This window comes from Desulfoluna spongiiphila (genome assembly GCF_900101345.1).
Taxonomy (GTDB): domain Bacteria; phylum Desulfobacterota; class Desulfobacteria; order Desulfobacterales; family Desulfolunaceae; genus Desulfoluna; species Desulfoluna spongiiphila.
The window spans coordinates 56,862-114,532 of the sequence record NZ_FMUX01000002.1; the positions used below are offsets into that span (position 1 = coordinate 56,862).

The following is a 57,671-nucleotide window of genomic DNA, read 5'->3' on the forward strand; positions in this document are numbered from 1 at the left end:
GCGTCACCTGATGGATTTTAATACCGGCGGTGCTCGCGGGGTGTGCTGTCTGCCCTTTGATCAGGAGGGTGGTGCTCCGGTGCTCTTCCCTGTGGCTGTTCTGGAGAATTTGTATGTTTCCAACGGGATGTCTGCGGGCAATACCCTGCTTGAAGCCAAGGTCCAGGCCCTGTCCGAGGTGGCGGAACGCCATGTGAAAGCCCGCATTATTGCAGAAGGCATCGCGTTGCCGGAGATCCCCTTAGGCGTGCTCGACAGGTACCCGGTGGTGAAGAGAGCCCTTGCCGAGCTGGAAGAAAGGGGCCTGGTGATCTACGCCCGGGATGCTTCTTTGGGGGGGCGCTGGCCCGTGGTCTGCATTGCTGCGGTGAACCCTGAGGACGGCGGCGTGTTCGCGGCCTTCGGGGCCCACCCGCTGTTCGGCGTGGCCCTGGAACGCACCTTCACCGAGATGCTCCAGGGGCGCAGCGAGTTCAAAGGATTCCCCGCCCCGAGTTTTGATACGGAGCTGGTGGCGTCTCCCACCAATATAGAAGAGCATTTTGTGGACTCTGCCGGTGTGCTCCACTGGGACTTTTTTAAAGAAACCCCGGATTTTCCATTTACCCCCTGGGGCCTGGAGGAAGAGGCGGGCGGAGGCAGGGGCCGTGAATACGATCTCCTGGTGGCGCAGATCCACGAAGCGGGGTTTCAGATCTACAGCTGGGTGACCACCCACCTCGGTATGCCCTGTTGCCGCATGGTGGTGCCGGGAATGTCCGAAATCTATCCCGTGGAGGACCTGCTCTGGGAAAACCGCAGCGTTCAGGCCGAGGTGCGCCATGGTCTTTTGGCACTGGCTCAATCGACGCCGGAAGAGACGGAAGACCTCGCCGACCTTCTCGAAGAGGGGGGCTGGGGGCCGGAGGCCCTGGTGTGTGAACTCGTGGGGGTGGAGGTGCCCCCCGGCAGCGCCTGGGCCGATGCCAGGGTCGCCGAGATGATCGCCCTGTGCCGACTCCGGGGCGGGGATCGGGAAGGGGCTGCCCGCTGGAGCGCCATGGCGTCTCAGATGGAACTCCCCTCGGTGCGCCGTCTTTTTTTCCGGTGCCTGGAAGCCCGCCTTGAAGCAGATAGCAGAGCGATGGCGCTGCCTGAGCTGGGACGCATCTTCGGTGCTGAGGCAGATCGCCTCACCGCCCTTGCCTGCGACGGCACCACCTCGTTTCCTTTTTTCGACGAGCCCCTGGATTCCTTTCTGGACAAAGGTCCCCATGGCCATATCACCCGATGCGTGAGGGCTTTGAGGCAAAGCATTCTTCCCTAAGCCAACCCCCTTTCCTGACGGGCTGTGCAGTGAAGGCCTGTTGTTGGTGGCGCACAAACCAGACCCATTGGAAGCCCCGAAGCCCGTAGGGTGCGTTTTACGCACCAGAACCGAAGCGCAACGGTCCCCGAAAGCGTTCCAAAAACCGACGCCTCTCGGGGATCCAGCCATGGTGCACAGAGTGCACCCTACGGGTCGTCGCTGAACGACCGATATCGTCTTTTGCCCAGCTTGAACCGAAACGCAGGGCGCGGAAAAAAGCCGCACCGGAGTGCGGCGCTCCATGGCGGCGCACAAACCAGACCCATTGGAAGCCCCGAAGCCCGTAGGGTGCGTTCGACGCACCAGAACCGAAGGGCAACGGTCCTGCGAAAGCATGCCAGAAACCAAAGCCTTTCGGGGGACCAGTTTCAAACCTCCAAAAAATCTCAAAAGCCTTGTAAACTTACGATCCCCATGTTTTCATTCCCTATTCCCTATTCCCTATTCCCTATTCCCTATTCCCTATTCCCTATTCCCTATTCCCTATTCCCTATTCCCTATTCCCTGTGTCCTCCACACCGCGTGATACACAGGTGTATCGATTAGATGGGTTGTGCGCTCCATGTGGTAGGGGGGCTGATGTGTTGAATATGTCGTAAAAACAGCGCTATACTACTTTGATTTGGTTTTGGCACGGCTTTTGTATTGTTCTATGTGCAACGGGCAAGGATGGCGGGTGCCACGCCTTGCAATGGACAGCCTGGATGCAGAAACATTTCTAAGGGCCGTCGGCTTTGGAAGGCGAGATGCAAAGGCTTCAGGCCGGATGGGCATGAGACGAACGCCACGACACAGGAGGCGCCTAATGAAAAGATTGGAAGAACTTAAAAATGATATCTCCCTGCTCAACAGCGTGGACTGGAACATCAACCCTGCCGTAGCCGTGGGACGCCACCTGGAGTGGGGCGCGGGCTGGTACTGCGATGAGCAGCGAGGCAGGGGGAGCGAAGACGAGTCCACCTATTTTGCCATCAACACCTGGGGGGAGTACCCGGTGATCATCCTGGTACACCGCAAGGGGTTTGACATGGAGGAGTTGGCCACATTCCGCATGCCTGCCAAGCTCGAAAAGGCCTTTATGGCGTCCATCAACAACCATCGCGGAATTTACGAACTGGATCCGAACATCAAAAGCTGGCTGAAAGGGCAGCTCAATGTTCACTGATGAAGGGTCGGTGGAAGGGGTCTGCCGGGTTGATTTTCGGTTGAGCCTGTATGGAAAAAATAGGATCTGATAAGGTGGGGCATCACGGCTTGCACAAAGCCCGGTTTGCCCCACTTTTTTTGTTTTGCCCCCTGGCGCGTACATGCATTGAACAGCTATTATTCATTTCAGAAACGGGAATCTACGACTATGACGAAAGAGGTGATTATTGTCGGCGGAGGGTTTGCCGGCCTTAAGGCAGCCAAGGTCCTTGGGAACAAAGAGGGGATTCAGGTTACGCTCATCGACAAGGCCAACCATCATCTGTTTCAGCCCCTTTTGTATCAGGTTGCAACAGCCGGGCTGAGCCAGTCCGATATCGCCATGCCCATCCGAAGCATTCTGTCGGAGTTTCAAAACATCAAGGTGCTGCAGGGGGAGGTGACAGGGGTTGATTTTGACGGCCGCGCCGTCACCACCGATTTCGGGACCCTCACCTACGACCACCTGATCCTTGCCTGCGGGGTTCGCCACTGCTATTTCGGCAAGGAGGCGTGGGAGCCCCATGCCCCGGGCCTGAAAACCCTGGAGCAGGCCCTGGAGATCCGGCGGCGGATTCTAAGCGCCTTTGAGGTGGCCGAACGGGCCGAAGACGAAACCGTGAGGCGCCGCGCCCTGACCTTTGTGGTGGTGGGAGGGGGCCCCACCGGCGTGGAACTGGCCGGAGCCATCGGCGAGATGACCCGCTACACCCTGGGTCGGGATTTCCGCAACATCGACCCCAAGCTCACCCGCATTATCCTTGTGGAGGCCGGAGACCGTATCCTCGGGTCTTTTCCCAAAAAGCAGAGCAGCCGTGCCACCCGCGATCTTGAAAACCTGGGGGTCCAGGTATGGACCAAGAGCCCGGTGAGTGAGATCGGCGAGACAGCCATCGAGGTTGGCTCGGAAAAGATCGAGACCATGACCGTGCTCTGGGCCGCCGGCATTACCGCCACAGACCTCAACCAGGGGCTCGGGGTGGAGACCGGGGTGCAGGGACGCCTCGTGGTGGATGCCTGCCTCAATATCCCAGGTCGGAACGATGTGTTCGTGGCAGGGGACCAGGCCGCCTTCACCGATCCCTCGGGAAAAATCCTGCCCTGCCTCTCCCCTGTGGCCATCCAGCAGGGGCAGTGCATCGCTGAGAACATCCTTCGGGATCAGGCCGGTGAATCACGGGAGCCCTTTGATTATGTGGACAAGGGGCAGATGGCCACCATCGGCCGCAGCCGGGCGATTGTGGACTTCGGATTTTTCCGGCTCCAGGGGTTCATCGCCTGGCTGACCTGGCTACTGGTGCATATCTATTTTATCTCGGGCTTCAACAATCGCCTCTCCATTTTCCTGAAGTGGTGTCTCTCGTATCTGACCAATAAAAAAGGAGCCCGGATTATCTCTGGCGCAACGTGGCGATTTTTTGATACATTACCGGCATGTGAGCCGTGTGATGCACCGACCGCCCCCCCGACGCCGGAACCATTCAAAAAAGCGGAGTAATCGTTTCTTTCCACTGTGCAGTGCTGGAGGCCCCATGAGCGAGAACCGTGTCGTTGATGCAACCCCTGAGTCTATCAAAGCCTACATGAACGATCATGCGGACAGCGAGTACCTCCTTCTCGACGTCCGGGAACCAAAGGAGTACGAGCAGGCCCACATCCCCGGTGCCCGGCTGCTTCCCCTGGGGCAGCTGGAGACCCGCTTGGGCGACCTGCCCGAACATCGGGACATTATCTTTGCCTGTCGAAGCGGGGCAAGGTCCCGGGTGGCGGCCCATATGGCTGCGGAGAAGATGCCCCGGCACCAGCGTCTCTACAACCTGGAAGGCGGGATCCTGGGCTGGCAGGGCCACACCGTGACGGATTTCCCACGCGTAAGACTGCTGATCCTCGAAGAGGGGATGCAGCAGACCCTGCTGGCGGCCATGGACCTTGAAAAGGGCGCGTGGAATATCTATCGCCATATCCTCGAACAATATCCCGGCACCGCTCTGGCCCGGACCATTGAGTACCTCTCCCAGGCAGAGATGGTCCATGCCGAGGCCCTGTATGATGCCTGGAAAGAGCAGGAGGAGATCCCTCCACGGTTTGAGGATCTTTTTGAGGGCCTGAAAGGGGAGATCCTTGAAGGGGGCATGGCCCTTGAGGATGCGATGCGCCGCCTTGAGAGCACCATGGTGCCCATTGATCTTGCCGTCTATGAGCTGGCCCTGGATATTGAGTTCACCGCCTACGATCTCTACCGCTATGCCGGAGAGACCACCGCCGACCCCGCCTTGAAAAAACTCTTCCTGGACATCAGCGAAGGCGAGAAAAAACACATGAACACCATTGTGGGTGCCTTGGATACCGCCTTTTGAGGCACTTTGTGTGAGACACTTTCTGCATCGGAGTGTCTCACCACAGGTCCCGGGGCGCCGTGGTGTCCACGGGACAGCGACAGAGCCTTTCAGCAGCCTTCCATGAAATCAGGATGTTGTCTCTTTTTTCTGACTGGTGACTTCGTGTGGCATGCTTATTGAAATACCTCACTTGAACAATTGACTGAGGCACAGCAACAGAAAGCATTGTCAGCACACACCGGAACCTGAGTCGGACACGAAAAGGAGACCACACCATGATCAGATGCAACCAACTGTACATATGCGAGCACTGCGGAAATATCGTTGAAATTGTCCAGGCCGGAGGTCCGAAGGTGAGATGCTGCGGGCAGGCCATGACCCTTCTGGAGGAAAACACCCGGGATGCCGCCCAGGAAAAGCATGTGCCCGTGGTGGTTGAGGAAGACGGGGGTATCCGCGTCACCGTGGGCGAGGTGGCTCACCCCATGACTGATGAGCACTGGATTCCCTGGATCGAGGTGATCCAGGGACCGACCATCCTGCGAAAGCACCTTCTGCCCGGTGAAACACCCGAGGCATTTTTCGCAGGGATCAAAGGACCTGTGGTGGCCAGGGCGTATTGCAACCTGCACGGCCACTGGACAAGGGGGTAACCATGTTGAAAACAGATGTTGAAGACGCACTGAACCTTCAGTTGAACCGTGAGACCTTTTCCGCCTATCTCTATTTTTCCATGTCCGCGTGGCTGGGCAGCCGGAATTTGACCGGTTTCAGCCACTGGATGTACGCCCAGGGTGTGGAGGAGCTGACCCATGCCCAGAAGTTCTACGACTACATCCAGCAGCGGGGGGGGAGCGTACGCTTAGGGGCCATCGAGGCGCCCAAAGTAGCCTGGGAATCTCCCCTGGCCCTGTTTGAAGAGACCCTTGAGCACGAAGTGTTTGTCACCGGGTCCATCAACGCCCTCGTGGATATTGCCCAGGGCGCTTCGGATCACGCCACCGGGATTTTTCTTCAGTGGTTCGTCACCGAACAGGTGGAAGAAGAGGACAACGTGGAGCAGGTTCTCCAGCGGCTTCGCCTTGTGGGCGATAACCCCTCGGCCCTTCTCATGATGGACCGCGAGATGGCCGGGCGCGCCATGCCCGCTGCACCCACGGCCGCCGAATAAGGGGCGCAAAAGACGAAAGCGCAGGAAAGGATGCCTCCAGTGGCGAGGTGAGCCACCTCGAAAGCGGAATGCCGCTGTGATTTACCACATCACAGCGGCATTTTTGTGGGGTTGCGCATGTGTCTTTCCGATGCTGTTCAGTTTTCTTTTGCCTCCGGCGGCCCTGTCGGGGGCTAAACATTTAACCCTCCTTCGCCCAAGGGTTACGGCGCGATAAGAAAGTTTAACAAACAGGCCTTAAGAATTGTCGGCCTTGATCATCGTTCAGGCCACCTTCACGTTTATCGCACCACCCGCATCATGAAGCCCGGCAGTATCCTATAACCAACATGGGTTCCCGCCTTCGCGGGAAAGACGGTACAGAGTGTGATGTCCTTCGCACCTCCTCGTCTTCCCCGGCTGCCCGGTAAAAGGGGCCGGTTGTACCGTTTTGCTGTCCGGCACTTGCCACCTTTCGTATCGTCAAGTGACCGGGGACCCATGTCCGGAATTACATGTTCCGTCTGTAGTATGGTGACCAAGGGTAATTCGCGGTTTTTATGGTACTGGCCGAAACGATGACTAAGGCCGAATTGTCCTTGAGTAAATGTCATCTTAAAGGCGGATGTGATTTGACCCGAGGAACGAGGGGCAAAACGCATCCGCAACCTGCTTTCAAGGTGGCACACCTTGCCGCCGGAGGCCTGCTTTTTACAAAAACGAGACGAGAGACCATGGATGAGACAATGATAGGAAAGGCCGCAGGGGCCTGGGGCGTGTCGTTACAGACGCTTCGAAACGAGCTGGTACCTGCCGGGAGTCCGGAGCGTTCCCTGGGGCGCTGGGTGGTGGAAGGGGCGGACAGTTCCCTTTTTCTTCTGGAGCGCATCGATCCGGCCACGGAACCGCGGAAACGGGAGATGGCACGGTTTATGGGGCGTTTGGCCTCTGCGGGACTCCCAGTGGCTGCGCCCTGTGCGATCCATGACGACGTCTATTTCGCGACGAAAGGGGGCCGTCTCTGGCAGCTGACGCCCTTTGTGCAGGGGCTGGCCCTTGATCGGCCCGGTTACACACAGGAGGCATGGCGGGGTGAGGCCCTGGCCGGATTTCTGGTGGCCCTGCGCACCGCTTGCGCACCCCTTGAGGCCTCTTTTCCGGGGGAGCCCTTTGACCTGCCCGGGTACATCGATACCTTGGTGGGTACCATAAAATCCCGAAGGCCCAAGGTGGCCGACGCCCTTGGTGAGGCCACCGGGTATCTGGCCGGCCGCCTCTATCCCCACTGGCAGGATCTTCCTACGGCCCTGGCCCACGGAGATATCCACGGCATCAATATCCTCTGGAAAGAAAAGGGTATCGAAGCCGTCATCGACTGGGAGTTTTTCGGCCACAAGCCCCTGCTTTACGATGTGGCCAACATGGTCGGTTGCTGCGGCATGGAGACCCCCGATGCCCTTCTTCACGGCCTGGTCCCCACCCTGATCCGCACCCTGCGGCAGGCCGATTTTGCCGATGCGAACAGCTGGAATCTTTTACCCGAATGCGTCATGGCCCTGCGCTATGCCTGGCTTTCGGAATGGCTTCGAAAAGACGATACCGAGATGATCAACCTTGAGCTCTCCTACATCTACCTGTTGATGGACAATCGAGAAAAGATAGCCTCGTCCTGGGGAATGTAAGACGGGATCGCGCCCGTGGTTGACGGCCGCAGGGTACCTGATGTTTCACGATCCATATCGCCATACCCCATGCCTTCGACCGGCGAATCAGATGGGATGAATCCGCTCGGTTGAAAGCCCCGGGGCCCGTAGGGTGCGTTCTGCGCACCAGAACCGAAGCGTAACGATCCCCGAAACAGCCACTGTCACGATGGCCCAGCTTGTCGGTCGATAGGTCTCGCGCAAAAGACGAATACACAATTCCAATAAAAATGCTGCTGTGATTTGACCCGAGGAACGAGGGGGAAATCACAGCAGCAATCCGCTTTCAAGGTGGCACACCTTGCCGCCGGGGGCTGCTTTTAAGGCGCTGAATAGTAACTTTATTTTTTACCATTTCCCAAAACCGCCTGCCCGAATGCTGCCGGATCCGATACCGGGAGACCGCAGGTGCCCTCTCTGCAGGGGTACAGGGTGGGCGCACCATCCTGTGTGGTTTTGCCTTTGAGGGCGGGCAGGTGTGTCTCAATGCTTTTTACATGTTCCCCTTCCCGGAAGGGCGCTGTGACGGCATAGGGGGCGTAGAGCGCTGCCAGGGTGCTGACGGCCTCGGTGTCTGTGGGCGACGGTGCCTCCGGCAGGAGGAGGACCAGGGCCTGGGGCTCTGCAAGGTGGAAATCCAGGGCAGAAATCAGGCTTGCATAGGGGGCCGGGGACTGGCCGGTGTCGATGAAGGCCGAGACGGTGCCCAGGGCTTTTTTGAGCAGAGCTGTGTCTGCGGTGAGGGTGTAGAGCCTGAACAGGTTCATGGCGGCCACGCTGTTCCCCGAGGGGATGGCCCCGTCCGTGCCGGGTTTTTCCCGGGTGATGAGGGCCTCTCCGTCGCTGCCGGTCATAAAATACCCGCCCTCTTCAGAGGCAAAGAGTCGGTCGGTTTCGCTCTGGAGGTCAAGGGCCCGGGTGAGCCAGGTGACCTCCTCTGTTGCTTCAAAAAGGTCGATGAAACCTGCTGTTACAAAAGCGTGGTCCTCCAGGAATCCAAAAGGTCCCAAACCCTCCAGGCGGCTGCGGTGGAGTCTTGCCTCGCGGGTCAGGTGGGACAGGACAAAGCCTGCGGTGCGTTCAGCGGCTGCGAGGTACTCCTGATTGCCAAAGACCCGGCCGGCCCTGGCAAAGGCGGAGATGGTCAGGCCGTTCCATGCGGCGATGATTTTTTTGTCGGTAAGGGGCGCTTGCCTGGCGGTTCGGGCTGCGCGCAAGAGTTCCCGGGCTTTGTCCGTAAGGGCTTCCAGCTCAGAGTCAGATATGCCGTGTTTAGCGGCTGTTTCCGAGATGCTTCTTCGGATGTGAGGAATGTACCGACCTTCGAAATGGGGCGCCCCGGTGAGGCTGAAATGATCCAGGACCGGTGCCCAGGCATCGCCGGGCAGGGCGGCATCGAGCTCGGCTTTGCTCCAGGTGAAGAAATACCCTTCCTCTTTGTCCCCGGTCGGGGTGAGGGAGTCGGCGTCCGTGGCGGAGTAGAAGCCCCCTGCGGGAGACTCCATCTCCCGCAGGAGGTAACCCAGGGTGGTCTCGGCCACTTTTTTGAACCGGGGGTTGCCCGTGGCCAGGAACCCTTCCACGTAGGCAGAGGCGAGGAGGGCGTTGTCGTAGAGCATTTTTTCAAAGTGGGGGACCAGCCACCTGGCGTCGGTGCTGTAGCGGTGGAATCCGCCCCCTGCCTGGTCGTGGATGCCCCCGTCGGCCATGGCCGTGAGGGTGTGTTCCGCCATGTGGCGGTATGTACCGGTGCCGGTGCGCAGGTGGGCGCGCAGGAGAAGCTGCACGGGCAGGGTGGAGGGAAACTTGGGTGCTCCCCTGGTGCCCCCGAAGCTCGGGTCGTAACTCTCGGCAAACAAGGCGATGGCCTTGTCCACCCACGCCCTGTCGGGCAGGGGCCCGCCGCCACCACCTTCGCCCAGGCGGTGAAGGGCCTGGGTGAGCTGCTGGGCGGATTGATCGATTTTTCCCTTTTCGTTTTCGTAAACCTCGGAGAGGCCTTTCAACACGGTGAAAAATCCCGGATGGGGAGGGCGGTCCCCGTCCCGGGCCGGAAAATAGGTGCCCCCGTAAAAGGGTTTGCCTTCGGGGGTCAAAAAGACATTCAGGGGCCAGCCCCCACGGCCTGTGAGCATCTGCACCGCGCCCATGTAGATGGCGTCGATGTCCGGGCGTTCTTCTCTATCCACCTTCACCGGTACGAAATGGGTGTTGAGAAACTCGGCGATCCCCACGTCTTCAAAGGATTCTTCCTCCATGACATGGCACCAGTGGCAGGTGGCGTAGCCGATGCTGACAAAGAGGGGGCGGTTGGTCTCTTTTGCCAGGGCCACGGCCTCGTCTCCCCAGGGGTACCAGTTCACTGGGTTGTGGGCGTGCTGCAGGAGGTAGGGGCTCTCTTCAAGGAAGAGCCGGTTTGTGTAGATGGCCGTACCGTCGGGGTTCAGGTGCCGGGTGCGCGGGGTGTATTCCGGGCCTCGGGTATTTGTTTTTTCTTTGATGCGGGCGTCAAGGCTCATGGTGGCTTTTCCTTATATTAAGGTGAAAAGGCGGTCGCCCCTTGCTTGCCATGTGTCGGACAGACAGGGTGAGAAAGGCCCATGGTGACGACGGGCTCTGCCGTTCAGGCATGGGAAAGCAAGGGGTGCCAGGGTGGAAAAAACACGGACACCTTCATCATGGGGCCAGGGACAGGTTTGATTCACGGCGGGTTATGTTGGAATGCGTAACAACCGAGAATGTTTGCCCTCCCAGGCCCATGCCATCCAGCCACCCTTGCGGGGTGTGGACCGCCTGGGAATAAAAATGCAAGATAAGGACCAGGCCGGAAAAAAAGTGACCGGCCCGTCGTATCATTGACAGTTCAGCCCAGCCGTTGGACACTGAGTCGGTGTTCATCACCCGGAACTGTCCCGGAGACAGGTGACACGTGAGACAGAATCATCTCACCTGTGCGGTGTGATGCACTTTTTTTCCTGCCGTTGAAATCAAAGATCACGAATCAAGTTGAAAGCTTGTGCCCTCAATATGACTCTCCCAAAGAGGGCTGGCATATTTTTTGATATGTATGAAGGGCGCAACGAACCGAGCATGGCCTGCCGCCTTGTTTGCGTATCATACAATCGGCCATCAGCCTGTGGCTTTTGGCCTGCATGTTTTTTGATATTGTTCTGATGGGCCACGCCTCACCCGCGTGGGCCACAAACCATGAAAGGAGATACCATGAGTCAGCCCCACGAGATGTTCCAGTGCCAGATCGCCAACTGCGGATGCATTTACAACCCCGACAAAGGGGACCGAAAGGGCAAAATCGCCAAGGGCACCGCCTTTGAAGACCTGCCCGAGGATTGGAAGTGCCCGGTGTGCGGGGCGAGTAAGAAAGCCTTTAAAGCCTTGGGGTAGGTGTGAGGTTATAGGGGAAAAAGGTCATAGGTATATTAGGTAAATAGGGGAGTAGGGAATAGGGGTGGCTGTTGTATCCATCCCTGGCCGTGGATTTGTTTGGGAAAAAGTTCACCCGGTGCCGTGAACAAGGTTGAAAGTACGTTGTTCGGGCAACGGGTGAAGCCGAAAGGTTGTCTACCATTTTAATATGCAAGGAGGACCCATGGATTTTTCCGACGTTGTTGCCACCCGTCGTGCGGTTAATTATTTTGATTCCACGCGGGACGTATCCGATGCCCTGTTGAGAGAGGTTGTGGAGATGGCCGCCACCACCCCGTCGTCCTTTAACCTCCAACCCTGGAGCCTTATGGTCCTGCGGGGCGAAGAGGAGAAGATGCGGCTCCGCAAGCAGGCCATGGGCCAGGCCAAGGTGAGCGAAGCCCCGGTGACCCTCATCGTTCTGGCCGACCGCAGGGGGTGGGCCCCGGGTACCCCCTTTGCCGAGAAAAATTTTCAGGAGATGATCAAAGCCGGGGCCATGACCGAAGACCGGCGGGACTGGTTTGCCAAGGCCTGCACCAACCTCTACGGCACCTCCGAAGAGTCCCAGGTCGCCTTTGCCACCAAAAATACCGGCTTTTTTACCATGGCCCTGATGCTCGCCGCCCGGAGCAGGGGCCTTCATACCCATCCCATGGACGGTTTTTCCCGGGAGGGGGTGATGAAGGAGTTCAACATCCCCGATCATTACTGGATTCCCCTTCTCATGGCCGTGGGATACTTCAACGAAGAGAAAGAGCTCGCCCCGCCCAAGTGGCGCAAAACCTACGACGAGATCGTGGTGACATTTTAAATAGACCCGCCGAATGACCGGATGCGATTGCGCAACCCAACACCACCGGAAGCGCCGGGTCCCGTAGGGTGCGTTCTACGCACCAGAACCGGCGGGCAACGATTCTTGGAAGGCATCCCAAAAACCAGGGTCGTTGGTTGCTCAACCCTGGTGCACGGAGTGCACCCTACGGGGTGGCGGCTGGCGACCATCGTCACGATGGCCCGACTTGCCATGAACCAAAGGGTGTGGAAAAAAGCCGCACAGGAGTGCGGCGCTCCACAGCCCCCCCCTGTGTCGCGCCAACCGGCGGGAGCCCGTGTACATTGTGTTTTTTTCAAATGAATGAAGGACGGATTGGTTGAATAAAAAAGAGAAAGCCCTGAAAGCCCGGCTGGACGACCTCCATGACCAGTGGAACCGACGTGAGTACGTGAGCCCGGATCCCCTGGAGACCCTTTACGATTACGAGGACCCCCTGGACCGCGAGGTGGTGGGAATGGTGGCCTCGGGCCTGGCCTACGGGCGCGTGGCCCAGATCCTCATCAGCGTTCGCAGGGTCCTCGGGGTGATGGGGCCGTCTCCCCGGGGCTGGCTGCTTGCTAACGACCCTGCCGGGATCGAGGCGGCCTGCACGGGCTTTGTCCACCGCTTTACCAAAGACACCCATATGGCCGCGCTTCTCGTGGGCATCCGGGAAGCGCTCCTCACCCACGGCTCTCTGAAGGATTGTTTTCTCTCCGGGTATGATGCTCGGGACACGACCCTCCTGCCCGCCTTGTCTGCCTACGCAAAAACCATAAAAAGCCATCGTGATCTTCCCGGCCACCTCCTCTCGGACCCCGACGGCAAAAGTGCCTGCAAAAAGGCAAACCTCTTCCTGCGCTGGATGGTCCGGTGCGACGAGGTCGATCCCGGGGGCTGGCACGATGCCCTCCCTTCCGCAAAGCTCATCATTCCCATCGACACCCACATGCACAAAATCTCCCTGGCCTTAGGGCTCACCACCCGCAAGGCCGCTGACCTCAAAACCGCCGTTGAAGTGACAAGCCGCCTTGCCCGCCTCTGCCCCGAAGACCCCACCCGGTACGATTTTGCCCTGACCCGATTCGGGATCCGAGGCGAACTGGAACTGAGCGAGCTGCTGGGGTAGTACCTCCGGCGGCTCTGCCGTGGGCAAGGTTTTGAAACGTTGGGCAAACAGCCATTCAACAAGCTTGCCCTTTGTGTCCTGTATCAAAGGCGAATGTGAGTCAGAGAGTAAACCCAAGCATGGAGCCCCGGTCATATGGGACTTCACAGGTTGGCGACTATTAAAGACAGATGTGTCCCGCTTCTGTTCCGTGAGAGTGAAAAGTTGGGGAAGACAAGGCACACAGGTATCATTTTTTCTCTGCGCATCATCGCGGACAACTGCCATCCGTTTTTCGGTTTGGAAAAGTGAGCATGGCCAGGGGCCAGGTACAAGCAGATCGGGTTACCGGATCATCCTTTTTTGGAGGGGACTCACATCTTGCGGCGTGATCCGTTTCATAGGGGAAATACCGGTGGAAGGGTAGATAAGCTTGCGCATGGACCTTCGGCATTGCTTCGGTGCGGGAACGCGCAGATAACAAGATAGAAAAGGAATCGGTCATGGATAAGAAGATCGTGGTTTACAGGTACGTGGGCGACAACGGGGAGATTACAACCATCAATGCCTTTTTCAAAGAAGACAAGTTGGTGGTGGAGGGCTGTGATACAGGCTCTTCGGTGAAGGCCTTTTCCGGGGACCGGGATGACGGGTACTGGTTGTCTGCGGATAGAAAGGCTTGTCCGGGCAATATCCTGGAGATCCTGAAGGGCGGTTTCCGGAGTTTTACAGGAATCAAGGCGTGGTTTGATGAGCAGCAGATTGACTACGACGTCATTTCGTATGCTTGATGCCTGCAGACCTTTAACCCGGATATTTCATGAGAAAACAATCGCCCCCAATATATCAGATGTCTTTACAACTGGTTACTGAGAAAAATTGAGATATTTTAAAAATACAAAATGTAATTCACCGTTTTCTGCTCGATTTTCTCACCCTTCGGGCGAGCCGAGTGCACTCATCTTCTGCGTTATCAAAGCTTTGAGGTAAACCACTACATCTGCAGCTCTGATGCCTTGAATATGAGTGCACTCGACTCGTGAATATCAAGGTTAAGTACCGCATACGCCACATTGAGGAAAAGGGAGCCTATTTGATACCCTGGATTATGCCGTATACGGTCCCTTGGGTCGTGCTGATTGTGTCAAGGTGCCTAAAAACCACAGGAATTGTGTTTTGGCATGGAAGTTGGTTTTCGAAAAGGGCAGACATGGCCCTTTTGCAGCGTGAAGGGGTCGGAAACCATGACGCGGATCGACGGCACAAAGGAGGAGACAATGGGCGCAGGCAAGGCATTGACAGGGAAAAAGTATGGCAGCTGGGATGAGGTGTTTCAAGCCTCAAGGCAGATGGCGTTCAGGGCATTGAACACGGGGGAGATTTCATCCTCAGTGGTTCCTTATACCCAGGCGCAAAGTATCCCGGCGGGATTTGACGCATCCCAAACCGTATCCCATGCCGTGATGGTGTTTCACTTTCACCACCCGGAGAAGGGGGATATCCTCATCGACAGCGGCTTTGACAGGTCGTTTTACGAGACGCCCCCCTTTGGGAATTTGTCGTCGTTTGTCATCGATTTCTTAGAGGGCAACAGGGCCCGTTACACCCAGCAAAAAGATGAGGACTTAGGTTTCCAGCTTCAGGCACTCAACATTCACCCGTCCCACCTTTTCCTGACCCACATGCATCCGGACCATACCGCCGGCATACCGGCCCTGTCTCCCCGATGCAATATATGCTATGGAAAAAAGGAGAATTCAGCGCACTATCGCCTGATGACAGGAAGCCATCTGAAAGGCAGAGAAAACATAAGCCTGATTGATGTGGATTCGGCCCCCGGGATCCTTCCCTTCGACCACGCGGTGGACCTGTTCGGGGACGGCTCGTTCTGGGCGCTCTCCACGCCGGGCCACACAAAGGATCACCTTGCCTACCTTATCAACGCAGACCCGACTCCGATACTCATTGCCGGCGATGCGGAACTCTCGGCATGGGGCATGGAGCACGGGGTGTTCATGAACACGGATTACGGGGAGGAGGGAAAGCAGGCTGTTCAGGCCTCAGCCGGTGCGATTCGTGCGTTTCACGGGATGTACCCCCACGTGGCCGTGTGGTTTTCCCATGACGACAATCCCTTGAAGTGATGAGCCTGCAGGCAGGGCCGCCGGAGGCAGCTTTGTATACCTGATTTTACGCTGCAAAGATTGTGAGGACCAACCATGGAAACGACTGCCCACAGCCCCTGGGATACCGACTACAAAGGCACTGAGCCTGCCCCTGTCTATGAGCCGCTCTGGCACATGCTCCAACAATGCCTTCGCGGCTTTCCGGTGGCATCGGTGCTGGACTTCGGCTGCGGAGACGGCAATTATGCGTACCTCATGGCCGAAGAGGGACTTCGGGTGACGGGTGTTGATAGCTCATTACGGGCCATTGAAAAGGCCGTGGCCCATGGAAGCGGCAAGGCCCGAAGGCCATGCGAATTCATCCGGCAGGACTCCATCCCCGAGGATTTGCCGGACAACTCCTTTGACGTGGTTGTGATGCTCAATGTCCTTCATTGCTTAACCCTGAAAGAACGGGTAGACTTACTCGTCAAGGCAAAGAAGGTGTTGAAACAAGGCGGTGTCCTTTTTGCCAGTGTCCTGGATGAGGAGGACGAATCCTACCCGAGGCACGAGTGGAAAGAGATCGAGCCAAACACCTTTGATGACGGAACGGGCAGGCTATTCCACTTTTATTCACGGGATGAATTGGCTGAGGCGTTCAAGGGCTTTTCCATCACGGAGTGCAACATGCTCCGGAACATCCACCCCGAGGTCGGGAGGCAAAGCGCCTTGTTTGTGCTGACGGCAACGAACAACGGGTAGTGCCTGCCGTTCATCGTCCATGACTCCAGCCTAGGCTTAAAACGCCACAAACAAAAGACCAAAGATTGCACGGCGCCTGACGACTTATTTCCATAACACGTGGGGAACCCCTTTGGGGGCGGTGATGGATGGGGCTGCGGATATTTGTTTTCCGCCGCCTTTACGGTGTGTTTACCTTTCAGACGGAAGGGAGGGCTACCATGCGCGCGTTGGCGGGGAAATCAAAGACAGCGGAAGAAACGTTCTCACACGGAGGCGCCAGGATGTCCCCCGGGGCGGTCTGCCGTAATCCCCTGTCCGGGGGGCCGAACCTTACCCTGCAACGGGCCCTTGGGAATCGGTCTGTCCAGGTGTTGGCACGACATGACGCCGTGGACAGGGATGCCCGTGAGAAAGGCGTTGGGGCTTCTATGCCCATGATTGTCCATGGCAACCCCCACGTTGCCGTTCAGGCGAAGCTGAGGGCAAGTGCTCCAGGCGATGCGTGCGAGCGGGAAGCCGACCGCATTGCCCATGAGGTTGCCTGCAAGGCCTGTGACGGCTCTGCGGGGTCCGCAGTGGTTGTTACAGGGCGACCGGCTCCCGGGGTTCCAAGGTTTTTGCGGGAGAAGAGCTTCGAAGAGAGGCCGGGGACACCCTTTGCACCCGATATGATCGTCCCTTTACCCCGTTCCACTGGAAACCCACTGCCCGGAAAGAGCAGGGCACATTTTGAGTCCTCCTTTGGCCGGGATTTTTCACAGGTCCGTATCCATACCGACGAACAGGCCGCTTTGTCGGCCGAGCGCGTCAACGCAAAAGCATATACCGCAGGCCGCGACATTGTGTTCGGAAGGCGTCAGTTTGCCCCCGACTCACCGGCTGGTCGGCATCTGCTTGCCCACGAACTCACCCATGTGGTGCAGCAGCAGAAGGCCTCCGGCCAGCCACTGCTGCTCCAGCGCTCCTGCGCGGATAATTTTGCAGGCAGCACGCCCCAGACCTGCCGCGGGAGTATCGATGTCCGGGCAGGGGAAATTTCCATGCCCAACATTTCGTTTTTTCACCTGTATGTCGTGTTCACCGACGCCAACGGGGACGCGTGGGCGCTCCGAGGCGGCCCCGGTGGCGGCGGAACCGGGTACGGCAACATTGCAACCATTTGTGGGGCCTATCAGCCGGGTTTCATCGATTACGACACCCGCTCTCCCTCGGTGACCGCATACCAGGGGGACCAGGCGTGCACCAAGGCCCGGACCATGAAAGGCCACGCGCGGCAGATTAACGGCTGGAACATCCCGTATGCCCCGGACGGCCCCAATTGCAACTCTGTTGTGGCATCCATGCTGAGAAGCGCGGGGCTCCCTTTACGGAAACCCAATGTGGCCGCTCCCGGTTTCGACACCGTTTTGGCCCCCACCGGGCCGGTGAGTGCAGGGGGCCTGGGGGATCGGCGGCACCGGGTGTTTCTGCAGGTGAACAGCCTCGATCAGTTTCGCACCCTTGGGTTCGGATACAGCATCGACACCTTTGAGGTCAGCGGCATCTCGTTTCCCCTTGTCCTGGGGGCCGAGTACTCCATCGGCAGCCAGGCGATCCTGGGCAGGATGGGACTCGGGGTTGAGTTGCCCCTGCTCAACATCCCCACTACGCCCCTGGCACCGACCCACCTGCGCTTGTCCGGCGGGGTCCAGGGCGGAGGTCAGCCTTCGGAAGACGGAGCGGAAAGGTCCATGGACACCCTTATCGGAGGGTATTTCCAGGCACAACTGGGCCTGGATATCAGCCGGTTCCGCATCAGCCCGTTTTACAGGTTCAGTGCCCTGCGCAACCTGAGCGAGCAGACCACCACCAAGGCCCATGTGGGTGGCATCAACCTGGGATTTACCTTTTAGTTTTACGACGTGTCGTACAGAACCGGTTCGACAAAGGGAGACGTTGGATGAGAGTGATCAGTTTGTTGTGGGTTGTTCTGCTTTGGGCCTCTTTTGCCATGGCCGCATTGCCTCCTCAGCACCAGAACATGGAGGACCTGGAGGTGATGATGGACTACATCAAAACACACCCCGAGGTGGCTGCCAAGGTGACATCCATCGATTTAAAGGAGTACACCGTTTATTACGGGAATGGGTGCAAAGCGATCTTCGGGCGGAAGAAAACGGTAAAACCCAAGGGGCTGGTCGGACCGGCCGATCCCCTGGAGTTTAAAAAGCGAAGCTGCTCCGGCAGTGCATCCGACAGGGACTGAGGGGCGTTAGGGTGCGGCTGTAAAATAACCATACATTCTGAAGTGTTGTCCGTTTTGGTGGTGGCGGGAATTCACCGAGCGGTAAGGCCTTTATGGAATGCCATACACGCCAATACGTGTATATTTTATTTTTGTCATAGTCCTTAAACCAAATGTATATAAGGGGGAATGCATGAGCTATATCGATTCGTATGATCACGAATACATCGGGTCCCTGGGGTATTTGCCTGTCTATCATCCCCTTGAGGAGATCCAGGGCGATGCCTGGGGCGGCTATGACTTCAGCGCGTCTCCCGGGGACCTTCTCCTGGGCGGGGGAAGCGGCGAGCACCCGGGCCTTGTGGTGCACAAGCTCGAAAGCCCGGTGGCAAAGTTTTTGTACGATCAGCTCACGGAGGAGGAAGAGGCCTCCCTGGCCGAGGCCGAGCGGTCGTACCTGCTTGAACTCAGCTACGCAGATGACGTCCTGGAGTTCTGCGACTGGTCTGTGCGGCAGTATGCCAACTTTGCGGCCATGGCGGCTTCAGAAACCTTCGGCGCCCCTTTGGGTGAAGACGAGGCGGTGGAGGACTGGTTGCGGAAATCCCTGGGGGAGCTGGTCTATTACTCCCTGCCGGAGCTGAACCCCGAGCATGAAAAGCTGACGGTCATGTTCAGCCGTTTTACCATAGATGCCACCATGCGCAATGTCCTGTGCGTACCGCCGGGGTACCCTGCCTGCGGCGGCCGAAAGACCACCGACGGGGAGTCGACGTGGGGGTATCATCGGTGGGGCGTGGCCCCTTGAACCGGTTTTTTTGTGGAGGATTGACAATGGCCGTTCCAAAAGAAGCTGTGCAGGTTTTTAGGCATCGGCTTCATGAGATCATTTTTGAAGCCGACACACGGGCCGGTAAATGGTTTGATGTGATTTTGATCCTCTCTATCCTGGCGAGCGTTCTGGTGGTGATGCTGGACAGCGTCTCGGCCTTCAGCGCCCGCTACGGGGCTTATCTTTACCGGTGGGAGTGGTTTTTTACCCTGATGTTCACCGTGGAGTACCTGATGCGGCTGGCCTGCGTGAGAAGGCCGTTGGGGTATGCCTTCAGTTTTCTCGGGGTGGTGGACCTTCTGGCTATTTTGCCCACCTATGTGAGCCTGTTTGTTCCCGGCAGCCAGTACCTCATCGTGGTCAGGGTCCTGAGGGTGCTGCGGGTGTTTCGGGTGTTCAAGCTGGTCAACTACATCGGGGAGGCCTCGGTGCTGGTTCGGGCCCTTAAGGCAAGCCGCAGGAAGATTACCGTTTTTTTGCTGGCAGTCCATGTGCTTGTGATTATTTTCGGGTCTCTCATGTACCTGATCGAGGGGCCGAAGTACGGCTTCACAAGCATCCCGAGAAGTATCTACTGGGCCATTGTGACCCTGACCACCGTGGGGTACGGAGACATCTCACCCAAAACAAATCCGGGCCAGGCCCTGGCGTCCCTGATCATGGTCCTGGGGTATGCCATCATCGCGGTGCCCACCGGTATTGTTACCTCCGAGCTGAGCCTGGCGAGCCGCAAGACCGTCTCCACACAGGTGTGTCCCTGCTGCATGGCAGAAGGCCATGAACCCGATGCCGTCTTCTGCAAATTCTGCTCGGAGCGATTAAACCCGGAGACCGGGCAAGACACCTGAAGGTGTCGATACCTTCCCCCTTGACCTTGGTGGCCTTCTCAGGCCAACTCCACGAGTTGGCTGCCATGGTGCCTCGATACTTCCCTCTGGATCCTCAGCAAATCAGCTCTTTAATTTCTAAATTATTTATTTTAGTATCTTCAGTTATCACGTCATTATCTGTGTTTTTCCATGAGTTGATTTCTGGAGTGTGTGATGGCACAAGCGCCCAGTTATGAAGAGTTGGAGAAAGAACTTGCCTACCTCAAATTCAGGCTTTGCCAGCTGAATCCCGAAGAACTTTTTTTTGAGGAGCGCAGTGCGCCCTTCGAAACGGAAGAGCCCAAGCTGTGGGAGTGGGTGGCAGGGGAGGACAAAGCGGTGTGCAGCGGCGGCTACTATGCCATGCTGGGATACGCCCCGGATGAGCAGGATCCCTCCCCCGGTATCTGGATCGACTATATCCACCCTGAAGACAACCGTGCCATCCGCAGAATCATGGCCCGGGTGCTGACGCAGCGAAGGAGGGCCGTGCAAGTGGCCTTTCGCCTTCGGGCCCGGGGCGGAGCCTACTATTGGACCCTCTGCCGTGGGACACTCGATGAGAGCCCGGGCAGGCCCCTGCGCCTTTCGGGACGCGTCTCCAGCATTTCGGGCAAAGAAGACTGGCAAGAGGCGTTTCTTGAGAGCCAGAGGCGCCATCAGACCCTTCTCCAGAACCTCCCCGGGATGGCGTATCGGTGCCGGGAGGTGGCGGCCAACGGCTGGGTCATGGAGTTTGTCAGCGACGGCAGCCTGGAACTCACCGGCTATTCCCCCACGGAGCTCATGGGCGACCGGGAGATCTACAACAGCCTTATCCATGAAGATGATCGCCCCCTGGTGTGGGACCAGGTCGAAAAAGCCCTGGGCCGAAAGCGGCGCTATGAGATCGTCTACCGCATCACCACGGCCACCGGCGGTGTTCGGTGGGTTTGGGAGCGGGGCACGGGGGTTTTCGGCACCAGCGGTGAGCTGGTCTGTATCGAGGGGTTCACCATGGACGTCACCGCCCAGAAAACCATCGAGCAGGAGCTTCTGCATGAGAACCTGAGGCTCAAATCCCTGGTGACGGGGGAACCGGGGTTCGGGGAGATCATCGGAAACAGCCCCGCGATGCAGGACGTCTACGAGCTCATCGCAAACACCGCCGGGTCCCAGGCCAACGTCATCATCTACGGCGAGTCCGGCACCGGCAAGGAACTGGTGGCCCGGGCGATTCATAACCGCAGCAAACGCAGCAAGGGCCGATTTGTCTCGGTGAACTGCGGCGCCATCCCGGAGTCCCTTCTCGAGAGTGAGTTTTTCGGGTGCAAGAAAGGGGCCTTCACCGGGGCCACGGCAGACCGGCCCGGCTACCTGGAGATGGCCGACGGCGGCACCCTGTTTCTTGACGAGGTCGGTGAGATCAACCTGTCCATGCAGGTGAAGCTGCTCCGGGCCATTGAAGACGGCGGGTTCACCCCCGTGGGGGGCCAGGAGGTGAAACGCCCCGATATCCGCATCATCGCAGCCACCAACCGAGATCTTGAAGAGCTGGTCAAAAAGCAGGCCATGCGTCAGGATTTTTTCTTTCGCATCCACATTGTCCCCATTTACCTTCCCCCTCTGCGCAAGCGGCGAAGCGATATCCCTCTGCTTATCTATCGATTCCTCGAAAAGTTCAGCGACGACAGCCACATCGCCACCATGCCCGAACATGTGATTCGTTCCATGCAGAATTATCACTGGCCGGGCAATGTGCGTGAGCTGCAGAATATGGTGCAGCGCTATCTCACCCTCAAGCAGGTTGATTTTATTGCCTCCACATTTCCCGAAAGCCCGGTACCTGAAGATGGGGAGACCCTAGCTGTCTCTGTGGGCAAGGAGAGCCTCGCAGAGGCCGTGGCACGGTTCGAAAAGGAGTTTCTCCTGAAGGCTCTGGAACGCCATGGCGGGAATCGGACCCATACGGCAAAGAGCCTGGGGGTGGGGCTTCGAACCCTGCAGCGGCGGCTTCGTCAGCACGGGATTGATCAGGAGACCTGAGGGCGTCAGGGGTGACGCATGCGTCAACTTTGGCGCACTTGGGTCATAACCCCTTCCAGCACAAAGGTTTTTCCATACAGGGGCCGGAACCGCGTCATTTTTGGCGCGGTTTTTTTGTTGGGGGTGTGAGTCACGGTGTGTTGGAAAAGCCTTTGTTTACAGGTTGTTGTCGAATGGAAACGTGGTTGGCACGACTCTGGCAATACCCAGAAGGCAGTTTCACCAAACGAGAGACGAAAAAAAGGCCAATTCGATGAAGGGGTTACCCCAGGTGGTGCGAGGCCCTTTGTTTTTCGTCCAAGCCGTTTCACGGACACCCGTGAAGCCCATCATACGAGACTGTCTGAGCAACAAAGGAGATGTGACGCATGAACTTTATCGAGAATGTTCAAAACAAACCCATTGCCGTTTTGGGTGCCGGTGGCGTCGGCAAGGCTGTGGCCGGGGACTGCGCCCTGGCCGGGAACACTGTGCGTCTGTGTGACCTTCCCCCCTTTTCCGACCAGACCCTCTTCGGCGTGGAGAAGCAGGGCCTGAAGTTTTACGGCGATCAGCTCAACCTCTACGGGTTTGAACGTTCCGGTCGTGTGTTTTTTGACGGTGTGACAACGGATGTGGCCGAAGCGGTGAAAGGCGCGGGCATCGTCATCCTCACCACCCCGTCCCTCGGGCACCGGGCCTTTTTCGAAAAACTGATCCCCGCCCTTGAAGACGGCATGATCATCCATATCATTCCGGACAACTACGGGTCGCTTCTGCTCCGAAAGATGATGCGTGAAGCCGGGTGCGACAAGAAGGTGGTCATCGGCGGATGGTCCAGCTCCCCCTACGGAAGCCGGGTGGACATCAAGGGCGGGGTGGTACTTCCCAGCATTCGCGCCTACTACCGCGCCATCACCCTTCGGGGCGCGTCCCTGCCCTCCCTGGACCAGGATGTTTTCCTGGAGTCCACCAAGCACATCGGTGCCTTTGATGCCATCACCAACGGGGATGGCGTTGCCGGAGGCGACACCGTCATGGACACCGGTTTTTCAAACGTCAACCCGGTCCTTCACTGCCCCGGCGTGATCCTGGGGGTGGGCGTCATGGAGAACTGGGGCGTTATCTACGGCGAAGAGAAGAACGACTTTTCCATTTACTCCCATGCCTATTGCCCCTCCATCTCCAAGGTCCAGTACGGGCTGTATGAAGAGCAGTGCGCCCTGGCCGAGGCCATGAACGTGGGTATCCAGTTTTTTGAGAAGAAGCAGTTTTTCTCCCGCGAGAACATCCTGGGCTGCGAGTACATGGGCCCTGATTACGAGATCCCCTTTGAAGAGCATGATTACATCCAGTACGGCACGGGGCCGTTCACCGTCCACAACCGCTACATCACCGAAGACATCCCCGTGGGCTGCCATGTCTATCACGAGCTTGGCAAGAAGTTCGGCGTCAAAACCCCCATCGTGGATTCCCTTATCAGCCTGGCCGGAGTCATGACCGAATCGGATTACTACGAGACCGGTTACACCCTGGACTACCTGGGAATCGGCCATATGAGCGGTGACGAGATGCTGGAGTACCTGCACAAGGGCACCTACAAGCCGCTGGAAGCCTAATGGCGAAGAGAGACAGGCCTGGGCCCCCTTTTCCCGGGGGCCCCAGGCGATTGGGAGGAGATCATGGGAATTGAGATGAAGCGACAGATCGATGTCACCTTCCTCGGGCCGGAGAAGGTGGCGAAGATTCATGAGGCGAGCCTCACCCTTTTGGAAACGGTGGGCATGCGCGTGGGCGGCGAGCGCGGCATCCGGGTTCTGCGTGACGCCGGGTGCGAGGTGGACGTAGACGGCATGGTAAAGATCCCCAGGGTCCTGGTGGAAGAGGCCCTGGAGACGGTCCCCAAGGAGCTGGTGCTCTACAACCGTGCCGGTGAGAAGGCCATGGTGATCAACACCGAGAACGCGGTCCATTTCGGTACCCACGCCGACCAGCTGGAGTTTGTGGACCCGGACACCGGCAAGGTGCGCCCCTTTCTCAAGGCCGACACCAAGACCATGTGCACCCTGGCCGACGCCCTGCCCAACATCGACTTTATTCTGTCGGTGGGTATGAGCAAGGACGTGGCCCCGGAGATCCAGACCCAGATCTCTTTTATCGAGACGGTGAAGCATTTCAGCAAGACCATTAATTTTTCCACCAACGACATCGACAGCCTTCAGGAGGTGATCGATATCGCGGCCGTGGTGGCCGGCGGCAAAGAGGCCCTGGCCGAAAAGCCCTTTATCTTTAACTACTGCGAACCCATTCCGCCCCTCTCTCACCCGGAAGAGAGCACGGAAAAACTGATTATCAGCGCCTTGAACCGCATTCCCGTGGTCTATATGCCGTACTGCATGATGGGGGGCACCGCGCCCATGAGTTTTTCCGGTGCCCTGGTGCAGTGCAACGCCGAAGCCCTGGGAGGCCTTGTGGTGCACCAGCGCACATGCCCGGGGGCTCCGTTTATCTACGGTGCCATGCCCTCCATCATGGACATGATCTCATCCATCGGCAGTTACGGCGCGGTGGAGTTCCACCTGATGGTGGCGGCGGCGTCCGAGCTGGTGAGTCACTATGGCCTGCCTTTCTACGGCACGGCAGGGTGTACCGATGCAAAGGGACTGGACATCCAGGCGGTGTCGGAGGTGACCCAGGAGATCTTCTCCACCCTTCTGTCCAAGGCCAACCTGGTGCACGACGTGGGGGTCTCCGATCATTGCAACAGCGTCAACCCGGAGCTGGTGGTGCTCTGCGATGAGATTATCGAGAACCTCAAGCACTATGTGCGCGGCGTGGATGTGGACGACATTGACGAGATGGTGGAGATCATCACCCGCATCGGTCCCGGGGGGGCCTATCTCACGGAGAAGCACACCATGAAGAACTTCAGGACCATCCACTACCCCAAGTTCTTCAGCCGCAAGATGAAAAATCCGGAGACGTCCGAGGTAAGGGCAAAGATCCGCGAATCCATGCACGCCATCCTTGCCACCCACAAGGTACCTGCCCTTGATGAGGCCGTTTTGGCCGAACTGGACGCATGGACCCGGACACTTGAGGCAAGGCCCAACATCAACCCGATGTCAGACGCGTCATAGACCCAAGAGGGAGAAAGCACATGAAACGCAAACCCACCCGTTTTGACCTGCAGAAGATGAAGGAGAACCAGGAGAAGGTGGTCTGGCTTACCGCCTACGACTACCCCACCGCTGAGTTTGCCGAACAGTCCGGCGCCGAGATGATCCTCGTGGGAGATTCCCTGGGCATGTGCGTCTACGGCTATGACGGCACCGTGCCCGTGACCATGGACCAGTGCCTCATGCACTGCGAGGCGGTGCGAAGGGCCGCCCCGAACACCTTTATCGTCGGCGACATGCCTTTTTTGAGCTACCAGGTGAGCGTGGAGGACGCCGTGCTTAACGCCGGGCGGTTTTACAAGGAAGCGGCGGTGGACGCCATCAAGCTGGAGGGCGGCAAACGCGTCTGCCCCCAGATCCGCGCCATCTCAGACGGCGGCATGCTGGTCATCGGTCACATCGGGCTTACGCCCCAGAGCTCCGGTCAACTGGGCGGGTTCAAGGCCCAGGGCCGCACCGCCGAGACCGCCATGGCCCTTATCGAAGATGCCTACGCCATCCAGGAGGCCGGGGCCTTTGCCCTTCTGGTGGAGGCTGTGCCCCCTGAGGTGATGAAGATCATCACCGAGGGGCTGGACATCCCGGTCTACAGCATCGGCGCAGGCATCCACGCCGACGGCCAGCTCATGATCTGCAGCGACGTCCTGGGGATTTTCCAGGCCTTTACCCCCAAGTTTGTCAAGAAATACGCTGCCCTCGGGGCCGAGATCCGCAAAGCCTTCGAGGCCTACGGCGAGGAGGTGAGGGCGGGGCAGTTCCCGGCCGACGAGCACACCTACAAGATGGTGGAGGGCGAGCTTCCCAAGCTCCTTGACTGCCTTGAAAAGTGACCCGTGATGCCCCCCCCCTTTTTTTTGTGACAGGATCGCTCCGACAGGGGAGGGGGGCCTTGAAGCGGCCCAGCGTCTTTGCGAGTACATGCCATGAGAAGGAGGTGTAATGAACAGCCCGTTAAGCAGTATCCATGAAGCATCCATGAGCATCCTTGAAACCCTCGGCGTCCGGATTCACCATCCGGAGCTGCTGGAGATGCTCTCGGATCGCGGTATTCGAAGGGACGGTGATACCCTCTTTTTCACGCGGACGCAGGTGGAGTCCCTCATCGCCTCAGCGCCGTCGGAGATCAGGCTCCACGCGCCAAACCCGGCATATGACATGGTCCTGGGGGGAGATCGGACGTATTACGGCGCGGGGTACGGGTGCCCCTCCATCCTCGATGGGGAGGGCGTGCGGCGAAGCACGACCTTTGAGGATTACCTCACCTTCCTGAAGCTTGTGGAGAGCAGCCCGGCCTTCTGCCTCAACGGCGGGGTCCTTGTGCAGCCCTCGGACATCACCCCGGAGCACAGCTTTCCCCTGATGCTCCGCGCGGCAATCCTGCACAGCGAAAAGTGCCTCATGGGCATGCCCGGCCATCGCCGCGAGGTGGAGATTCTCATGGAGATGATGGCCATCGCCCGGGGAGGAAAAGATGCCTTTAAAGCAAAACCCCAGATCCTCACCCTGGTCAACGCCACCAGTCCGCTTCAGTTCGACAGCATTGCCCTGGAGACCATGGAGGTCTGTGCCCGGTACAGGCAGCCGGTGATCATCTCCCCCGGCCCCATTGCCGGTGCCACGGGACCGGTGACCCTGGCCGGGAACCTTGCCATGGGCAACGCTGAGGCCCTGGCCGGTGTGGCCATCACCCAGCTGTTGAGGGAGGGGACCCCGGTGGTGTACGGGCTTCAGGCCACCACCGCGGACATGGCCACCGGCGGGGTCTCCATCGGTTCGCCGGGCTTTTCCCTTGAGGCCATGACCACAGCCCGCCTGGCAAAACGCTACGGCCTTCCCTGTCGCGGCGGCGGCGGCGGGACCGATGCCTGCTGCGTCAATGCCCAGAGCGGCTATGAGAGCATGATGTCCCTTATGGTCTCCCGTCGCGAAAAGGTGAACCTGATGCTGCACAGCGCCGGGATCTTAGATGCTTACGGGGCCATGAGCGTGGAGAAGTTCATCACCGACCTTGAGGTGATCTCCATGGTGGAGTACCTGGAGGGCGGGTATGAGACCGCCACCGACGACCTGGCCGTTTCCGTCATTGAGCAGGGGGTAGATGGCGTTCCCTTCCTGGCCCACCCCCACACCCTGAAAAACTGCCGCACCACTCCCTGGATCCCGTCCGTCAGCTGGCGGGGACCCCTGAAGGGCCGTACGGGAAAAGAGGTGTTCGACCACCGCATCGACGCCGCCCGTGATCGCCTGCTGAGCGCATATAAACCGCCGCACCATGAACCGAACCGTCAGAACCAACTGGACACCTTCCTTGAATCATTGGGCATACCTGTCGGCCATACGGCAGGGTAGTGCCCGGCCAAAATGACATGAAGATGGAGGAACAGATGAAGACAAATCAAACGGATCGTCCCTGGCATCAACGCATAGAAATCCCGGTCGTCTTAAGCACCCTGGCCGTTGTGCTCACCTTTTTCAGCTGGGCATTTACCGACACCGACGGCATGGGCGAGGTCATGAACCGCGCCTTTAAGGTGGCCACCCATCAGTTCGGGTGGCTCTATCTGCTGGTGGGCTTCCTGCTGGTGATCTTCGCCTTCTGGCTCGCCTACGGCCGTTACGGCGAGATCAAGCTGGGAGGCCCGGAGGACAAGCCCGAATATTCCTATTTCTCCTGGTTCGCCATGATCTTTGCCTGCGGTTACGGTGTGGGCCTCGTCTACTGGGGCGCTGCCGAGCCCCTCTCCATCTTCAAGGCCCCTCCCTTCGGGGTCGAAACCGGAACCCCCGAAGCTGGGGTGCTCTCCCTGGCCTACGCCTTTTTTCACTGGGGGTGGACGCCCTGGGCCATCTACATGGCCATCGGGGTTCCCATGGCCTATTTCATGCACTGCAAGGGTGCAAGTCCTCGGTTTTCAGCCGCCTTTCGGCCCCTCATGGGGGAGCGTGCCGACGGGTGGGCGGGCAAAATGCTGGATTCATTTCTCGTCATCGGTGTCATCGGCGGTGTGACCACGGCTACGGGGCTCGGCATCATGCAGCTTGCCTCCGGCCTCAACTCTCTGTTCGGGATCCCCGAGACGAAGATGGTCTATATCCTCATCGCCGTGGTCTGGATCTCCATCTTTACCTTCAGTACCGTCAGCGGTATCGACAAAGGCATCAAGGTGCTCAGTAACATCAACATTCCGCTGGCCATGATCCTCATGCTGTTCGTCTTCTTCGCAGGACCCACCATTTTCCAGATCAATATGGGCATGGATGCCTTCGGCCTGTACCTGACCCATTTTTTCAAGATGAGTTTCTGGACCGACTCCGTGAGCAATGGGGGCTTTCCCCAGGGGTGGACCATCTTTTACTGGGCGTGGTGGATTGCCTCGGCCCCTGCAACGGGCTTGTTCGTGGCCAACATTTCCAGGGGCCGGACCATTCGTGAGATGGTGCTCGTGCACATGTTCGTGGCCCCTATTGCCACATGGCTCTGGTTCACCGCCTTCGGCGGCACCGCCCTTTATCAGGAACTCATCGCCAAGACAGGTCTGGTGGAGTCCATGACAGAGACCGGCACAGGCGGTGTGGTCTTTACCATGCTTGAGCAGCTCCCCATGGGAAGCATCATGGCCGCAGCCTTTTTGATCCTTGTGGTGATTTTTCTATCCACCACCGTGGACTCGTACTCATACGTCTGCGCCCAGGTCTCCACCCGTTCCGATGCAAACCCGGAGCTGCCTCCCAAGGGTATCCGTGCCCTCTGGGCCATCGTCATCGGTCTTCTGGGGATCACCCTTGTCATGGTGGGTAAGGGGATCTCCGGTCTTCAGCTCTCCTCCATCGTTGCCTCACTGCTCATTATTTTCATCATGATGGGCATGTGCGTCAGCATGGTGGTGTCCATGCGAAGGGATGACCCGCGAATTCCGGCTGCCGAGGAGAGCCGCCCGGCCCCTGAGGCGCAAGAGAAGAATCCGGTGAACGCTTGATATAAGTATGGATGGAAAGAAAACGACCTTGCCTTCGGCGTGTCGCTTTTGGAAAACGCACCGAAAGGGCCGTCGGGGGCTGGTTCGAACGGAAGAGTCATTTTGCAGTCACCACATCACAGAGGAGAACGTTCATGTCAAATCACGATGCCATCATGGCTTCATTGATGTCAGGAGATACCGACCAGCTCATTGATCGGGTCAACAGCGCACTGGACGCCGGTATTCCCGCGGTGGAGATTTTGAATGAGGGGCTGATCTCCACCATGGATCTTGTTGGTGAGAAGATGGAATCCGGCGAGATGTTTATCCCCGAGGTGATCATGTGCGCCCAGGCCATGACCTCCGCCGTGGAAATTCTCAAGCCCCTGTTGGGCGAGGGGGACAACCGTACCGTGGGTACCCTCGTCATCGGTACGGTCAAGGGCGACCTGCACGACATCGGCAAGAACCTGGTGCGCATGATGCTTGAGAGTTCGGGGTTTGGTGTGGTGGATCTGGGCGTGGACGTGGAGCCCCAGGCCTTTGTGGAAGCGGTCCGGAAGCATGATGCGGATATCGTGGCCCTGTCGGCCCTTCTCACCACCACCATGCCCATGTTGAAGAAGACCATGGACGCCTTCGAGGAGGCGGGCCTTCGAAATTCGGTGAAGATCCTCATCGGCGGCGCGCCGGTGAACCAGGGGTTTGCCGACGAGATCGGCGCCGACGGTTACGCCCCGGATGCCGGTTCCGCCAGCAAGCTGGCCAAGGCCGTGGTGACAGCATGACTCCCTGGCCTTACGGCAGGGGACTGGCCCATGACATGAATCGATTGAACAGAAAAACGAAGGTTTTTGCCGGATAATGGCAGGTTACCAATCTGACGCCGGGTAAGGCATCGTTGTGCCTTTGACCCATGGAGAAGGGGGGCGATCCTGTGTGGGCAGTGACGCTGAAAGCGCCTGCCCACAGGGATGATCTGCCCCCATTCTCACCGAGTCATCACCTCTTGATGTCAATGATGTTTTGCAGGAGATGTTTGCACTTTCCACAGCCATTGCCTGCCCCTGTTGCCTCCACCATCTTTTCAACGGTATCGGCACCCCCATGGAGGGCTTTCACCGCATCGTCCATGGACACATTGTTGCAGCCGCAGGCCATCGACAAGATGTGCTCGATCTCCCCGATACAATTTCCGCACCCTGTGCCTGCGCCGGTGATTTCCTGGATTTCTTCCACTGTGCGGGCCCCACAGGCCATGGCTTTCCTGATATCGGCGTAACTGACCTGGTTACAATGGCAGACAATCCTGTTTACAGGGATGAGAATGGCTGTCAATACGATGGGCTCGTCATTTCGGATAGAGTGCATTTTTCCGGCCGGTGCCACAAACACATCCCCGGGATTCAGCTCGATCTCCTGGTCTTCCAGCACCCCAAAGCCTGAGCCCTGGACGCAATAAAACACCTCATCCAGGGTTGGGTGCTCATGCAACGGCACCTCCCTGTCAGGTTGAATATGATATACTTTCGTTTCAATCGATTCCTTCAAAGATTCTATATCCATCTTTCCACTCCTTGTTTCTTTTTCTTCGGGGCGCTTTCATACGGTCCCCTGCAATCAAATATGGGTGATGAAATCATCATGCATCGCTGAGGACGTTCGGGGCGGGCTTAACACGGAAGCCAGCCCCATGGCCCTGCGATGTTGTGCCTTTTGGCCATTGTATCGTCTCAGCTGCAGGGTAAGTTCTTGAAACCAAAAGCGCCTTTGATGTGTGGCTACTGTAGCCCGCACACAGTGGAAAAAAAATAACATTTGTTGCGTTTTAGAGTCGGTGTGTTCCATGGCAGGGTATGGCAAACCCGGCATGCTGAAGGTCTGGTTGTTTGTGTTTAAGTTCATCTTCTCTTGGTGCCGGAATAATCCTGCGATGAGTTGCGGCTGCTGATCTGGCAGAGGTATGATAATGTGGTCTTGGGACTGAATCCATTGGCGGGAACTTTCGAAGCGGGCGGTGAGATCATGGGGGCGTGATGACTGAAAAACCATACGACTTTTCAGAAAATCAGAAGGTCAACATCATGATTGAAGGGATGAACACGTGCTGGAAAGATATCCTTCACATGGCGACGCTGCACTCCTTTTCCAAGGGGCAGGTGGTGGACCAGGCGGCCGACGGGGTCTATCTGGTGAAGGAAGGGTGTTTGAGTTACAGCTGCTATCTGGATAGTGGTGAAAAGCGTATTTTGTACTTTGTGGGACGAGACTCCCTGTGCAATGAAGCCGGTTGCATGATTCATCTCAAGGACCGAGTCTCTTTTGAGTTCCTGGCGGATACCCAGGTTTATACGTTTCCTCCACATCAATTCATGGATGTCGATTTTGTCCGCTCATACCCGGAGCTGTCCATTAACCTTTCGCAGTACATTATTTTTAAACGGATTTACCTCAGCCATTTTGTGGCAAATTTTTCAAATAATAAGCCCGTTACACGGGTCGCTGAAATCCTTTTACAGCTTTATGAGAGTGAACACGGGATCACTATCAGCCAATTGGACATCGCAAATTTTCTCGGACTCCATTTAATGACTGTGTCCAGGGCTCTGGCGCAGTTGCGCGACGAGAATATTATCGGCAAGATCACCAAGAACAAATTTGAGATATTTGATCCAGAGCGTCTCGCGGAATACGCAGAATGGTGAGCCCAAAAGGCGAAAAGGCGTTTTTGCGTTAGGGCGTTAGGGCGTTAGGGGACAGGCTCTTTATGCTGGACTTTTTGTGCGTCGGTGTGTGATAGTCGAATTGTGCGTATCGTTCTTAAATGACAGTAAAAATCTTTCATTGAAATCCAGCTTATAAATTTGATTATGCAGGGCCAGGGAGGAAGGTATCATGCCGCGAGTTCCCCGTATGGTCGTGACGGATTCAGGTCAAAAGGCCGCGTACCATGTGATCAGCCGGACCGCACTGGACGGCCTTCCGTTCGGGAAGGTCGAGAAAGACGAGTTGGTACGAATCATTCAACGGTACTCGGCGATATACAGTGTCGAGGTTCTGGGGTTTGCCATCATGGGAAACCATTTCCACCTGCTGGTGCAGGTGAGCCCAGGGGACAGCATGTCTAACGACGAGGTGCGCAGGCGTTTTCATCTGCTCTATGGGGAAGGGACGGAATTTCCCGAGGGGCGGCTGGATGAGTATCGAGAGCGATTCAGCAGCTTGTCGGCCTACGTCAAGGACATCAAGCAGCGGTTCTCCTGTTTTTACAACAAGCGCAAAAAGCGTAAAGGGACCCTGTGGGGTGAGCGCTTCAAGAGCGTCATCGTCGAGCAGGGAAACACGTTGATCCATTGCCTCGCGTATATCGACTTGAACGCCGTGCGGGCCGGTATCGTGAAACGCCCGGAAGATTATCGGTGGTGCTCCATGGGGTACCATTTCCAGACGGGAAACAAGGACGGGTTTCTCTCATCGGACCTGGGGATGCCAGATTTTGGCGTGGGTGATCCGTCGACGCGATTCAGAACATACCGAGAGTATCTCTATCATTTAGGGGCCATCGACAAGAGAGGCAAAGCGAAAATATCCAGAAAGGTGCTGGATGAGGAGGCAGCCCAAGGGTTTGATATGAACCGGCTGCGGCGATTCCGATACAGGTCCCGCTATTTTACGGATTCAGGGATCATCGGTTCCCGGGCCTTTGTCGAGGCACAGTATGAAACTTTCAAGGATCATTTTCAATCCGCACGGGTAAAAATTCCGAAGCGAGTCAAAGGGATTGAGGGGATGTACTCCCTGAAACGATTGTCCGAGGCATGACTGTTTTCTGTTTGATCGTTTTTATACCAATGCAAAATCCTTCGCCTTGATGTGTTGTGGGCGGATTCCACTCCCTCCATGGTCAGTTTTTTCTTTTTCTCCAGCAAATTTGATAACCAGACTTGAATTTATGTCACCCCTGTTCGCACATTCCATTTTCTGAAACGGTTTTTATGATTAAACGCCAGGCTCGATTCGGGATTACCCGTGAGAATTTTAGCTTGGATAGATAAAGAGCCTGTCCCCAAGCGATGCCCTTATTTGTGCCCTTATTTGAGAACCCGTTGGTCCGTGAAGAGGGTGGTGAAGGTTTGCAGATCTGCCGGGATGGCAAGGCCCAGTGACTTGGCCCGTGCCAGGTTGATGCATCGTTCGCCGCGCCGGGGAGTGGTGACGGCGAATTCGCCTGGGGCCTGGCCCTCCAGGATGAAGGCGGCCAGGGTGCCTGCGTGGTAGCCCTGCTGGAAGCCGGAGATCGCCTCGGAGAGCAGCAGGCCGTCCTCCACGGCCCATTTCCAAAATCCCACCTCGGGCAGGCGGTTGTTTTCCAGGGTCCATCGCAACACGTCCTCCGGGGCGACTTCCTCACCTATGTTGTTTTTCACCACATGGTAGGTGATCACCACCAGGGCGTCCGCCTGCGTTTGCATCTCCAGGACAAAGCGTTGCCATTCGTCAAAGGTTGTTGCCGCCATGATGCCTGTGATGGTGACATCGGCCGCGTCGGCTTGTGCCTTGATGCGGTTCAGGATCGGCCGTGAGGTCGGTCCGTCGTCGCTGATGACGGCAATGCGGGAGGCACCGGGCACCACGCGTTTGAGAAGGCGGATGGAGCCCTTGAACCGTTCCCGTTCAAGGCAGCCGGTGACGTTGTGGCCGGGTGCCGTGAGGCTGTCTACAAACCCGTACCCTGTCGGCTCGGCGTTGACTCCGGTGAACACGACGGGCCAGGGGGTGTCCGTGAGGTGGCTTACCACGTGGCGCTGGGCATTGTCGTCGCTTGCAATGACAACACCCGGCGACAGGGTGTCGATGAGGGTCAGGGCCTCCCGGGCTTTTTTCTGTTTCCAGGCGGCATCGGTGTGGCGCTTGGTGTCCATGTAGAAGGTGGTGAGGGTCAGGTTCTCCCCTTCCATGAACCGTTCTTCCTCAAGGGCTTCGCGAATGCCCTGGTTGACGTCCCTTACCCAGGGGTATTCCGCATGATAGCTCTGGAGGATCAGCACACGTTTCGAGTCGGCAGACGCCGGGGCCCAGGCTGTGAGAAAAAGCATGGTCATCAGGGCAAAAAACAGGCTTTTTTGTATCATGGTCGATTCTCCAGAAAACCGGGGCACCTTTCCAGGGCGCTGCGGTTGGGTTGATGGGGCGGTGCTGTTGCAGCACCCTTCTGCGGATTACGTCGGGCCTGTTACATGCTGTTTCTGCCCCTCAGACGCTTGATCGCCACGCTGATGCTGTCCCGCATGCGGCTGATGGCTTCGGCCAGCTCGCCGATCTCATCACCTGCGTCGACATGGACGGGTATGGTCAGGTCCCCCAGGCTGATGCGGTCGGCCACGTCGGAGAGGTGGATGATCCGTCGGGTTGTGCGACGGCCATAGAAGATGAAAACAGAGGCGGCCAGAAGGGCCCCGAGACCCATGGCCAGGAGTGTCCCGTGCAGGGCCTCTGTGGTGATGCGCCGGGATCGCTGTCTGAGCAGGGTGACGCTTTTTTCAATCTCTTCGGCCTTAAAGGCGGTTCCGGTCACATAAGGGGTGCCGCGCACTTTGGTGACGGTCATGTACCAACGGCTGGTTTGTCCTTTGTCCTGCCACTCATAGAAGCCCTCGGCAGAGGGTTTGGTCTCCACGGCGGTGAGGATCTTCCAGAAGGCGTCGAAGTCGGGCTGGGTCGGTTTCAGGTCCGACAGGTCGCTTCCCACGATGTTGGGGTTTACGTGGGCCCAGCTGCGCCAGATACCACCGGGGCTTGGTCGTTCGTAGAGAAAGGTGTAGCCGGAGGTGCCGATTTTTTTGATGGCGATTTTCTTAAAATAGATGTCCCGGTTAAAGTTCCGGTTGATGAGGTCCGGGTGGCTGAAGAGATACTGACGGACCTGCCGGGCATTGGAACGGGTCTGCTCCCGGAGATGCCTTTGCTCAATGCTCCAGATGGCATCGGACATGGTCTCGGTGACCTGGGTATCCATGCGGGGCATCACCTGTTCGGTGAAGTACCAGAGGCTGGCAGCGCAGACCACGAGAAAGGGGAGGATGGAGAACAGAATGAATTTACCGGTGAGCCCAATGCTATTTCGGCGGGGTCTCACCTCGGTGGGCTCCTGAGAGATCCGGGCCTGCATGGGCGCCGGGGGAGCGATGGGGATCGGGGGTGTGCCCGGTTCGGGCTCAGAAGATGCGTCGCCCGATACCACCTGGTACTCCTCTGGCGTGAGGTGCACCGCATCAGGGGAGGCCGATTCATTTTCCCTGTCAATGACGAACCATTCACCGCAGGTCAGGCATCTGGCTTTTGAACGGTCGGCGGACAGCTTGTGGGCTTCTATGCTGTAAGTTTTGCCGCAGTGGTTGCATGAAATGTTCATGGGTGCGTTTCCTTCTTGATGGCAGCATTCGAATAAACCGCTAAGGGTTCGGTAAAACGTCGGGCACGGCGCCCAGGCGCGTGTCAGTTCGGCGGGGAAGAGAAGGTGGCCCGGGCCGTCATGGCGGGGAAGAGCCTGGCTGTTTTGGTCAGGTGCGCGGGCACCGTAAGGCCGAGCTCGTCGGCGCGCGCCTTGTTGATGCACGGTTGACCGGTACGGGGGGCGGCCACGGGAAAGTCACCGGGGGATTGACCGCCCAGGATATAAGAGGTGATGGTACCCACGTAATACCCCTGATCATAACCGGAGATGGCGTCCGAGCAGAGGAGCCCCTGGGAGACGGCCCAGGGCCAGAACCCCATGTCGGGAAGCCTGCTGTGGGCGGTGGTCCAGGCGAGGACCTCTTCGGCGGGCACATGGGCACCGCTGTCGTCCCTCAGGGTGTGGTAGACCACCACGGCCAGGGCATCAGCCCGATTTTGAACCCTGGTGACAAAGGCTTTCCAGGCGGTGAAATCATCGGTTTCAAGGGAGGCAATCACCTCCACCCCATGGGCCGGTGCCAGGGCTTTGATTCGTTGGACCACAGGGGCACCGGTGGGCGATGCATCGGAGATGAGGGCCAGGCGTTTGACCTCGGGGACGAGTCGTTTCAGGAACGCCAGGCTCTCCGGGAACCGTTCCCTCTCCAGGGCGCCGGTGATGTTGCCCCCCGGGTTCTCCCGATTGGAAATGATCCCATACTCTTCGGGGTCCCGGTTGACCCCTGCAAAGACAAAGGCCCAGCCTGCTTTGCCCATGGGGCGGACCACGTATTCCTGGCAGTTGTCGTCCAGGGCGATGACCACCGCGGGCTGGAGACGGTCAATGGCTTCACGGGCCATTTTGCCTGCGTCCTCCTTCCACTCACGGGAGGTGCGCCGTTTGGTGTCCATGTAGAATGACTTAAGGGTGATGTTTTTGTCCGGAATATAGTACTCGTCGGCCAAGGCGTCCCGTATGCCCTCCTCCACCGAGATGTCCCATGGGTTGGACTCGTGATAGCTGTGGAGGAGCATGACTTTGGGATGTGTTTCCGGCTCTGAAGGGGGCTGTGAGAGTGCTAAACAACATAAAACCAAGGGGGAAAAGAGGATGAAGATGCAGGTGAAACGGTGCATTCGTGTCTCCCTGTCCGCAGTGATCGAAGGCCTGTGCGGATTCATATCAAAAGGGTGTAGTATCTCAGGTAGTAAAATGCCTTTTTGCCTCATCGGGAAATTAGCAAAATTGATGCCATCTGGAAGTGATGTGTGGAGAATGGTCAGGGAAACCCCGGTGGGGTAGGGCACCCGGAGAAAATCTAAGGATGAAGGAATGGGTTGGCTGGGTGAGGAAACGTGCTTTTAAAGGCGTGCTGTTCCTTAAAATGAGACTGTAGCAATTTGTAAATATATTATCATCGTTGAAAACATGCGCCGTAAAGGGGTTTTGGATGGGTCCGTTATTCCGGAACAGGGTCCGGGGAACCACGACCCAAGGCATGGCGGAGGGCGTGGAAATTTCAGGGGTACGTTGGTTTAAGGATCCGGAAAGTTTTTACTCCGGGGACATTGGGCAATCCGCACATTCCATAGAAAGCAGGCGGAAAATATCACCCCAACAACGCATACCCGAGAAGAGCTTTTTGACGCCTCATTTTCTGTTATCATTGCGCCAGCCCTTCTCGGCATTTGTCGCATGGGTATGCGGGAGCGTCTGAGAGTCCTCCCCGGGTGTCTCCTTTCACCGGCACCTGTCCCTCGTCACCTTGAACCATTCGGGATAGGTCTGGGCGTAGGCCACGTTCTGTGGTTTTATTCCGGCGGTCTTCATGAGTGACGTGTATATTTCGGTTTTGTCAGATCCTTTACCAATGAAGAAAGAGAAAAAAGAATGAATGATTTTATCACACCCAAGAATCACAAAGCGTTTAAGGCACAGGTTCTCTCTTCACACATCGATGACGAGGTAAAAGACTGCGCCATTGCCTATATCGACCCCCGGGGCGGTGGCCCCGACCCCGACCACACGCATCCCCATGACCACCTGTTCACGGTGATTGCAGGCGAAATCGAGATCAGGATGGACGGAGATGCCTTTGCCGTAACAGAAGGCATGTCCCTGAGGGTTCCGGGAGAGAAACGCCACTCCGTCTGGAACACAGGGCTCACCACCGCAAAGGTCATGGGGATCTCCCTTCGAAAGGAATAACGTATCCATACGGCTCTGTGTGAGCTGCCCCGGATTGCCCTTTGCCACATAGTCAGGTCATCTCGCCACGTTTCAGCCATTTTCAGCTTTTTTGCAGGGGGCGTCTGCCCGTCACCCCCTGTTTCTCCGGGCCATTTTCTCCTGTTCGCCTTTGTAAAACGCCACAATGTGTTCCACGGCCTGGTACTGCCGCTCCAGGAGATCCTCAGTGATGGTGCGAAGGCCCCACTTCTTGAAGTCTATCTGAAGGCCGTTTCCTCCCGGTGCCTCAGCGCCCTCCAGTTCGGAAAAGAAGGCCCCCACGGACGTGAGGAGGCGATGAACATCTTTGATGGCGTCGCAAAGCTCGGGTATCTCCGATCCCGAAAACATACCCGGGCCGGGTTGGCTGTCCGATGAGATCATGATGAACCCCCATTTTTTTGTGAAGAGTAAATAGGCACGGGACTGCCCGCAGCCCTTTACAGCGCCCCGGGAGCCACCAGCCCGTAGGGTGCACTCTGTGCACCAATTTCGTAAGTCGTGAATAGTGAATAGTGATGGGACTGCCCGGAGCCCTTTACCGAGCCCCGGGAGCCATCAGCCCGTAAGGTGCACTCTGTGAACCACTTTCGCGAGTCGTAAGTGGTAAGTGGTAAATAGAGGTCGGGCTGATCGGGCCTACAACAGGACACCGGAGACAATCGGCCATAGGATTCACTACGTGGACCCATGACCCATTACCTGTGATCTCCAATCACTACTTCCTGCTCACGAATCACTATTCAAAAATTGGCCATTTATAAAGACGGTTGCGTTGGTGGAAGGGGCGCAGGATTGCGCGTGATGAGGAAAATACGACTTGAAAAGGGGGTGGGGGTGGTGTAAAAAACCGTGTAGCCATGACGACCTCCTTAGAAGGTTGTTTTGGTCAGGCCTGGCAGGATGTTGCTGCATCCTGTCGGGTCGCATCTTGAATTCCATGAGTACCGTAATAACTAGTTATTACGTTTCACCCTAATTCCATCTTTTTTGCGTGTCAATAGTTTTTTTTTGTTGGTAAATCCCTCGGTTATTCATTTCGAAATCAGCCGAATCAATTCTCCTCTCAGCTTTTTTCCCCTCATCATGCCTTGTAACCCTGTTTACAGGCCCGAGCTCATCCGTCATTATTCAATATCAAAAAAAATACTCTCCTATTTAGCTCTGTGAAAGCATCCAGATCTGGTGTTCAGTTTGGTGTGGGAAACGAAGAGAGAAAGGCATGTGTGTTGATGGCAAGGGGTCTTTTATACAGATTTACAGCCTGTTGACTAAAGTTCTCTTTCAGGGGTAGCAAGTTTTTGAGTTGAAAAATGGAGGCTTACGGCGTATGACTAAAAATACTGAGCGGGCCTTGATGCTCAGGGCACAGGCTCCTGTCTGGTGGAAAAGGTCCTGCGCATTACTCTAAAGCAGTTAGCCTGGATATTTCACGAGTCGAGTGCACCCATATTCAAGGCATCAGAGCTGCAGAAGTCGTGGTTTTATAAAAGCTCTGATAACGCGGAAGATGGGTGCACTCGGCTCGTCCGAAGGGTGTGAAAATTAAACAGCAAACGTCGATTTACATTTTGCATTTTCAAAATAGCTAAGATTTTTATTGTAGCTATTTGAAACCATGATGTTTTCGTTCTGGCTGGTTTCTTTCTCATGAAATATGCGGGTTAGGTTGTGTGCGAATCCTTTTTGCAGGGGGGTATTAAAGGCCAAACATGGAAATGAGCGTGTATCCAGATGCAAACAAGGAAAATTTTCCGGGTATCGCCGTATTAAAGGACAAACACGGAAAATGTAATCGGGGTGTATCAATACCCTGTGTGGTTGGTGACTACATGGTGGGTTGGCTCAAAATCTGAATAATATCAAACGGATTTTATGGGTGAGATGCTCGCGGTTTCTTTGGTGTGCAAACTGTCTGGTTGTTGAGTGTACTGTTCGGCAGTATTGAACAGCAAAAAGTGGAATCTGAAACGGCTATTTTTCCACTTTAACCCCTTGAATATCTGAAACACTGGAAAATTGTCGGGGTCTTCGTAATGTTAACCCCCCTTTAAGGACATAGTAATATCATGGAAGCGGAAATCCTTGATAGGCCGCCCCTGTCTGGAGATTTTGAAGAACACAATTTTTCAACGTCCGGGAATACATTTTGGGTTAAGTTTCTTGATGAGGATTATTTAGAATGGGTTGGTGTATTTAGTCAAAGCGGGTGGCGTTCTTTTAACGCTGTTTTTCGTATACCCAATGAAAAAATATTTTTAGTCGTTGCAGGTGGGCAGGGATATTTCGTTGATCCCAATAAAAGAGAAATTATCTCAACAACTGAATGGGATGGGATTGACAACATACTTTACAACGACGAAACTGGTTTTTTAGTTGCAACTGATGGCCTGTACCTCGCGCTATTTAAGGGGCCTAAACTAAAATAGTCAGGCGAAAGAGTGTCGGCTGACGGCATTAGTTTTACGGGTCAATCAGGGCCGATAATTAATGGCGTGCTAAATGACCTTACTGATGAAGGGTGTCAATTTACATTTAATGCAATCACACGTGAGTTCAAAGCCGCATGGATATTATCCGAGAATTGGGGTTAACAAATCGCTAAACTCGGATTGCCAAAAGCTGCGCCGCTTCGCTCTGCAACTTTTGGCAACCGGTTAGCTCAAACGTTAAGCTAAAAATATTACGTATTAGCGATGAAAAGTGAAAAAGATAAAATGTTGAAGGGGGAATTATATAATGCTTCTGATACTATTCTTTTAGATGAGCGAAAGAAAGCACGTGAATTGATTCACAGGCTCAACTACACTGAATATGGAAATGATTCTACATATCGAAGTATTCTAAACACTCTTTTACCAAACTCAGCGACAGACATAATTATTGAGCCTCCATTTTATTGTGACTACGGGTACAATATTTATTCTGGTAGCAAAGTCTTTTTCAATTTTAATTGTGTTTTACTGGATGTAATGCCAATTGAGATAGGATCAAATGTTCTATTTGGTCCAAATGTGCAAGTTTATACAGCAACTCATCCTGTTGATGCTATTAGACGACGTGAAGGATTAGAATCTGCAAAACCAGTTACAATTGGTGATGATTGCTGGATTGGAGGTAACGCCGTAATATTGCCAGGAGTTACAATTGGCAAACGATGCGTAATTGGCTCGGGGGCCGTTGTTACCAAAAGTATTCCGTCGGATGTTATTGTGGTAGGTAATCCTGCCAAGCAAATTCATAACAATAATGCTTAACATGGCGCTGATCGTGCCGAGATAAATCCGAATCGTTGGGATAAGAGTCAAATCTTTGAAATTCGATATTGTTACCCAGTGGGCATTGGGGTCAGACCCAATGCCATTCGGTTAAGCGGCCCGTTTGTAAGAACTGTAAGAAACTCTCTTGCCCCCTGTGTCAGGATAGTTGTCACCTCTGAGTTGTCACCAAATTGATCTTTGGGGGTTTTTTCGATTCGGTTTAATGGACTCTGTTATCCGGAAAATCTGCTCTTGAAGATACTGGATGATTCTAACGGCCTCCTCTTTACCGCAGCTCAATAGTCTGGGGATTCTGCTTCGAACGATAGAGATAGCAAACGTCTGGTTGATTTGTTTTTTATGCTTCCGCTCTTTTCCATTTATAGTTTTTTGGTCGCAAAGCTTGTTGCTTGGCTCGAACGAAAATATGGCTGTAAGATTTTTGGCAACGATTGCAGCGTAACAATCTTGATGGATTTAATGAATTGTTTTTTCAGTGAAATTTTCAATTTCTATTCGGCATTATAATAGTTTGTAGTCTTCTTCAACAGGCCATCGTTTTCGGTAGAGCCCTTCAAAAATAGAATGTGGAAATACTTTTGCATCAATAAGGGATGTTGCAAGCACTTCTGTTTCTCCTGAAGGTAAATCAATTCGAATAAATCTCAGCTGAATGGGACTTGAGTCCAGATCTCGGAAAAGGGGTCAGACCTGCACATTTTACAAAAAATAATTACATAGTAAGAGGGGACAGACTTTTGCGATCTTTTGTGAAATCAACGATGAGTTAATTCCATAATTCGGGAGAGTGGTGTAGGTGCTGGATTATTTCGAACATAATTTGATTCGTGTGCCATAACGAGGGGGTGTTTGATGTCTGAGATGAAATGTGTAATTTGTGGCAAAAAAGTAACATGGTGGTCTGGAAGATTTGACTGTGAAATCCCATATTGTAAAACGTGTTTTCGACAGGAAAGAGACAAAATAATATCCGGCGATAATCAATTAGACCCTGGGCACCCAGAGTTCCACGGTGAAAATGAAATTCTACAAAGTGATTCTCATGAATCAATGTCTAACACCATCGAATCAAATTATGGCACGGCACTTTCAATTTCGGCCTTGATGTCGACCATAGGGTGGCTCATTGTTGTGATTGGTTTGGTGGCGATCGTCATAGGTTTTTCTGAAGGGTCGAGAAGTGGTGTTTCGTTTATTGCAGCTTTACCTGGTATTGGGATGTCAATATCCGGTTTCTTTCTTGTTGCCTGTGCTCAAGTCACCAGAGCCGTTGTAGATAATGCTGACCAAACAAGAGAAATTCTCAATATACTTAAAGAAAGGTCCTAATACGATTCGTGTATTTATTCATTTAGCAAGGTGGAGAGGGCAAACCTACAACTTTTACAAAATGAATCTATTCAAAATGTTGGTGGGCTATGTTGTGCCCCAACTAATGAAATGGGGTCGCGTCATGACATTCGACAAAAAGCCAATGCCACTTATATCAGGTAACGGGTGGATCGGATTTTTACCTTAATTCTATTTAAAGGAACCTTCGTGATACGACCCCGAAAGATTGCCTTATTTAGAGTTTTTTTCAATGTGAATATTGGTTAATAACGAAATAATATTTATGAGGATCTGTATGATAGGTTTTATTCCTTAGCAGGATAATTCTGTCCAATGTCAAGACGTGACCCCTTTTTACTGTGAGGGAAATCTTCACGTACGGGTCTGTGGGGGGAGCGCCGGGTGACCGGTGCTTCTACCTGGAAGCCGATGCTCGTACCTCGCGCGGCTGAAGCGTGCATTATGCTCCTCTGAGAGATCTGCGTATCTAAAGGATATACAATGAGAATATTTTTAATCACGATATTGGTGCTGTTTTCCGTAAATGTTAATGCGGACGTCGTTGAGCGACCTAATCAGAAATACCCTGATCAGGCACTTAAGAGCTACTCATGGTTAGTGGGCTATAAGAAATGCACATTTAGTGTGTTCGTTAATGATGATGCTAAAAGATTTATGAATGAAGAATCAATGAAGCGTTACTTTAAATTGAAAATGAGGAATTTTGTTAGAGACGTTGAGCTTGTTGATAACCCAAAAGATAACAATCACAACTATTTATATTTCAATCTTGAGCTATATAGATACAACGATAAAACGAAAATCTACTACGGTTTGGTTTCGTTAAAACTTGACAGCTCGGTAAACTTCAGCGGAAGTGATGCAAGAATATACGAACTTACAACATCAATTGCGGGTTCTGAATCGCAACTTATCGGCTTCATAAAGCAGGAAATTGACTTAATGGTTGAGGTTTATGCGGAAGATTATTATTACCTATATGATCTAAATAGTAAGCATAACAAACGCGTCAATTAGGACATTCGCAGGCTCGTGCCTATCACGCGGGCGCTATGCATCAGAATACAGAGATAAATCATGAAATATAGTGGAATTGGTATATTCAAACATTGCTTCGATGATCCGAAAAGAATTACACAATTTGAAGAACGAGTTGTGGTAACTGATGCATCATCACCTGAAGAAGCGGAAAGAATAATTCTTGCAGAGTTTGAAGAGTATTCGACCGACAGTGTTGAGTTTCTCGATACATATGAAATCAAAGAAATATACGAAGAAGAGAGTATCGTTACTGAAATTGCATGCAGTATAAGAATATTCGCCGGGACTGATGAAGAATATCTCAGCAAATACTGGCATGATCAAAGGCCTCTATCATGTGAAAATGTTGGTTGGCAGCATGTATGGTTTAACAAAGGTAACGGCAAAAGCGGGTGTTACAACTGTCAGGAGGAACGTGACGGTGAATTGTGGAAAACTGCATAACATGCGTTTTCACAGCCGACCGTACGGAGAAGGGGGCAGACCTACACATCTGACATTTTCTCTTTTTAAAAGCCATGTCTATGCATTTGAAGAATTAGATTTCTTTGCTTTTTAGCGTTCCTGTTGTATCTGTCTGAATTTTTGTTATCTGTGGCTAAATCCTTTGTTGTTAGGGCTCTATTTCTACCAAGAGCACTCGCTTTTCCCTATATAGTACGTACCAGCGGGTTTGTTGCTCTATTGCAATCTATGAATTGAATTGAAATGAAAGGGCTCCTCATGGCCCGAAAAAACAAAAACATCCTTAACGTGTTGATTCAGCTCCCCGGTGGGGTCGGGGTCGCGGACATTTTTCCTGTGTTCCCGTTAAACTCCTACGGATTAGGTCTATTGTTTTTCTCCATGAAAGTCAGAAGGACTTTTTAAAGCACTCGTGGAGGTAATGCTTATTACGTCTGTAATTTGCGTAAGTGTAAGGGCAGTATGGAACTGTGGCTTGAAAATTATTTTTTCTCGGAGTGTAAACGTGAAAATAAATCTTATGTTACCCACTGTTATTATTTGTTTGTTTTTCCAAGCAGCTCTAATGCCAACGATGCTTCAAGCCTCTTCCTTAGAAATCACGTCACATGGGGTGGCAGGTCAAGGGGATGCTGAATGGAACCACGAATTCTATACTTTTGCACCCGTGTTCTGGAACAACAAAACCATACCTCTTGATAAACGAATATCTGTTACGCGCTATGTGTTGGGGCGTTTAGAGTTTGAAAGAAACGTGTTTCCCCAGTTGGATGAAAAAGTGTCCATAAGCGGCAAGTCGAAGAATATTAAAGACATCATTGAGATGATGAATGGGAAATTAAACAACACATTGCCGGTTGTTTACAATTGCAACCTTGCAGTTACTCACAATGTAAAAATTGAGAATTATTCTGTGTACGAGATTATAGAGGCTGTATGCGCGGGCGCTGGTTACGACCCCATTTATCACAAGGATACACTCGAAATAAGGGACAGGCATTAGTTTCGAACCGGCTGTTTAAAGGCCGTGTCAGGCGACATGTAAAACAGCCTCTCTCCCACCCATAGAGAGACTCATGGAAAGGCGAGATACAAGGTTTTTCATTCTGCTTCTACAACACGAATGAAGGACCTTATGCTACAGCCTGATGAAGTCACCGATATATTGATATTGTGGATTAAAAAATTCGGATGGGATTCAAAAACGTTAGAAATAGTTGAAATAGGCTCTGAAATGGGAGGGGCAGGCTCTTTAAGCCATTAGAACTATCGGAGTTGACAGGCCGGTTTTTTCTGTTGCGAGGCATGGCATAATCGGTTGAGCGCGCGCCCAATGGACACGGCACTACCTTTGCCAATCCTACAATTCACGCGGTACGCATGCCGTTTGACCATGCACACCTAAGGAATTTTACGGCAAATTCCCGTTTTTCGCCGTCAGTTACCAAAGAAGGAAACTGACCAACACCTCTGCCAATATGGGTGGTTCTCATATGAGCATATTGAATGTATACCGCTACGTTTTATTCTGAGGAACGAGGGGTAAAGCACCTACGATAACGAGTTTTGGGGGCAACCCCTTGCAACCGGAGGCTGTATTTTAGAATCTGTATAAATACGGGCAAAAAGAGAGGGGTATTCATGAGAGAAAAATTCATTCTGGTCTGTCGCACCACCGGTTTTTTGATCTTTTGTTATTCGATCATGACAATTCTTGAGTCAGTCTCCATGCTCATCATGCCTCCTAACATGGAGAAAGTGATGGGGAACCCGTCATCGTACTTTGGGTCAGGGATGATGCATGAGTTTCTCGCGACATCCCAAGCCTCTGTGGAATATATGTGGGTATACTGTCTGAAGTCAATCGCCTTGGGTGGCCTTATCCCCCTGTGCTTCGGATTGTACCTGATGGTCTCAGGCCGCTTCTTTATAGCTCTTTGTTATCCTGTATCAATGTCACCAGAGCTCAGGACGGAGCCAAGTGTCTCATTCCAGCCGATGAAACCCCATGATAATGAGGACGATCGAAAATTTATGCCTCCGGAAATGAGGTAATTTGCATTTAACAAAAAACAAATGATTATAATATTAGTTCATTGCATTAATCGCTTGTTTTGCACTCTTAAAGTAGAGACGCACCTTCGGAGTCGTCAATCCCCTGTTTAACGGAATTCTAAAAGTTTAAAAAATGAGAACAAGATTGCATCACATGTGTTAATCTGCTCTCCTTTTTTCTCAGAAAACAGGGCCATTCCATAGGTTTATTAGGCATAATATCAGAAAGGATCGAATGATGACTCAGGAAAAAGATTTAGAAGGGTTAGGTGGTTGGCTTATTCTTGTAGGGATAGGAATAATTCTTTGTCCATTAAGAGCTATAGCCTTCATTTTGCCAACTTATGTGAAACTGTTTTCAAATGGGTCATGGGAGATGTTAACCACGCCGGGTACTGAAGCTTACAATTCGCTTTGGGCACCGATACTTATCGGCGAAATTTCGATAAATGTAGCTATGATCCTTATTTGGGGGTTCATTGCTTTTCTGTTCTTTTCGAAGAAAGAAAACTTTCCGAAATGGTATATTGGAATTATTTTATTTACTACGGCATTCATTCTTGCAGATGCACTCTCCATAAAATTAGTTATGCCCGATGAACCAATATTTGACCCGGATACTGTGAAAGAATTTTCCCGCTCTCTTATAGCCACATTTATTTGGGTTCCTTATATGCTTACATCAAAACGGGTGAAAGCAACTTTTATCAAGTAGGCGCCTATCTAATAAATTCAGGGGACGCAAAAAGCCGCGTCCCTGATTTCCACGTTCGCATGAGGTCTGTTTATGTTTCTTAATGTAATTCAAGTAATCATTTTTTCGTGTATTTATTGGGCAATGAATGTGTTCTCGTTTTGTTTTGCATTCATGATTTTTGCACTTCCTATCAAGATTCTAACTGGAAACACATTACGATACTATTTTCCGGGAGATTATTTGCTTTATATTTTTTTCTTTGTAATTGGAATTCTCCCTTTGTATTTTAGTCTTTATTCAGGGATAGAAAGTTTGAATGTATCTCATAAATTTCTCAAAAGCTTTACGGCCCCATATTTGAAAATATACTATCTGATTAAGGGGTATTGGATCAATCAAAGTAATCCCAATTCACAAGGCTCTTAACTCAGGTCGGACGACAACCGCTCGTTTTTTTGTGGTATTATTGATTGAGCGCTTTTGTCTTCCTGTCTGTAGCACAATGCGTCTCTAAGTTCGTTCGTGCAGGCGATTGACCTCAAAAAATACAATGAATCAAAAAAACACGGATATTCAAAAAATTTGGCGAGGCTTGAAAAACCTCATATTTTCGATTTCGCTCATAATCGTGACCATTGCATTATTATTTATTTATACAATGCGTCAGATTTTGGAGGTTTTGATCTTGAAAGGGCCATGTTTGAGCATCAAGATGCTGTTGTATATGCTATAGCAGTCTTTGGAGCAGAATTCGTTTTATTGTTAATATCCATTTATAGGATAGCAAAATCGTTGGATAAAAATGCAGCAGCTTGGTTGATCGCATGTGCTGCATTTCCCATGATTTTGTACGTTGCGATAATCTATTTTTTCATTTTAGGTGTTTATAACATCATAAAGATAAAATTTTCCAAAAATGTCGAACCATCGCCTTCATCCGGCGTTCGCTCACCGCTCGGCTGAACCGTGAGTTACATTTCAAAAAAGGTAAATATAAAATGAAATATGAAATTTCTGGCTTTTAGGTGAGGGTCGGTGCATTTTTTATAGACGCTTTAATTTTATGCGTTTATGGCCTTCTTCTCGGCCTGGCTTTTTCTCAACAATTTGCAGAATTGGGTGGCTGGGGACGGGCGATCGGATTTCCAATTGCGGCTATGTATTTTGTAACTCAGAACAGTCGTTTCGGTGGCGGGCAAACCATCGGGAAAAGGGTCTTTAAAATACAGATTGTTGATAAGACCGGTGAACTTCTCAATTTGACTCAAAGTACTCTGAGATATTCCATTATTGCCATTCCATATTTTATGAATGGGGCCATAATTCCGGAGTCAATTTTCTTTCCTGTCATTCTTCCGCTTGTGTCGCTGCTTGTATTTGGATTCGGAATTTCTATAATCTACTTGAGCGTTTTCAATCGAAACACTCGTCAGTCGCTACATGACATTATCACGGGTACTTATGTTATTCGCAAAGACCTTGAATCAGATGAAATAGTGAAACCTATTTGGCCGGGTCACTATGCAATCTGCGCCATTATTGTGGTGCTTGCGTTACTTGCGCCAATATTTGGTAATCAGTTAAGTCAAAGCGAATTTTTCTCAGAGCTTACTGCTACCAGAGCGAATATACAGAATCTTCCCCAGGTGGTTTACGCAACCATTCAGGATGGCCAATCAACCACTATACGGGTAGGTGATGAATCCATAACGACAACCTATTTGAATATTCAAGTCATTGTAAATGACCCAAAAATTGAAGCCGAGAAATTTGCTGCCAAAGTCGTGAATATCGCTTTAGAAAATCACAAGGAAGCAACTCAAAAAAATCTGATACAGGTTGTCCTGACCTACGGTTATGATATTGGGATTGCCTCGAAATGGATCAGCTCTCGTTATTCTTTTACCCCGGAGTATTGGCTGGCAAAGAACGACAAAGAAATTTGAAATGTAATGAGGCGGCCGGCTGGCTCATGATGAACGATTGTTGTGATCATAGGCACTCTCTCATTCTGCTGAAGCGAACATAAATATCAATATGATAGGAATTATAATGGAAGCATGGCCTTTTGATCAGGCGTCAAACGTAACTGCTATTACAACTCGTCAAGTTCTTGAGGATGGACATCCAATTTTGAGAGTTACCCATTATTCTGATGACCACTCATGGGCATTTTTATGCGGAACAACTGATAATACAGACGATGGTAGGATTGTGGGTATGGGGACGGCCTTACAAATTGATCCCTCTCTCCGTGACATTGCTGATTTACCCGTTGGTTGGTGTGCCTTGCGTAAATCTGTTGATTCTCCCTGGCAAAGGGCCAAAGATCCATCTGCTTAACAATTAACTGCGAGGAAGGGTAAGAGTGAGAGAGTAAGAGGACAGGTCTTTTGAGCTATATAAAGTACAAGCCTTAGCCCATCTCAAACAGCCCCACGCTCTACCTCCAATCAACTCTTTGGCAGTTTTAGAAGCGTCCGGCCAATGGGGAGAGGATGGCGCTTCAAGCATCAGATGGCCACGCTCCGCTTTGCCCACCCTACATGTATAGTTTTACGAACATGGGCAACCACATCTGCTGGCGACGGTTCACCTGGGGGTATGATTCCCGAAGACGAAATCCGGCTGAGGTATCGTTTCTTTGTGGTGAGGACGCAGAGTTTCCGAAGGGGGGCTCACTACCGGATCAGGTTTTCGCGCCTTTCAGCCGACACCAGGGATATCAAGACGCAGCACAAAAAGAATTTGTTCCTTGCCGTCCCTGGTTCAATGAAAACCGCTATGGCTTTGATCTGTTTGGCATGTTAAAAGCGTCAACACGCCGAGAGCCGAGCGTATCCATCTTCTGCGTTATCAGAGCGTTGAGGTATGCAACGACATCTGCAGCTCCGATGCCTTGAATATTGGATGTACCCGACTCGTGAAATACCCGGGCTAAGTGCTTCGTTACATAAAAAAAGTGTTTTAGATCAAGTTTATATTTAAAAAATAGGAATATTGCTATGTCAGTTGAAGAGATGATGTGTCCCAAATGTAATTCACCTTATGCTTATCCCGATGGGTTCATGTGGGTATGCCCTGAATGTGCTCATGAGTGGGCAGCTGATGAGGCTTCTGATGCCTCTTCAGAAGATGCTCCCAAGTTTCTTGATGCCAATGGCACTCCGTTGCAGGATGGAGATACAGTCACCACCACCAAAGATCTTAAGGCCGGGAAAGACACCGTGAAATGTGGTACGAAGGTCAAAAATATCAAGCTTCTTGATGAACCTGTAAATGGACACGATATCTCCTGTAAGGTTACAGGCTTTGGCGCCATGTATCTAAAATGCTCTGTTGTCAAAAAGGGCTAACCCGGATATTTCATGAGAAAACGGACTTATTGTAATAATTTAATATTATTACAAATGGTTGCTGTGATAAAATTAGACATTTCAAAAATACAAAATGTAATTAACAATTTTCTCACCCTTCGGGCGAGCCGAGTGCACTCATCTTCTGCGTTATCAGAGCCTTGAGGTAAACCACTACATCTGCAGCTCTGATGCCTTGAATATGGGTGCACTCGGCTCGTGACATATCCGGGCTAAGAGAGAAACAGGGGGGGCTTTTTGAGCGGGGCATCTCCTGCCCGATCCCATGGGGGTAAAACGACAGGTTCATGGTGACCATAGACATCATGAACCTTGTTTTATTTCCGGCCCTGTTTCTGTAGGCTCTACGGTTTATGGTTTCATGGCCTTTTCCATGCGCCGTATGGCGTCTCTTTCCGCGTTGGCTTCCTGAATAATCTGCCAGCGACAGGTCATGGATTCCGGGACGATCTGGTACGCTGTTTCCATGGTTTCGACGGACCGTTTCAGGCAGGTGCGGCATGGCCCGTCTGACCGTTCTTTCTGCCTTCGGAATGCGTTGTATGGCTTCTGCTTCCAGATGTCTCTGAAATTCCTGTCCCGGATATTTTCCCAGTGGAGGCTCTCTTTTGGGGCAGAACGGCCATGGGCCCAGTGGCGCGCTTGCCCGGTGACGGGAAGGCTTGACATAACGCAGGGTGCCACGGTGCCGTCAGAGGCGATAACCGCGGATTTTGCTATGTTTTCCGTGCAGTGATTGAAGAGCATGAAAGGGGATACCAGGTGAAACCGCAGCACGTTCTGAAGGCCGGCAATGGAGCGCATGTCATAGAACTTTCGCTTCAGATCATCCCACTCTTCCATGGTGTCGGCCAGGCAGGCCTCCTTCTGGAGCTCGGGACGCGTGACCAGGGACAGTGAACTGAGAACCACCTGATCAACATGGAGCTGCCTCCAGAAGGCCGGGTAGGTGTCGAGATGGGGCAGGCTCGACCGTAGCAGCATCTGGGCGACATGGACCCTGGGAAAGGCGGCGCGCCTTGCTGCTTTGCACGTCTGGATGGTGTCGATGCAGCGGATGACCTGCTCTAAGGAGGTGCCCTGGCGGATGGGGTCATTTTCTTTGCTGCTGCAGCCGGCAGTGGAAAAAGCGATCAGGTCAAGGCCCATATCCACCAGCGCTTCCATGGTGTCGTCATCCAGCATCGTGCCGCTGGTAGTGGTGCCGACCTTGAACCCTTTTTCTTTTAAGTTTTTGATGATGGAGACCAGTTCCGGATGGGCAAAGGGCTCTCCCCAGCCCTGGAGATGGATGTAGGTCTTCGGGTGAAGAAAGGGGAGGATGGCGTCTATCTGTTCGGGGGCAAGAAACCTGTTTTCCCAGCATGATTCGTATGCGGTCTGCGGGCAGTACATGCAGGCATTGGTGCAGACGGAGCTCACTTCGATCTGCAGCCAGTCAAGGCGAGTGCGTTGCCATGGTGTTTTCCACATACGACGTCCTCCTTTGCGGGTCCTTGAGGTACCACATGGATGACTCTATCTGTATTTTCGCACGGATGCCAGTTCTTTTGCTCCCGTGATGGTGGGGCGGCAGCCGGATATCGAATGGGTAAAAAAGAGAAAAGAGAACGCAAATGAGACACGAGTGTTATTTCTGCCATATCAAGACCGTTGAGTCATTGATTCGTAAATTCAAGCCTGATGCGGATACCGCTGAAGGCTTTATTTTTGCCGTGCATGAGCTGCTGGCCGCCAATCGCGATATGGCCAACCCGCAGCTGGCAACGCAGGTTCACCGGATTGCCAGGCAGCACCTGGACAATGGGAATCTGTATGCAGCGGAAAAAAAAGAGGCCAATGACCTGCTCCTCGGCCAGTATGAAGACTGGAAAAAGAGGGTGCGTGATACAGACGACCCGTTTTTCACCGCTGCGAAACTGGCCGTGATCGGAAATATCATCGATTATGGTGCCCACAGTGTCAGCCGTGATATCTCCGCTCAGATTCAGGGCTTTCTCCAGCAGGACCTGACCATCGATATGCGTGGAAAATTGAAAGAGGCGCTGGGCCGTGCGGAAAGCGTTCTCTACCTGGGGGATAACTGCGGCGAGGTGGTTTTTGACAAGCTGCTCATCGAGACCTTGGGGCATCCGAATATAACCTTTGCCGTGCGCGGGAAGCCGGTCATCAATGACGTGACAGAAGAGGATGCCGGGTATGTGGGCATGGACCGTGTGTGCCGGGTTCTTTCCAATGGAGCGGATGCGCCGTCCACACTCATGGATTTCAGCTCGGACGAGTTCAAGGAGGCGTTTTACGCGGCGGACCTGGTGATTTCAAAGGGGCAGGGGAACTTTGAGGGACTGATGGAGAGCGATCATCCGAATATCTTTTTCCTCCTGATCGCAAAGTGTGCCCCCATTGCCGAACTTCTGGGTGTGGAGAAGAACAATATGGTGATTGTGAGGCGCCAGGGGCTTCACAATGCGAATCCATGACAGAGATTGCGATGCGGGGACAGGGGACAGGCTCTTTAAGCTAAGGGTCAATCTACACAGGTAGCGATCTAAGAAAGATGCCCCTCGCAAGCAAGGGGCATCTTCTTTATATCAATGGGGTGTCGGTTCGCGCACCCTGCGCGAAAAAATTATCCTCCTCAGCCACCGCAGTCGATGACCAGTTCAACTGTGTTGCTTGGCTGACTGCCGTTATAAACCGAAATCTGATAGCGGCCGTTGGCATAGTTCGGGTTCTCAACGGTGATGCGTGATGCGCTTCGCGACAACACGGTGCCCCACGTGTCTACCCCGTTCCCTTTAATTTCAACGCGACTGTTGGCTGTGTCGAAATTGATTCCATTGATGGAGATCGGGCTGCCGGCCAAGGTTACCCTTGGAATGCTTGTGATGGTTGGCACGCCCGGATTCGGATTTGGGTTTGGATTCGGAGAACCGGCTGGTTCAACCATCACATCGTCAAGGTAGAAATCAACATATTGCGGCGGGCCGTAGATGTGAACGGCAACGAGACGGGCCTGGCCGGTCAGGTTTGCGGTGTGTTCACCGCCGATCATGGTCCACTGGCTGTCCGATGCCATCACCGGGTCCATGTACACAACGTGACGCCCGGCATCGTCCTCGATTTTCAACAGCATCCTGACGATACCCTGGGAGGCGTTTTTCAATTTTACCCACGCTGATAATTTGTAGGTCTCGCCATTTTTTAGAGGCTCAGTTATGACCTGATAGGCGCCTGACCAATCCGAGTCCCGATAGCTGCCCAGCAGGCAGTATTCTCCGTTACGCGACTGGTCTCTGGTCACCGCGATCTGTCCACCGAAGTGAGCTTCCCAGCTCTCTGTTGTTCCCTTTTCGAAGCCGGGGTTTGAGGCCAGATTGTCCGTTGGACCAATGGGGGGAGCCGGGGTCACTACGGGATAACCCTTTTCAGTCCACTCCACCATGCCGCCGTGCATGTAGTAAAACTTGGAAAAACCCTTGGATTCCATCACCCCGGCAGTCTTGATGCTACGGTTCTGGGTGCGGCAGTAGACAAGATAGAACTTGCTTGGATCCAGGGTGTCGATTTGTGCTTCAAAGTCGGCCGCATAATTATCGATATTGATGGCATCTGCTATGTGTGAATGTTGAAATTCCTCCGGGGTGCGTACATCCAAAAGGATGAAGTCATCGTTGTAGGCATTGGCGTGTATGTATTGATTTGCCTGCTCTACGCTGATTTTGTAAGGGTCTGAGGGCACGGGTGTGCTTGTATCTTTGATAGTTACATCATCAAGGAAAAATTCTACCCCAGCTCCTGGGCCGTAAAGGATAACCGCCAGCTCCTGAACCTGGCCCACCAGTTCCATCTTAAGTTCGCCGCCAACTTCAGTCCAGCCGGTGTTGGTTATGGTGGCGGGGTTCATATATTCGTAGCGGTAACCGTTGTCGTCGTGGATCATCAGGGTCATGTACGCGGTGTCACTGGAAGTATTTCTTAAACGCATCCAGGCGGAGAATTGATAGGTAACACCATTCTTGAGCTTGCCTGTCAGATCCTGCTGAACACTGCAATAATAGGTTTCTCGATTGGCCTGGAGAAGGCTGAAAGAACCGTTGTGTGCCTGTTCCTGGCTGATCAGGTTGTTACCGCAGAAATGGTTCGCCCAGGGCGCAAGGGAGCCCTCTTCGAAACCTGGGTTGATGATAAGATTGTTCGTCGGGTTGGGAACCGGATTCGGGTTGCTATCGGTTGGCATCGCGTTAAGCTCGTTGGACTCTTTGCTGTCCCCGGCATTGGAATACGCCACAATGGTAAAATAGTAGCGTTCGTTGTTTATCAGCCCCACAACGGTATGGGTGGTCGCTGTCCCCACATTGAGGGTCTCGGTGTAGTCGCCACTGTATCGGCCGTAATGGACTTTGTATCCGGTGGCGTTGGCAACGTTCTCCCAGACGAGGGTCACCTGGCCGTCACCGGCCCTGGCGGCCTGAAGTTGAGGTGCGTCCGGGGGAACCGGTGTGGGGTTGGGGGGCGGGGCGTGATCGATCTCGTCGCCGTAGCAGTGGGCGTCCATGCCAAAACCGACTTCGTTGGATACCTGATTGTAGGCGATCCGAAAATAGCCGCTCTCGCCCCAACTGGGACCCCAGCTGTTTTTGACAATGAAACAGTTTTGCGTGTCGTCGTAACCGACAACAATAACGGCATGGCCGCCTTCGTTCACCCCGCCGGTTCGTTCATAAACACCGGAACGGTAGGACGAGAAGTCCGAGTAAACCATGAAGCCGACGTTCACCGGGCCGCGGGTATAGACGGCGGTTTTGATCGCATCGACCGTCTGGCTGACGCGTGTGGTGCAGCTGGCACGGTAGGCTTGGTTCTGCCATCCGGAGCAGGCTTCACCGCAGTCACTGTTTTGTCCGCGATAGGGGTAGCAGACCTCTTCCGGGGTTCCCTGATCCACGAGGAACTGAGATGCCATGTTGATGTACCCCCCACTGCATGAACCGGCGCTGCTGCAGGTGGAAACGAGCAACTGCTCCGAAAGGTTCATGGAGGAGCTGCCGTCTATTGCCAGGCGTATCTCCAGAGAGCCCACTGCGGCAAAGGCCCAGCAGTCGCTACAGCGTTGCTGCTTCACCGACGTGACATAGTTTTTTCCGTTGTAATTGCGCCAGTCAAATTTTTCTGGCAACGCCTGGGTTGAGGAGTATCCATCGATTACGAATTCCCCATACATGGGCTCCTCGCCGCTGGGAATAAATCCCAACAGCTGTCTCTGCTCTTCGATGGGCAGTATGGAAACCTCATTATCCTCGGCTACCCAGCGGGCTTTTTTTTGTGTGATGGCTTCTTGGATTTGATTCAGCTTCATTTTCCCTTGCGTTGCGCCAGCCTGCGATACAAGGGTCAGCGGTGCAAGAACGAGCAACGCCATGCAGCTGATGATCGTTAACACTCTCCGTCGTTTTAATCTTTTCATATTTCACCTCACTTGATTAAAGTATTGATGACGGTGTCCCACCGTACCTCTTCCCGATGAAGTGGTTTGGTGAATGGACCATGAAACCGTGTTGTTGCTTCTCGTGACGAAAGACTTGTCGCAGTATTTAGTGGACGTGTTGATAAGATTGTTGAATCAGAATGGAAATTTGAGGTTGGTGATATTGGGTTCCGACATAGGGGCCGAGGGAAAGGAGCAAACGTCATCTGTTTGGGAATATGGCCTGAACCCAGTGATGAGGAAGAGGGGGGGCCATAATCGACCAGCATTGTGAGAAACGTTACAGGTAGTAAGAAGCGGGGCAGTGCTTTCATCATGCTCTCCATGGGGGTGAGTGTAAGGATAGAAAAGGATCCTTTGTATGCCCTTGCGAATGAGCGCCTGGAAATACATCACCCTAAGATACAGTCAGATGCTCAGTTCCCATGATGGAAATGCATGGTCTTTTTTATGGTGGTGGTCGGGCTCTGTGTGGTGTTGATTCTGGCGTTGCCTAAGCCATGCATGGCTCGTTGCCGCTATAGAACATGGCTGCCATGCAGAGGTACTGCTCTATGGTGAAACATGACTTCATGCATTTTTATGGGAGATACTGAACGCTGTACATAGTGACGATCGGCGTACGTATTTCTTGCCCCTGTGTATATAGAATGAGTGGCCGAGGTCCTATGATCTATATCACACACACATTCATGATTCGCTTTTTTAGCGGCCGTCGCTCTTATGACTAAATAAATAGTAAATAGGGGACAGGCTCTTTAAACTGGACATCCCGCGCCCGGTTGTGAGATAGTTGGTTTTATAGGTATTCTGTCTTAATGGTTCGAAAAATCAATCCTCAAATCAAACCCATATTCAGATTCTGCAAGACCGGGAAGGAGGGTGTTATGCCGCGAGTTCCCCGTATGGTCGTGACGGATTCAGGCCAGAAGGCCGCCTACCATGTGATCAGCAGAACGGCCTTGGACGGTCTTCCGTTTGGAAACGTTGAGAAAGACGAACTGGTACGTGTCATTCAGCGATATTCGGCGATTTATTGTGTCGAGGTTCTGGGCTTTGCCATTATGGGAAACCATTTCCACCTGCTGGTGGAGGTGAGCCCAGTGGACAGCATGTGTGATGACGAGGTAAGAAAGCGTTTTTGTCTTCTCTATGGAGAAGACACCGAATTTCCCGAGGGGCGGCTGGATGAGTATCGAGAGCGTTTTTGCAGTTTGTCGGCCTATGTCAAAGATATCAAACAGCGGTTCTCCTGTTTTTACAACAAGCGCAAAAAGCGTAAAGGGACTCTGTGGGGTGAGCGCTTTAAAAGCGTCATCGTTGAGCAGGGCAATACGTTGATCCACTGTCTCGCCTATATAGACCTGAATGCCGTGAGGGCCGGTATTGTGAAGCGCCCGGAAGATTATCGGTGGTGCTCCATCGGGTATCATATCCAGGCGGGCAACAAGGACGGGTTTCTCTCATCGGACCTGGGAACACCGGATTTTGGCGTGGATGATGCCGCCACGCAGCTCAAGGCATACCGTGAGTACCTGTACCATGTTGGGGCCATCGACAAGAGAGGCAAAGCAAAGATTTCCAGAAGGGTTCTGGAGGAGGAAACCCTTGAAGGGTTTGAGATGAATCGGCTGCGGCGATTCCGATACCGGTCCCGCTATTTTACGGATTCAGGGATCATTGGTTCACGGGCGTTTGTCGAGGCACAGTGCGAAGCTTTCAAGGGGCATTTTCGTTCCACACGAGAGAAGATTCCAAAGCGCGTCAAGGGGATTGAGGGGATGTATTCATTGAAGCGACTTACCGAGGCATGAGGGGTGTTCGTCTGGCTGCTTTTATGGCAATGTAACATTCATGATGTTGTTGTTTTGTGGGCATACCCCATGCTTTAAGGGTGGGGTATGCCTTTTTTTTATCTCTTTTGTGAACCTGCTCAACAAAATCGATTCTATTTCATTATCGTTCGGGCCTTTCGTCCTTGGGAAATCGATTTGGTGAAAAAGGTGAAAAAAGAACCTGTCCCCAATATGATTTAAAAGCTATGTTCAGAGGAATTCGGCTTTTTTCTTTTCGTATTGCTCTTTATTTATTACGCCTTTTTCATAGAGAGAGTGTAGTTTTTCAAGTTGGTGTAGACTGTTGTTGTGAAATTCACCAGACTTGGATATCGAAATAGTTGAATTTTTAATTCCTACGCTATTGTTGTGTTCCTTTACTATTTTATGAACAAAGAAAGCATCTAGCACCCACCATATAC

The 57,671-nt window shown here is 53.5% G+C and carries 49 protein-coding genes (2 of these 49 cut by a window edge); 40 read left to right on the forward strand and 9 right to left on the reverse strand.

Going from position 1 to position 57,671, the window contains the following annotated elements:
• From BLQ12_RS03375 to BLQ12_RS03405, 7 genes are all read left to right on the forward strand, one after another.
• A protein-coding gene (locus BLQ12_RS03375; protein ID WP_092208270.1) for a YcaO-like family protein crosses the window boundary here: on the forward strand, positions 1–1,306 show its 3' portion. Its footprint begins 419 nt before the window's first position; the window shows 1,306 of its 1,725 coding nt (coding positions 420–1,725); its start codon lies beyond the left edge, outside the window; it ends in the stop codon at positions 1,304–1,306.
• Positions 1,307–2,153: 847 nt separating this feature from the next.
• Positions 2,154–2,513, forward strand: coding sequence for a DVU0772 family protein (locus BLQ12_RS03380; protein ID WP_092208272.1), 360 nt, complete (start codon positions 2,154–2,156; stop codon positions 2,511–2,513).
• 189 nt (positions 2,514–2,702) lie between these two features.
• Complete coding sequence (locus BLQ12_RS03385; RefSeq protein WP_092208274.1) at positions 2,703–4,031, forward strand: NAD(P)/FAD-dependent oxidoreductase; 1,329 nt, start codon at positions 2,703–2,705, stop codon at positions 4,029–4,031.
• A gap of 34 nt (positions 4,032–4,065) precedes the next feature.
• On the forward strand, positions 4,066–4,890 hold the full coding sequence (locus tag BLQ12_RS03390) for a rhodanese-like domain-containing protein (protein ID WP_175469467.1): 825 nt from the start codon (positions 4,066–4,068) through the stop codon (positions 4,888–4,890).
• 257 nt (positions 4,891–5,147) lie between these two features.
• Positions 5,148–5,525 carry a desulfoferrodoxin gene (locus tag BLQ12_RS03395; protein WP_092208278.1) on the forward strand — a complete coding sequence of 126 codons (378 nt, stop codon included), beginning with the start codon at positions 5,148–5,150 and terminating at the stop codon, positions 5,523–5,525.
• A 2-nt stretch (positions 5,526–5,527) separates the two neighbouring features.
• On the forward strand, positions 5,528–6,043 hold the full coding sequence (locus BLQ12_RS03400) for a ferritin (RefSeq protein WP_092208280.1): 516 nt from the start codon (positions 5,528–5,530) through the stop codon (positions 6,041–6,043).
• 713 nt (positions 6,044–6,756) lie between these two features.
• Positions 6,757–7,704 carry a phosphotransferase enzyme family protein gene (locus BLQ12_RS03405; RefSeq protein WP_175469468.1) on the forward strand — a complete coding sequence of 316 codons (948 nt, stop codon included), beginning with the start codon at positions 6,757–6,759 and terminating at the stop codon, positions 7,702–7,704.
• Between the two features lie 362 nt (positions 7,705–8,066).
• Here the strand turns inward: BLQ12_RS03405 and BLQ12_RS03410 are convergent, their stop codons facing one another.
• The gene (locus BLQ12_RS03410) at positions 8,067–10,244 is read right to left on the reverse strand and encodes a thioredoxin domain-containing protein (protein WP_092208284.1); all 2,178 of its coding nucleotides are present in this window, start codon (positions 10,242–10,244) and stop codon (positions 8,067–8,069) included.
• A 703-nt stretch (positions 10,245–10,947) separates the two neighbouring features.
• Here BLQ12_RS03410 and BLQ12_RS03415 point away from each other — a divergent pair.
• The 17 genes from BLQ12_RS03415 to BLQ12_RS03495 all read left to right on the forward strand — a co-directional run bounded on the left by BLQ12_RS03415 (position 10,948) and on the right by BLQ12_RS03495 (position 29,780).
• Positions 10,948–11,127: a rubredoxin gene (locus BLQ12_RS03415; protein WP_092208286.1), complete on the forward strand. Its 180-nt coding sequence runs from the start codon at positions 10,948–10,950 to the stop codon at positions 11,125–11,127.
• A 205-nt stretch (positions 11,128–11,332) separates the two neighbouring features.
• Positions 11,333–11,962, forward strand: a complete 630-nt coding sequence (locus BLQ12_RS03420; RefSeq protein WP_092208288.1) for a nitroreductase family protein — start codon at positions 11,333–11,335, stop codon at positions 11,960–11,962.
• A 340-nt stretch (positions 11,963–12,302) separates the two neighbouring features.
• Positions 12,303–13,094, forward strand: a complete 792-nt coding sequence (locus tag BLQ12_RS03425; protein WP_092208290.1) for a TIGR02757 family protein — start codon at positions 12,303–12,305, stop codon at positions 13,092–13,094.
• Between the two features lie 482 nt (positions 13,095–13,576).
• Positions 13,577–13,864, forward strand: coding sequence for a hypothetical protein (locus BLQ12_RS03430; RefSeq protein ID WP_092208292.1), 288 nt, complete (start codon positions 13,577–13,579; stop codon positions 13,862–13,864).
• A 390-nt stretch (positions 13,865–14,254) separates the two neighbouring features.
• Positions 14,255–15,217, forward strand: coding sequence for an MBL fold metallo-hydrolase (locus tag BLQ12_RS03435; protein WP_092208294.1), 963 nt, complete (start codon positions 14,255–14,257; stop codon positions 15,215–15,217).
• Between the two features lie 75 nt (positions 15,218–15,292).
• Complete coding sequence (locus tag BLQ12_RS03440) at positions 15,293–15,943, forward strand: class I SAM-dependent methyltransferase (RefSeq protein ID WP_092208296.1); 651 nt, start codon at positions 15,293–15,295, stop codon at positions 15,941–15,943.
• A gap of 263 nt (positions 15,944–16,206) precedes the next feature.
• Complete coding sequence (locus BLQ12_RS03445; RefSeq protein WP_175469469.1) at positions 16,207–17,817, forward strand: eCIS core domain-containing protein; 1,611 nt, start codon at positions 16,207–16,209, stop codon at positions 17,815–17,817.
• 47 nt (positions 17,818–17,864) lie between these two features.
• Positions 17,865–18,170, forward strand: a complete 306-nt coding sequence (locus BLQ12_RS03450; protein ID WP_092208300.1) for a ssr3402 family protein — start codon at positions 17,865–17,867, stop codon at positions 18,168–18,170.
• Positions 18,171–18,342: 172 nt separating this feature from the next.
• On the forward strand, positions 18,343–18,957 hold the full coding sequence (locus tag BLQ12_RS03455; protein ID WP_092208302.1) for a hypothetical protein: 615 nt from the start codon (positions 18,343–18,345) through the stop codon (positions 18,955–18,957).
• Between the two features lie 26 nt (positions 18,958–18,983).
• A complete protein-coding gene (locus tag BLQ12_RS03460; protein ID WP_092208304.1) occupies positions 18,984–19,829 on the forward strand; it encodes an ion transporter in 846 nt (281 codons plus the stop codon).
• Between the two features lie 195 nt (positions 19,830–20,024).
• On the forward strand, positions 20,025–21,875 hold the full coding sequence (locus BLQ12_RS03465; RefSeq protein WP_092208306.1) for a sigma 54-interacting transcriptional regulator: 1,851 nt from the start codon (positions 20,025–20,027) through the stop codon (positions 21,873–21,875).
• Between the two features lie 368 nt (positions 21,876–22,243).
• Complete coding sequence (locus BLQ12_RS03470) at positions 22,244–23,473, forward strand: NAD/NADP-dependent octopine/nopaline dehydrogenase family protein (RefSeq protein WP_092208308.1); 1,230 nt, start codon at positions 22,244–22,246, stop codon at positions 23,471–23,473.
• 63 nt (positions 23,474–23,536) lie between these two features.
• On the forward strand, positions 23,537–24,994 hold the full coding sequence (locus tag BLQ12_RS03475) for a trimethylamine methyltransferase family protein (protein WP_092208310.1): 1,458 nt from the start codon (positions 23,537–23,539) through the stop codon (positions 24,992–24,994).
• A 20-nt stretch (positions 24,995–25,014) separates the two neighbouring features.
• The gene (gene panB, locus BLQ12_RS03480) at positions 25,015–25,863 is read left to right on the forward strand and encodes a 3-methyl-2-oxobutanoate hydroxymethyltransferase (protein ID WP_092208312.1); all 849 of its coding nucleotides are present in this window, start codon (positions 25,015–25,017) and stop codon (positions 25,861–25,863) included.
• Positions 25,864–25,972: 109 nt separating this feature from the next.
• The gene (locus tag BLQ12_RS03485; RefSeq protein ID WP_092208314.1) at positions 25,973–27,382 is read left to right on the forward strand and encodes a trimethylamine methyltransferase family protein; all 1,410 of its coding nucleotides are present in this window, start codon (positions 25,973–25,975) and stop codon (positions 27,380–27,382) included.
• 35 nt (positions 27,383–27,417) lie between these two features.
• On the forward strand, positions 27,418–29,010 hold the full coding sequence (locus BLQ12_RS03490) for a BCCT family transporter (protein ID WP_175469470.1): 1,593 nt from the start codon (positions 27,418–27,420) through the stop codon (positions 29,008–29,010).
• 134 nt (positions 29,011–29,144) lie between these two features.
• Positions 29,145–29,780 (forward strand): corrinoid protein, encoded by a 636-nt coding sequence (locus BLQ12_RS03495; RefSeq protein ID WP_092208317.1) that lies wholly within the window; start codon positions 29,145–29,147, stop codon positions 29,778–29,780.
• Positions 29,781–29,994: 214 nt separating this feature from the next.
• On the opposite strand, the gene BLQ12_RS03500 is transcribed toward BLQ12_RS03495, so the two are convergent.
• Entirely contained in the window at positions 29,995–30,558 is a 564-nt protein-coding gene (locus BLQ12_RS03500; RefSeq protein WP_092208319.1) for a cupin domain-containing protein, read from the reverse strand.
• 470 nt (positions 30,559–31,028) lie between these two features.
• On the opposite strand from BLQ12_RS03500, the gene BLQ12_RS03510 reads away from it, so the two are divergent.
• Both BLQ12_RS03510 and BLQ12_RS03515 read left to right on the forward strand, forming a co-directional pair.
• Entirely contained in the window at positions 31,029–31,697 is a 669-nt protein-coding gene (locus BLQ12_RS03510; RefSeq protein WP_092208323.1) for a Crp/Fnr family transcriptional regulator, read from the forward strand.
• A 190-nt stretch (positions 31,698–31,887) separates the two neighbouring features.
• Positions 31,888–32,814, forward strand: coding sequence for a transposase (locus tag BLQ12_RS03515; RefSeq protein WP_092208325.1), 927 nt, complete (start codon positions 31,888–31,890; stop codon positions 32,812–32,814).
• Positions 32,815–33,083: 269 nt separating this feature from the next.
• Here the strand turns inward: BLQ12_RS03515 and BLQ12_RS03520 are convergent, their stop codons facing one another.
• The 3 genes from BLQ12_RS03520 to BLQ12_RS03530 form a co-directional block, all read right to left on the reverse strand.
• Positions 33,084–34,124, reverse strand: coding sequence for an ABC transporter substrate-binding protein (locus tag BLQ12_RS03520; RefSeq protein WP_092208327.1), 1,041 nt, complete (start codon positions 34,122–34,124; stop codon positions 33,084–33,086).
• Positions 34,125–34,225: 101 nt separating this feature from the next.
• Positions 34,226–35,404 carry a HAMP domain-containing protein gene (locus tag BLQ12_RS03525; RefSeq protein ID WP_092208329.1) on the reverse strand — a complete coding sequence of 393 codons (1,179 nt, stop codon included), beginning with the start codon at positions 35,402–35,404 and terminating at the stop codon, positions 34,226–34,228.
• A gap of 83 nt (positions 35,405–35,487) precedes the next feature.
• Complete coding sequence (locus BLQ12_RS03530; RefSeq protein ID WP_175469471.1) at positions 35,488–36,462, reverse strand: ABC transporter substrate-binding protein; 975 nt, start codon at positions 36,460–36,462, stop codon at positions 35,488–35,490.
• An 856-nt stretch (positions 36,463–37,318) separates the two neighbouring features.
• On the opposite strand from BLQ12_RS03530, the gene BLQ12_RS03535 reads away from it, so the two are divergent.
• On the forward strand, positions 37,319–37,636 hold the full coding sequence (locus BLQ12_RS03535; RefSeq protein WP_092208333.1) for a cupin domain-containing protein: 318 nt from the start codon (positions 37,319–37,321) through the stop codon (positions 37,634–37,636).
• A 111-nt stretch (positions 37,637–37,747) separates the two neighbouring features.
• On the opposite strand, the gene BLQ12_RS03540 is transcribed toward BLQ12_RS03535, so the two are convergent.
• Entirely contained in the window at positions 37,748–38,041 is a 294-nt protein-coding gene (locus BLQ12_RS03540; RefSeq protein WP_092208335.1) for a hypothetical protein, read from the reverse strand.
• Between the two features lie 1,685 nt (positions 38,042–39,726).
• On the opposite strand from BLQ12_RS03540, the gene BLQ12_RS03545 reads away from it, so the two are divergent.
• From BLQ12_RS03545 to BLQ12_RS03595, 11 genes are all read left to right on the forward strand, one after another.
• Complete coding sequence (locus BLQ12_RS03545; RefSeq protein ID WP_092208337.1) at positions 39,727–40,086, forward strand: hypothetical protein; 360 nt, start codon at positions 39,727–39,729, stop codon at positions 40,084–40,086.
• Positions 40,087–40,353: 267 nt separating this feature from the next.
• Positions 40,354–40,914, forward strand: a complete 561-nt coding sequence (locus tag BLQ12_RS03550; protein WP_092208339.1) for a sugar O-acetyltransferase — start codon at positions 40,354–40,356, stop codon at positions 40,912–40,914.
• Between the two features lie 876 nt (positions 40,915–41,790).
• A complete protein-coding gene (locus tag BLQ12_RS26825) occupies positions 41,791–42,267 on the forward strand; it encodes a hypothetical protein (RefSeq protein ID WP_139163814.1) in 477 nt (158 codons plus the stop codon).
• A gap of 504 nt (positions 42,268–42,771) precedes the next feature.
• Positions 42,772–43,308 carry a hypothetical protein gene (locus BLQ12_RS03555; RefSeq protein WP_092208341.1) on the forward strand — a complete coding sequence of 179 codons (537 nt, stop codon included), beginning with the start codon at positions 42,772–42,774 and terminating at the stop codon, positions 43,306–43,308.
• A gap of 60 nt (positions 43,309–43,368) precedes the next feature.
• Entirely contained in the window at positions 43,369–43,776 is a 408-nt protein-coding gene (locus BLQ12_RS03560) for a hypothetical protein (protein WP_092208343.1), read from the forward strand.
• A gap of 526 nt (positions 43,777–44,302) precedes the next feature.
• A complete protein-coding gene (locus BLQ12_RS03565) occupies positions 44,303–44,800 on the forward strand; it encodes a hypothetical protein (protein WP_139163815.1) in 498 nt (165 codons plus the stop codon).
• Positions 44,801–46,087: 1,287 nt separating this feature from the next.
• Complete coding sequence (locus tag BLQ12_RS03575; protein ID WP_217640231.1) at positions 46,088–46,567, forward strand: DUF2569 domain-containing protein; 480 nt, start codon at positions 46,088–46,090, stop codon at positions 46,565–46,567.
• Between the two features lie 504 nt (positions 46,568–47,071).
• Positions 47,072–47,512: a hypothetical protein gene (locus tag BLQ12_RS26830; RefSeq protein WP_139163816.1), complete on the forward strand. Its 441-nt coding sequence runs from the start codon at positions 47,072–47,074 to the stop codon at positions 47,510–47,512.
• A gap of 62 nt (positions 47,513–47,574) precedes the next feature.
• Positions 47,575–48,495, forward strand: coding sequence for an RDD family protein (locus tag BLQ12_RS03585; protein WP_092208353.1), 921 nt, complete (start codon positions 47,575–47,577; stop codon positions 48,493–48,495).
• Positions 48,496–48,601: 106 nt separating this feature from the next.
• Positions 48,602–48,892 (forward strand): hypothetical protein, encoded by a 291-nt coding sequence (locus BLQ12_RS26835; RefSeq protein WP_139163817.1) that lies wholly within the window; start codon positions 48,602–48,604, stop codon positions 48,890–48,892.
• Between the two features lie 662 nt (positions 48,893–49,554).
• Entirely contained in the window at positions 49,555–49,905 is a 351-nt protein-coding gene (locus tag BLQ12_RS03595) for a zinc ribbon domain-containing protein YjdM (protein WP_092208357.1), read from the forward strand.
• A gap of 372 nt (positions 49,906–50,277) precedes the next feature.
• On the opposite strand, the gene BLQ12_RS03605 is transcribed toward BLQ12_RS03595, so the two are convergent.
• Positions 50,278–51,399 carry a radical SAM/SPASM domain-containing protein gene (locus BLQ12_RS03605; protein ID WP_092208361.1) on the reverse strand — a complete coding sequence of 374 codons (1,122 nt, stop codon included), beginning with the start codon at positions 51,397–51,399 and terminating at the stop codon, positions 50,278–50,280.
• A gap of 143 nt (positions 51,400–51,542) precedes the next feature.
• Here BLQ12_RS03605 and BLQ12_RS03610 point away from each other — a divergent pair, with 143 nt between their 5' ends.
• Positions 51,543–52,406 carry a damage-control phosphatase ARMT1 family protein gene (locus BLQ12_RS03610; protein ID WP_092208363.1) on the forward strand — a complete coding sequence of 288 codons (864 nt, stop codon included), beginning with the start codon at positions 51,543–51,545 and terminating at the stop codon, positions 52,404–52,406.
• 158 nt (positions 52,407–52,564) lie between these two features.
• Here BLQ12_RS03610 and BLQ12_RS03615 read toward each other — a convergent pair whose 3' ends face one another.
• On the reverse strand, positions 52,565–55,393 hold the full coding sequence (locus BLQ12_RS03615) for a C1 family peptidase (protein ID WP_092208365.1): 2,829 nt from the start codon (positions 55,391–55,393) through the stop codon (positions 52,565–52,567).
• Between the two features lie 908 nt (positions 55,394–56,301).
• Here BLQ12_RS03615 and BLQ12_RS03625 point away from each other — a divergent pair.
• Positions 56,302–57,228 carry a transposase gene (locus BLQ12_RS03625; protein WP_092208369.1) on the forward strand — a complete coding sequence of 309 codons (927 nt, stop codon included), beginning with the start codon at positions 56,302–56,304 and terminating at the stop codon, positions 57,226–57,228.
• Between the two features lie 231 nt (positions 57,229–57,459).
• Here BLQ12_RS03625 and BLQ12_RS03630 read toward each other — a convergent pair whose 3' ends face one another.
• On the reverse strand, positions 57,460–57,671 hold the 3' portion of the coding sequence (locus BLQ12_RS03630) for an NINE protein (RefSeq protein ID WP_092208985.1). The gene runs 208 nt beyond the window's last position; only the last 212 of its 420 coding nucleotides appear in the window; its start codon lies beyond the right edge, outside the window; the stop codon is at positions 57,460–57,462.

Bases quoted from the DNA above. Each gene is read 5' to 3' on its own strand.
- BLQ12_RS03380 (WP_092208272.1), top strand. From the start codon at position 2,154: ATGAAAAGATTGGAAGAACTTAAAAATGATATCTCCCTGCTCAACAGC.
- BLQ12_RS03385 (WP_092208274.1), top strand. From the start codon at position 2,703: ATGACGAAAGAGGTGATTATTGTCGGCGGAGGGTTTGCCGGCCTTAAG.
- BLQ12_RS03390 (WP_175469467.1), top strand. From the start codon at position 4,066: ATGAGCGAGAACCGTGTCGTTGATGCAACCCCTGAGTCTATCAAAGCC.
- BLQ12_RS03395 (WP_092208278.1), top strand. From the start codon at position 5,148: ATGATCAGATGCAACCAACTGTACATATGCGAGCACTGCGGAAATATC.
- BLQ12_RS03400 (WP_092208280.1), top strand. From the start codon at position 5,528: ATGTTGAAAACAGATGTTGAAGACGCACTGAACCTTCAGTTGAACCGT.
- BLQ12_RS03405 (WP_175469468.1), top strand. From the start codon at position 6,757: ATGGATGAGACAATGATAGGAAAGGCCGCAGGGGCCTGGGGCGTGTCG.
- BLQ12_RS03410 (WP_092208284.1), bottom strand. From the start codon at position 10,244: ATGAGCCTTGACGCCCGCATCAAAGAAAAAACAAATACCCGAGGCCCG.
- BLQ12_RS03415 (WP_092208286.1), top strand. From the start codon at position 10,948: ATGAGTCAGCCCCACGAGATGTTCCAGTGCCAGATCGCCAACTGCGGA.
- BLQ12_RS03420 (WP_092208288.1), top strand. From the start codon at position 11,333: ATGGATTTTTCCGACGTTGTTGCCACCCGTCGTGCGGTTAATTATTTT.
- BLQ12_RS03430 (WP_092208292.1), top strand. From the start codon at position 13,577: ATGGATAAGAAGATCGTGGTTTACAGGTACGTGGGCGACAACGGGGAG.
- BLQ12_RS03435 (WP_092208294.1), top strand. From the start codon at position 14,255: ATGGAAGTTGGTTTTCGAAAAGGGCAGACATGGCCCTTTTGCAGCGTG.
- BLQ12_RS03440 (WP_092208296.1), top strand. From the start codon at position 15,293: ATGGAAACGACTGCCCACAGCCCCTGGGATACCGACTACAAAGGCACT.
- BLQ12_RS03445 (WP_175469469.1), top strand. From the start codon at position 16,207: ATGTCCCCCGGGGCGGTCTGCCGTAATCCCCTGTCCGGGGGGCCGAAC.
- BLQ12_RS03450 (WP_092208300.1), top strand. From the start codon at position 17,865: ATGAGAGTGATCAGTTTGTTGTGGGTTGTTCTGCTTTGGGCCTCTTTT.
- BLQ12_RS03455 (WP_092208302.1), top strand. From the start codon at position 18,343: ATGAGCTATATCGATTCGTATGATCACGAATACATCGGGTCCCTGGGG.
- BLQ12_RS03460 (WP_092208304.1), top strand. From the start codon at position 18,984: ATGGCCGTTCCAAAAGAAGCTGTGCAGGTTTTTAGGCATCGGCTTCAT.
- BLQ12_RS03465 (WP_092208306.1), top strand. From the start codon at position 20,025: ATGGCACAAGCGCCCAGTTATGAAGAGTTGGAGAAAGAACTTGCCTAC.
- BLQ12_RS03470 (WP_092208308.1), top strand. From the start codon at position 22,244: ATGAACTTTATCGAGAATGTTCAAAACAAACCCATTGCCGTTTTGGGT.
- BLQ12_RS03475 (WP_092208310.1), top strand. From the start codon at position 23,537: ATGGGAATTGAGATGAAGCGACAGATCGATGTCACCTTCCTCGGGCCG.
- panB (WP_092208312.1), top strand. From the start codon at position 25,015: ATGAAACGCAAACCCACCCGTTTTGACCTGCAGAAGATGAAGGAGAAC.
- BLQ12_RS03485 (WP_092208314.1), top strand. From the start codon at position 25,973: ATGAACAGCCCGTTAAGCAGTATCCATGAAGCATCCATGAGCATCCTT.
- BLQ12_RS03490 (WP_175469470.1), top strand. From the start codon at position 27,418: ATGAAGACAAATCAAACGGATCGTCCCTGGCATCAACGCATAGAAATC.
- BLQ12_RS03495 (WP_092208317.1), top strand. From the start codon at position 29,145: ATGTCAAATCACGATGCCATCATGGCTTCATTGATGTCAGGAGATACC.
- BLQ12_RS03500 (WP_092208319.1), bottom strand. From the start codon at position 30,558: ATGGATATAGAATCTTTGAAGGAATCGATTGAAACGAAAGTATATCAT.
- BLQ12_RS03510 (WP_092208323.1), top strand. From the start codon at position 31,029: ATGACTGAAAAACCATACGACTTTTCAGAAAATCAGAAGGTCAACATC.
- BLQ12_RS03515 (WP_092208325.1), top strand. From the start codon at position 31,888: ATGCCGCGAGTTCCCCGTATGGTCGTGACGGATTCAGGTCAAAAGGCC.
- BLQ12_RS03520 (WP_092208327.1), bottom strand. From the start codon at position 34,124: ATGATACAAAAAAGCCTGTTTTTTGCCCTGATGACCATGCTTTTTCTC.
- BLQ12_RS03525 (WP_092208329.1), bottom strand. From the start codon at position 35,404: ATGAACATTTCATGCAACCACTGCGGCAAAACTTACAGCATAGAAGCC.
- BLQ12_RS03530 (WP_175469471.1), bottom strand. From the start codon at position 36,462: ATGCTCCTCCACAGCTATCACGAGTCCAACCCATGGGACATCTCGGTG.
- BLQ12_RS03535 (WP_092208333.1), top strand. From the start codon at position 37,319: ATGAATGATTTTATCACACCCAAGAATCACAAAGCGTTTAAGGCACAG.
- BLQ12_RS03540 (WP_092208335.1), bottom strand. From the start codon at position 38,041: ATGATCTCATCGGACAGCCAACCCGGCCCGGGTATGTTTTCGGGATCG.
- BLQ12_RS03545 (WP_092208337.1), top strand. From the start codon at position 39,727: ATGGAAGCGGAAATCCTTGATAGGCCGCCCCTGTCTGGAGATTTTGAA.
- BLQ12_RS03550 (WP_092208339.1), top strand. From the start codon at position 40,354: ATGAAAAGTGAAAAAGATAAAATGTTGAAGGGGGAATTATATAATGCT.
- BLQ12_RS26825 (WP_139163814.1), top strand. From the start codon at position 41,791: ATGTCTGAGATGAAATGTGTAATTTGTGGCAAAAAAGTAACATGGTGG.
- BLQ12_RS03555 (WP_092208341.1), top strand. From the start codon at position 42,772: ATGAGAATATTTTTAATCACGATATTGGTGCTGTTTTCCGTAAATGTT.
- BLQ12_RS03560 (WP_092208343.1), top strand. From the start codon at position 43,369: ATGAAATATAGTGGAATTGGTATATTCAAACATTGCTTCGATGATCCG.
- BLQ12_RS03575 (WP_217640231.1), top strand. From the start codon at position 46,088: ATGATGACTCAGGAAAAAGATTTAGAAGGGTTAGGTGGTTGGCTTATT.
- BLQ12_RS26835 (WP_139163817.1), top strand. From the start codon at position 48,602: ATGGAAGCATGGCCTTTTGATCAGGCGTCAAACGTAACTGCTATTACA.
- BLQ12_RS03595 (WP_092208357.1), top strand. From the start codon at position 49,555: ATGTCAGTTGAAGAGATGATGTGTCCCAAATGTAATTCACCTTATGCT.
- BLQ12_RS03605 (WP_092208361.1), bottom strand. From the start codon at position 51,399: ATGTGGAAAACACCATGGCAACGCACTCGCCTTGACTGGCTGCAGATC.
- BLQ12_RS03610 (WP_092208363.1), top strand. From the start codon at position 51,543: ATGAGACACGAGTGTTATTTCTGCCATATCAAGACCGTTGAGTCATTG.
- BLQ12_RS03615 (WP_092208365.1), bottom strand. From the start codon at position 55,393: ATGAAAAGATTAAAACGACGGAGAGTGTTAACGATCATCAGCTGCATG.
- BLQ12_RS03625 (WP_092208369.1), top strand. From the start codon at position 56,302: ATGCCGCGAGTTCCCCGTATGGTCGTGACGGATTCAGGCCAGAAGGCC.